At 35.5% G+C, this 57,671-nt stretch carries 44 protein-coding genes and 1 pseudogene; 12 read left to right on the forward strand and 33 right to left on the reverse strand.

The annotated features are described in order from the left end of the window. Positions 1 to 458: 458 nt before the first annotated feature. Positions 459 to 800 carry a DUF6694 family lipoprotein gene (locus tag Q4503_RS11665; protein ID WP_215972835.1) on the forward strand — a complete coding sequence of 114 codons (342 nt, stop codon included), beginning with the start codon at positions 459 to 461 and terminating at the stop codon, positions 798 to 800. A gap of 37 nt (positions 801 to 837) precedes the next feature. On the opposite strand, the pseudogene Q4503_RS11670 reads toward Q4503_RS11665, so the two are convergent. Beyond that, positions 838 to 975, reverse strand: a pseudogene (locus Q4503_RS11670) (IS110 family transposase); the annotation flags it as partial. Positions 976 to 1,320: 345 nt separating this feature from the next. Between Q4503_RS11670 and Q4503_RS11675 the strand changes: the two are divergent. After that, positions 1,321 to 1,680: a DUF2750 domain-containing protein gene (locus Q4503_RS11675; protein WP_303602367.1), complete on the forward strand. Its 360-nt coding sequence runs from the start codon at positions 1,321 to 1,323 to the stop codon at positions 1,678 to 1,680. Between the two features lie 169 nt (positions 1,681 to 1,849). Here the strand turns inward: Q4503_RS11675 and Q4503_RS11680 are convergent, their stop codons facing one another. The 5 genes from Q4503_RS11680 to sbcD all read right to left on the reverse strand — a co-directional run bounded on the left by Q4503_RS11680 (position 1,850) and on the right by sbcD (position 9,926). Next, complete coding sequence (locus Q4503_RS11680; RefSeq protein WP_303602368.1) at positions 1,850 to 3,178, reverse strand: amidohydrolase family protein; 1,329 nt, start codon at positions 3,176 to 3,178, stop codon at positions 1,850 to 1,852. Between the two features lie 146 nt (positions 3,179 to 3,324). Continuing rightward, entirely contained in the window at positions 3,325 to 3,819 is a 495-nt protein-coding gene (locus Q4503_RS11685; RefSeq protein ID WP_215972832.1) for a peptidylprolyl isomerase, read from the reverse strand. 172 nt (positions 3,820 to 3,991) lie between these two features. Continuing rightward, the gene (locus Q4503_RS11690) at positions 3,992 to 4,918 is read right to left on the reverse strand and encodes a DMT family transporter (RefSeq protein WP_303602369.1); all 927 of its coding nucleotides are present in this window, start codon (positions 4,916 to 4,918) and stop codon (positions 3,992 to 3,994) included. A 104-nt stretch (positions 4,919 to 5,022) separates the two neighbouring features. Then, a complete protein-coding gene (locus tag Q4503_RS11695; RefSeq protein WP_303602370.1) occupies positions 5,023 to 8,607 on the reverse strand; it encodes an AAA family ATPase in 3,585 nt (1,194 codons plus the stop codon). Then, entirely contained in the window at positions 8,604 to 9,926 is a 1,323-nt protein-coding gene (sbcD, locus tag Q4503_RS11700; protein ID WP_303602371.1) for an exonuclease subunit SbcD, read from the reverse strand. Before sbcD ends, Q4503_RS11695 begins: the two co-directional genes overlap by 4 nt. 369 nt (positions 9,927 to 10,295) lie before the next feature. Between sbcD and ybaK the strand changes: the two genes are divergently transcribed. Continuing rightward, a complete protein-coding gene (gene ybaK, locus Q4503_RS11710) occupies positions 10,296 to 10,763 on the forward strand; it encodes a Cys-tRNA(Pro) deacylase (protein ID WP_303602373.1) in 468 nt (155 codons plus the stop codon). A 116-nt stretch (positions 10,764 to 10,879) separates the two neighbouring features. Here ybaK and Q4503_RS11715 read toward each other — a convergent pair whose 3' ends face one another. Then, a complete protein-coding gene (locus Q4503_RS11715) occupies positions 10,880 to 12,964 on the reverse strand; it encodes an EAL domain-containing protein (RefSeq protein ID WP_303602374.1) in 2,085 nt (694 codons plus the stop codon). Between the two features lie 196 nt (positions 12,965 to 13,160). On the opposite strand from Q4503_RS11715, the gene Q4503_RS11720 reads away from it, so the two are divergent. Further along, positions 13,161 to 13,901, forward strand: coding sequence for a helix-turn-helix transcriptional regulator (locus Q4503_RS11720; protein ID WP_303602375.1), 741 nt, complete (start codon positions 13,161 to 13,163; stop codon positions 13,899 to 13,901). 95 nt (positions 13,902 to 13,996) lie between these two features. Then, entirely contained in the window at positions 13,997 to 14,707 is a 711-nt protein-coding gene (locus Q4503_RS11725) for a transglutaminase family protein (RefSeq protein WP_303602376.1), read from the forward strand. Between the two features lie 118 nt (positions 14,708 to 14,825). Here Q4503_RS11725 and ppsA read toward each other — a convergent pair whose 3' ends face one another. Beyond that, positions 14,826 to 17,204, reverse strand: coding sequence for a phosphoenolpyruvate synthase (ppsA, locus tag Q4503_RS11730; protein ID WP_303602377.1), 2,379 nt, complete (start codon positions 17,202 to 17,204; stop codon positions 14,826 to 14,828). Positions 17,205 to 17,374: 170 nt separating this feature from the next. On the opposite strand from ppsA, the gene Q4503_RS11735 reads away from it, so the two are divergent. The 4 genes from Q4503_RS11735 to hflX all read left to right on the forward strand — a co-directional run bounded on the left by Q4503_RS11735 (position 17,375) and on the right by hflX (position 23,101). Then, positions 17,375 to 18,184, forward strand: coding sequence for a pyruvate, water dikinase regulatory protein (locus Q4503_RS11735; RefSeq protein ID WP_215972824.1), 810 nt, complete (start codon positions 17,375 to 17,377; stop codon positions 18,182 to 18,184). 166 nt (positions 18,185 to 18,350) lie between these two features. Next, positions 18,351 to 19,400: a 3-deoxy-7-phosphoheptulonate synthase gene (locus tag Q4503_RS11740; protein ID WP_303602378.1), complete on the forward strand. Its 1,050-nt coding sequence runs from the start codon at positions 18,351 to 18,353 to the stop codon at positions 19,398 to 19,400. A gap of 238 nt (positions 19,401 to 19,638) precedes the next feature. Continuing rightward, positions 19,639 to 21,510: a choice-of-anchor I family protein gene (locus Q4503_RS11745; protein ID WP_303602379.1), complete on the forward strand. Its 1,872-nt coding sequence runs from the start codon at positions 19,639 to 19,641 to the stop codon at positions 21,508 to 21,510. A gap of 250 nt (positions 21,511 to 21,760) precedes the next feature. Further along, entirely contained in the window at positions 21,761 to 23,101 is a 1,341-nt protein-coding gene (hflX, locus tag Q4503_RS11750; protein WP_303602380.1) for a GTPase HflX, read from the forward strand. 185 nt (positions 23,102 to 23,286) lie between these two features. Here the strand turns inward: hflX and Q4503_RS11755 are convergent, their stop codons facing one another. From Q4503_RS11755 to Q4503_RS11780, 6 genes are all read right to left on the reverse strand, one after another. After that, on the reverse strand, positions 23,287 to 24,021 hold the full coding sequence (locus Q4503_RS11755) for an SDR family oxidoreductase (RefSeq protein ID WP_215972820.1): 735 nt from the start codon (positions 24,019 to 24,021) through the stop codon (positions 23,287 to 23,289). 330 nt (positions 24,022 to 24,351) lie between these two features. After that, complete coding sequence (locus Q4503_RS11760; RefSeq protein WP_303602381.1) at positions 24,352 to 24,810, reverse strand: GNAT family N-acetyltransferase; 459 nt, start codon at positions 24,808 to 24,810, stop codon at positions 24,352 to 24,354. Between the two features lie 8 nt (positions 24,811 to 24,818). Beyond that, positions 24,819 to 25,364 (reverse strand): histidine phosphatase family protein, encoded by a 546-nt coding sequence (locus Q4503_RS11765; RefSeq protein WP_303602382.1) that lies wholly within the window; start codon positions 25,362 to 25,364, stop codon positions 24,819 to 24,821. Between the two features lie 77 nt (positions 25,365 to 25,441). Beyond that, positions 25,442 to 25,786, reverse strand: coding sequence for a 5-carboxymethyl-2-hydroxymuconate Delta-isomerase (locus Q4503_RS11770; RefSeq protein WP_215972817.1), 345 nt, complete (start codon positions 25,784 to 25,786; stop codon positions 25,442 to 25,444). 83 nt (positions 25,787 to 25,869) lie between these two features. Continuing rightward, complete coding sequence (locus Q4503_RS11775) at positions 25,870 to 27,753, reverse strand: methyl-accepting chemotaxis protein (protein WP_303602383.1); 1,884 nt, start codon at positions 27,751 to 27,753, stop codon at positions 25,870 to 25,872. Positions 27,754 to 28,228: 475 nt separating this feature from the next. Further along, complete coding sequence (locus Q4503_RS11780; RefSeq protein WP_215972815.1) at positions 28,229 to 29,722, reverse strand: acetyl-CoA hydrolase/transferase family protein; 1,494 nt, start codon at positions 29,720 to 29,722, stop codon at positions 28,229 to 28,231. A 692-nt stretch (positions 29,723 to 30,414) separates the two neighbouring features. Between Q4503_RS11780 and msrA the strand changes: the two genes are divergently transcribed. Next, complete coding sequence (gene msrA / locus Q4503_RS11785) at positions 30,415 to 31,005, forward strand: peptide-methionine (S)-S-oxide reductase MsrA (RefSeq protein WP_303602384.1); 591 nt, start codon at positions 30,415 to 30,417, stop codon at positions 31,003 to 31,005. Between the two features lie 231 nt (positions 31,006 to 31,236). Here msrA and Q4503_RS11790 read toward each other — a convergent pair whose 3' ends face one another. The 9 genes from Q4503_RS11790 to Q4503_RS11830 form a co-directional block, all read right to left on the reverse strand. Continuing rightward, positions 31,237 to 31,377 carry a hypothetical protein gene (locus tag Q4503_RS11790; protein ID WP_252727455.1) on the reverse strand — a complete coding sequence of 47 codons (141 nt, stop codon included), beginning with the start codon at positions 31,375 to 31,377 and terminating at the stop codon, positions 31,237 to 31,239. 76 nt (positions 31,378 to 31,453) lie between these two features. After that, positions 31,454 to 32,059 (reverse strand): GDSL-type esterase/lipase family protein, encoded by a 606-nt coding sequence (locus Q4503_RS11795; RefSeq protein WP_303602385.1) that lies wholly within the window; start codon positions 32,057 to 32,059, stop codon positions 31,454 to 31,456. A 51-nt stretch (positions 32,060 to 32,110) separates the two neighbouring features. After that, positions 32,111 to 32,437: a YceK/YidQ family lipoprotein gene (locus Q4503_RS11800; RefSeq protein WP_303602386.1), complete on the reverse strand. Its 327-nt coding sequence runs from the start codon at positions 32,435 to 32,437 to the stop codon at positions 32,111 to 32,113. 128 nt (positions 32,438 to 32,565) lie between these two features. Continuing rightward, a complete protein-coding gene (locus Q4503_RS11805) occupies positions 32,566 to 32,934 on the reverse strand; it encodes a DUF1304 domain-containing protein (protein ID WP_303602387.1) in 369 nt (122 codons plus the stop codon). Between the two features lie 59 nt (positions 32,935 to 32,993). Beyond that, on the reverse strand, positions 32,994 to 33,650 hold the full coding sequence (locus tag Q4503_RS11810) for a Bax inhibitor-1 family protein (RefSeq protein WP_303602388.1): 657 nt from the start codon (positions 33,648 to 33,650) through the stop codon (positions 32,994 to 32,996). Positions 33,651 to 34,306: 656 nt separating this feature from the next. Then, positions 34,307 to 36,691 (reverse strand): DUF1566 domain-containing protein, encoded by a 2,385-nt coding sequence (locus tag Q4503_RS11815; protein ID WP_303602389.1) that lies wholly within the window; start codon positions 36,689 to 36,691, stop codon positions 34,307 to 34,309. Positions 36,692 to 36,946: 255 nt separating this feature from the next. Further along, positions 36,947 to 37,417: a low molecular weight protein-tyrosine-phosphatase gene (locus Q4503_RS11820; RefSeq protein ID WP_303602390.1), complete on the reverse strand. Its 471-nt coding sequence runs from the start codon at positions 37,415 to 37,417 to the stop codon at positions 36,947 to 36,949. Positions 37,418 to 37,679: 262 nt separating this feature from the next. Then, entirely contained in the window at positions 37,680 to 39,830 is a 2,151-nt protein-coding gene (locus Q4503_RS11825) for a TonB-dependent receptor (RefSeq protein ID WP_303602391.1), read from the reverse strand. A gap of 249 nt (positions 39,831 to 40,079) precedes the next feature. Next, entirely contained in the window at positions 40,080 to 40,742 is a 663-nt protein-coding gene (locus Q4503_RS11830; protein WP_303602392.1) for a tRNA-uridine aminocarboxypropyltransferase, read from the reverse strand. Between the two features lie 87 nt (positions 40,743 to 40,829). Between Q4503_RS11830 and rrtA the strand changes: the two genes are divergently transcribed. Further along, entirely contained in the window at positions 40,830 to 41,447 is a 618-nt protein-coding gene (rrtA, locus tag Q4503_RS11835) for a rhombosortase (RefSeq protein ID WP_303602393.1), read from the forward strand. 201 nt (positions 41,448 to 41,648) lie between these two features. Here the strand turns inward: rrtA and Q4503_RS11840 are convergent, their stop codons facing one another. Then, positions 41,649 to 44,135, reverse strand: coding sequence for a prolyl oligopeptidase family serine peptidase (locus tag Q4503_RS11840; RefSeq protein ID WP_303602394.1), 2,487 nt, complete (start codon positions 44,133 to 44,135; stop codon positions 41,649 to 41,651). 290 nt (positions 44,136 to 44,425) lie between these two features. On the opposite strand from Q4503_RS11840, the gene Q4503_RS11845 reads away from it, so the two are divergent. Beyond that, positions 44,426 to 45,013, forward strand: coding sequence for a YchJ family protein (locus tag Q4503_RS11845; protein WP_303602395.1), 588 nt, complete (start codon positions 44,426 to 44,428; stop codon positions 45,011 to 45,013). 122 nt (positions 45,014 to 45,135) lie between these two features. Here Q4503_RS11845 and Q4503_RS11850 read toward each other — a convergent pair whose 3' ends face one another. The 9 genes from Q4503_RS11850 to Q4503_RS11890 form a co-directional block, all read right to left on the reverse strand. Continuing rightward, positions 45,136 to 45,717 (reverse strand): VC2046/SO_2500 family protein, encoded by a 582-nt coding sequence (locus Q4503_RS11850; RefSeq protein ID WP_215972793.1) that lies wholly within the window; start codon positions 45,715 to 45,717, stop codon positions 45,136 to 45,138. Between the two features lie 128 nt (positions 45,718 to 45,845). Continuing rightward, positions 45,846 to 47,870 carry a hypothetical protein gene (locus Q4503_RS11855; protein WP_303602396.1) on the reverse strand — a complete coding sequence of 675 codons (2,025 nt, stop codon included), beginning with the start codon at positions 47,868 to 47,870 and terminating at the stop codon, positions 45,846 to 45,848. After that, positions 47,867 to 50,230, reverse strand: a complete 2,364-nt coding sequence (locus Q4503_RS11860; RefSeq protein ID WP_303602397.1) for a hypothetical protein — start codon at positions 50,228 to 50,230, stop codon at positions 47,867 to 47,869. The genes Q4503_RS11855 and Q4503_RS11860 overlap by 4 nt, the downstream gene beginning before the upstream one ends. Next, positions 50,223 to 51,692: a BatA domain-containing protein gene (locus tag Q4503_RS11865; protein WP_303602398.1), complete on the reverse strand. Its 1,470-nt coding sequence runs from the start codon at positions 51,690 to 51,692 to the stop codon at positions 50,223 to 50,225. Before Q4503_RS11865 ends, Q4503_RS11860 begins: the two co-directional genes overlap by 8 nt. After that, the gene (locus Q4503_RS11870) at positions 51,689 to 52,597 is read right to left on the reverse strand and encodes a DUF58 domain-containing protein (RefSeq protein WP_303602399.1); all 909 of its coding nucleotides are present in this window, start codon (positions 52,595 to 52,597) and stop codon (positions 51,689 to 51,691) included. Before Q4503_RS11870 ends, Q4503_RS11865 begins: the two co-directional genes overlap by 4 nt. Positions 52,598 to 52,617: 20 nt before the next feature. Next, positions 52,618 to 53,628: a MoxR family ATPase gene (locus Q4503_RS11875; RefSeq protein ID WP_303602400.1), complete on the reverse strand. Its 1,011-nt coding sequence runs from the start codon at positions 53,626 to 53,628 to the stop codon at positions 52,618 to 52,620. Positions 53,629 to 53,650: 22 nt separating this feature from the next. After that, on the reverse strand, positions 53,651 to 54,352 hold the full coding sequence (locus Q4503_RS11880) for a DUF4159 domain-containing protein (protein ID WP_303602401.1): 702 nt from the start codon (positions 54,350 to 54,352) through the stop codon (positions 53,651 to 53,653). Between the two features lie 130 nt (positions 54,353 to 54,482). Continuing rightward, positions 54,483 to 55,859 carry a TldD/PmbA family protein gene (locus tag Q4503_RS11885; protein ID WP_215972786.1) on the reverse strand — a complete coding sequence of 459 codons (1,377 nt, stop codon included), beginning with the start codon at positions 55,857 to 55,859 and terminating at the stop codon, positions 54,483 to 54,485. 48 nt (positions 55,860 to 55,907) lie between these two features. Continuing rightward, entirely contained in the window at positions 55,908 to 57,536 is a 1,629-nt protein-coding gene (locus tag Q4503_RS11890) for a TldD/PmbA family protein (protein WP_215972785.1), read from the reverse strand. Positions 57,537 to 57,671 lie beyond the last annotated feature (135 nt).

Below are 57,671 nucleotides of genomic sequence, written 5' to 3' on the forward strand. Positions count from 1 at the left end.
CACCAAACTTAATCAAGGTAAATTAAGCTTAGTTTATGGATTGAATTTCATCCACGTTATTATGGGTGGCCTAATAAAACTTTGGGTGGCCTAATAAAACTTTGCAATATGCTGTAGTAAATAGCATCGAGTATGGTGAACTACATAACAGTGATTACTTTACCTTAATACCGGATTATATTTCCTTTAGTAAAATTAAAGAAATGAAGAATAACGGAGCTATTTACTTAGTTAAACGACCAATTCAAAATAAAGTTTATGCCAATGTTGTTAACCCTGAATAAAGTGCAATATAATAAGAACTTCAAGCGGGACTGCTAACAGTTTGCTCAGTTTCGCTTCGCTACACATTTTAGCAAACTATTACCAACCCCTTAAATGGGCGTTGAGGCTGTAGAATAACTAATTCAGTCAAAACGAGTAATTCTACAATCTCGTTATATTTATAAGGATATTCGATGAAAAATTTACTGATAGTTGTCATAATTTTGATTCTTAGCGCTTGCGCTAGCACAAAAAAGGATTTTGTATTTGACGGTTCAACAATTGAATCAACCCAATATGGCATTTCTAAAGTCTCAAAACGTTTAAAGCCTACGCAACAAATAGAATTTATGATGGCTCTAATGGCTATTCAATTTTCAGATGTAAAAAGTGTTAATGACGTAATTGGTGATCCTACAATGACTAATGAAATAAACTATTTCATTATTGGCAAAAAAATTGACGGATTAAATTACTACGGTGTCTTAGATTTAGCTAAGTCTTCACCAACTAAAGTTAGTGTAACGGCACAATAAATATAACAACACGCCCTGAGGTGGACCGCTAGTAAAATCAGCAATTTATTGCAAACTTTAAAAGCGGTGAGCCTCTTAGTTTTAGGGCTTCTAAGAATTTCGATTCATTGTACGGCGTGCTCGTTTTCCAACACCTAAATACGATTAGGATCCACTTGAAAGCCAGTGATCTAATAACACGTTATTATGGGTGGCCTAATTAAGTCGCATTGCTGAAGTTCACATCTATTCAACTGTCGATAAAATTTACAACAAATTTTAACGAAGACAGTCGCTCAAAGTTCTATTTAATCTGTGTTATTTTTTATTTTGAGATACTTTATAAACGAATGTCCTGATTAATTACTGATTAATTACTGATTAATTACTGGTTAATCACTTAAATCAAAAAGCTTGAATTAAAAGCAGTTGTTAAATCAAAGCCAGCTAATATAGCTGGCTTCTTTGTATTTGAAAATTAGTTAAGGGTTTAACACAGCCTATGTTAACATCCCTTTTTTGATTTAAAGATACTTAAACTATGTCATTATCAGAGCCGCTAAACCAATTTATTAAACACGTTGAAACCACTCAAACATTTTACGGATTACAAGAACCTAAATCACAAGAGTGGGTTATTCTTGATTCTGTAAATTTTGAAGAGCATGACGTAATGCCTTTATGGTCAACAACTGAATTAGCAAGCGTACATATTGCTGATGAATGGGCTGATTATGTAGTTGCACCCATTACAGTTGCTGATTGGTTAGAATTTTGGGTAGAAGATTTATCTAACGATCCAATGGTGATTGGTGTTGACTGGCGTGACGAGGATAACTGCGCTGAGTATGCACTAAGTGATTACAGTCAGGCTATTATCAGTATTGAAAAATACGTATAAAACTTTGCAACCGCTTAACTTTTTATTTCAGCGTGACTTTAAGGCACAAGTCATAGCATGATGAGAAAAACGATAGATATTCCGTATAAAGCGACTTACGGAATGACGCAACTATGTAGCAAAGTAGCAGCTAATTTAAAAGACTAAAAATAACAACCTTCATTAAAAATTAGTTTTTAATGACTTTTCCACCTTTCATTACAAAATCGACATCTAACAATGCTTTAATATCTTTTAGCGGATTATCATCAAACGCAATGATATCGGCTATTTTTCCTGGCGCTAATGTCCCTAAACTTGCAGACATACCAATTAATTCGGCGGCATTAACGGTAGCGGATTTTAATACGTCACTGTTTTTCATCCCCGCTTGTGCCATTAGCACGCCTTCTTTACCGTTATCGCCATGATGAGAAACACCGCTGTCTGTTCCATACGCGATTTTAACACCCGCTTTATATGCTTTTTTAAAGGTCTCTGTCATATCAGAGCCAACGCGAATCGCTTTTAACTTAATTGCTTCAGACATAAAGTTACTGTGTTTAGCCATTTCAACAACCGTATTACCCGCTAATAAGGTTGGTACTAAATAAGCGCCAGATTTCTTAAAAAGCTTGACGGTTTCTTTATTTGCATAGCTACCATGTTCAATACTGTCGACACCGGCGCGAAGTGCGGCGTTTATACCTTCTGCTGCATGTGCATGACTGGCTACTTTTCTGCCAAGTGCATGTGCTGCGTTAACCACTTCTTTTAATTCATCATCTGACATTTGTTGGCCAGTACCTGTATTGGTATCTGACAAGACCCCTCCCGTTGAGGTGATTTTAATCACATCTGCGCCATATTTAATAGCGTGACGTGTTGCTCTTCGACAGTCGAAAGGCCCGTCACAAATAGTTTTACTGGTTCGCATAGCGAGAATATCAGGACTTAATCCGTCGACGTCACCATGTCCACCGGTGACTGAAACAGATGATCCTGAGGCAACGATTCTAGGACCATCAACCCAACCTTTAGCAATTCCATCACGTAGTGCAAAAATTTGCTCTGCACTTGCGCCTAAATCTCTAACCGTAGTAAAGCCTGCCATTAAGGTTTTTTTAGCATTAGAAATACTTTGCATTAAGGCATCGGAATCAGACATACGTAGAGATTGACTGTCATTTTTAGGTCCTAATTCTCCTTGTAAATGCACGTGCATATCCATTAAACCCGCCATAACAAAACTTGATGATAAATCAATTAACTGAGCGTCTTTATTGATATCATTGGGGTTAACGAAGCCTTTTTTAATCTCAGTAATTTTGCCATCGGTAATCACCAGGGTTTGTTTAGATAACGTACCTTTACCGGCAACGGGTAATAAAGTACCCGCATGGATGACTTGAGTTTGTGCTAATAAATTAAAAGAAGAAATAAGCGATAGTGAAAGTAAGGTGTGTTTTAAGGTGTTAAGAACGCGAGTAGTTTGTGCTGTGGTGGTAGTTGTAGTCATGACTGGTATTACTCTAAGTTGGTTGCTTAAATAATTAAACTGAAAAATAGTTAAACTAAAAAAATTATAAAAGCATAAAAATATAGCTACCAATACCTTAGCAGCTATATAGTTTTCGTCAAGAAGACAAAGTTGGCAGGTGTGTTCTAATGGTGATGACCACCTACACCGTGTGCATGGCCATGTTGTACTTCTTCATCGGTTGCCGCGCGAACATCAACAACGTCTATATCAAATGTTATGACCTTTCCAGCTAATGGTGGGTTAATGTCTACAGTGATCATAAACTTCCCTGCTTTTAATACCGTCACTTGACGTTGACCTTGCTCAGTATGAACAACTGCAATCATGCCTGCTTTCCATTTAGCATTTTTGCTCGGTAAACCTTGTAAATGTTTTACTGGTACACGTTGAATCAAGTCTTCTTGACGTTCGCCATAAGCTTCTTCAGGTTGTAAAGTTACGCTGAATTTATCGCCAGCTTCTTTGTCAGTTAACGCTTTTTCTAAGCCCGCTAAAGTATTATTTGCTCCGTGTAGGTAGGCAAGAGGATCACTACCATGAGAAGATTCTATTTCTTCTCCTGCTTCATTTTTTAGAACATAATGGAACTGAACAACGGTTTTATCTGTAATTTTCATGTAATTCTCTTTAACGGTTTATAAATTAATTTTTTAATGAATTTGGTGCTATTTCGGCTTCGTATTATACTAGATAAGTACAGGATAAATGTTAATTAAACGTTCATACGAAGTATTGGCACTTATTTTAGCATTAAACACTATAAATTAAGAGTCAGTATTTTATCTCAATTTAAGCCCATAGCAGTAAAATAACAACACTAACAATGATCAACAACATCCCTATATATTCAATTGTAGTGATTTTCTCTTTAAATAAACGGTAAGTTAATGCCAGTGTGATAAAAAACTCTACTTGACCTAATGCTTTGACATAAGCTGCATTTTGCAGACTTGCCCCGGTAAACCAACCAATAGAACCAAGTACACTTGTTATACCGACAAATAAGCATAAACGCCAATGAGCTAACATTAACTTTAGCTGTGTTTTATCTTGTAAATAAACATAAATAACAGAAATAATTGATTGAACCGTGATCATAAATACCAAGGTAATTGCTGCACTCACCAATAAATCAATATTAAGAGCTAAACTAGACTCTCGAATTAGTAATGTTGTAATGGCTAATCCTAACCCTGCCGCAAGTCCATAAAACAAGCCCATTTTAGCATCAGAGCCCGTTAAGAAATCACGTGGTCTAAATTTAACCTTCGAGACAAATAAAACCCCAATAACACCAACAATAACACTAAACCACCCCATGAGACTTAATGGCGCAGCAAATAATAATGCGCCAACCATAGCCACTTGTATCGCTTCCGTTTTGGCAAGACTTGTTGCAACAGCAAAGTTTTTGTATCGAAAAGCAGCAACTAAACAAGCAGTACCAATGATCTGGCTTACACAGGCAATTAAAGCATAAAATAGAAAATCATTATTGAGCGTTGGTACTGAAACCTCTCTAAAATCTAACATCCACCAGACATATGCCCAAGCAAATGGTAGCGCGTAAACATAACGCACTGCCGTGGTAGCCATAGAGTTTAGTTTACCGGATAATTGTTTTTGACCAGCAGTTCGGATTGCTTGCATAGTAGCAGCAAGTAACGTGAAATAAATCCAAGTGTATTCTGATGTAAACAAATCTGAAATAGACAAGACTGATGTTCCTTTAAGGTATATATAATAGAGACAATTTACTAAGCAACGCTAGCTTTAACTGGCTTTAACATATATTAATTTTGTTAATTCAAGCCAGGTTGTTAACCCGTTATGTCAGGTGTAAATGAAAAACGTTTATCAAGTGAACTAATACCTAAACCACTTTGTTTTTCAACCTTAATTTGTACATCAATTCTATCTTTCAATGCTTCAACATGACTAATAATGCCAATCATTTTACCGCTTGCATTAAGGTTATCTAACGCAACCAACGCTATTTCTAACGTATCATTATCTAATGTGCCAAAACCTTCATCTAAGAATAAAGAATCAATACTGGTTTTATTACTAACCAAATCTGACAAGGCTAACGCTAACGCTAAACTAACTAAAAAGCTTTCACCACCCGATAGCGTTTTAGTGTCACGAAGACTATCACCTTGCCAGGTATCCAATACTTCTAAACTTAAGGTGTCACTTTGCTGACACTGTAACTGGTACCGACCGTCAAGTTTATTCAATTGTTCATTTGCTAAGTAAACCAGATGATTGAGCGTAAGACCCTGAGCAAACTTTCTAAATTTAGCGCCATCAGCAGAGCCAATTAAACCATTTAAATAGCCGAGTTCATCTACTGCAATTTGCTCAGTTTCAATTTGAGCCAGTAAACGTTGTTGCTTAATTTTATTTTCTTTATCGTGATTAATGGCTTGTTGAATTTGCCCTAAATGCAACTGCTGTTGTTTTAATTTTTCATTAAGGTTTACCAGTTCAACTTCAATTTCTGATAAGGATAACAGTAATAATTTATCTACATTCATCTGACTGTTTTTCGTGCTAGCAACCAGTAATTTTTCTGCCTCGACTTTAGCGTTGCCATGCTCTAATAATTGCTGATTTACGCTTTCTTTTTGACCTAAAAGCTGTTGTAAACGAGCTTCAATGGCTTGTTGTTCTTTATTTAGTGTTATTAATCTATTTTTTGTTATTTTTTCTTCTTCTGATATTTTATTTCTAATAAATTCAGACGATTGTGATTGCTCATCAATATAGCCCAACGCAAAAAATTCAGTTACGCGTAACTCTTTTTTGCTCATTAATTGCTGTTTAAATTCTGTTGACTGTTGTTTGAAACGAATTAAACGGCTTTCCGCTTGGTGCACTTGTTCAGAGATTAATATATCTGCTTGTTCAACTGAAGATAACTGCTTAGAAAGCGTCTCTTGCTCTGCAATTTTTTGTTCAAATAACATGACTTGTTGTTTTAGCTCTTCTAACCAAATCCCCGAATTAAGGCAAAGATGTAGATTAGTATTTTCATTTGAATTTGCATCTATAACATCATTTAATTGCTCGGCTGTATTGTCACTCAAACCTTCATTGCTCTCTTTATTTAAGCGATCATGTAAATGTGATGAAAATTGATGCAATTGCATTGATTGAATATCAGCAAATAAATTTTTGTACATAAAGCTTTGATCAGATTGTAATTGTTCTATCGCTTTATTTTGTTCGTTGTTGTCATGGTTATTATGGTTAATTTTTTCTGCAATAAGTGCTGCTTGATGTTGTCCTTGTAACAATATTTGACTGACTTGAGATTGTTGCTGCTCAATATTGATTTGTTGTTGTACGTAATGATTAAAGTTTCGTTGAAATTGTTGCAAAAGCTCCAGTTCATTATTTATTTTTGTTAATGCTTGTTCAATTAATGTGATATCTGATAACTCAAGCTGATTATTAGTTAACAATAAAGGAGGTAAATTCAAACGAGTAAAAGCAGCGAGTAACTCAGCTTCTTCTGCTTTAATCATTTGACCACGATCGTCCTTGGTTTTCAGCTCAACATTAAGCTGAGTTTCTTGCTGCGCTAGTGATTTGCCTTGCTCTTCTAACTGGTTGAGTTCACCATTAATAGACTGTAAACGCATTTGTTGCGTATCAACACTAATCGCTTGATATTCAGTTATTGCCGGATGTTCATTAGAGCCACACAATGGACAAGGCTGTTCAGGCTGTAATTTATCCCGATGTTCGCTTAATGCCATAATGGTTTGTTGTTGAGCAATTAAGGTTTCAACATCAGTTTTTTGCTGTTTTAACTGAGTAAATTGTTTCCGTAAATCAATTAATTGTGATTTCAACTCAGCCAATTTGGGCATTGCTAATTGCTTTTGATTGCTAAGTTGTGCTTTTTCCTGAAAAAGCATCTGATAACGGTTAGCCAACTGAAAAGCTTGGCTATAAGAGTTTTGTTGCTGTTGCCACTGGTTGATTTTAGCATTTAAACTATCAGAAGTTAGTGACTCTCCTGCTAATTCAGCCGTATCTAATACAGCTATGTTTTGAGTCACTAATTGTTGTTTATTCTTATCAAGATCTACTTGTTGGCTCTGTAATTGCCTATTTTTTAATGTGCTATCACTTAATAACGTTTGTTGTTTATTCTGTTCGTTAACAAGTTGTTGATGCTTATTTTGTATTGCGATTAAGTCTTGTGTTTTATTATCAATATGAACTTGTATTTGAGTCAGCTGACTAACTTGATTTGACCATAAAGGCAGTTTTTCTTTTACTTGAAGAAGGGGTTGATGTTCACTGGTATAGCTTTGTAATTCATCAATAGCTGCACGTAATTGCTTTTTGTTACTTTGGGTTTGTTGTTGGTTTAATGTTAACTGACTTAACTCTTGCGTTTGTTTGCTTTCTTGCTCTAAAACTTGTGATAATTGCGTGTTTATATTGGCTATTTCATTGTCTAACGGCAATATTTTTTCAATCAGTTTACTTTCAATAAGCTTATGATTAACTTCCTCTTTTTCTTGTGCTTGCAAACACTCATCAAGAGCAGCTCTTCCTAAACCGACTTGTTCTTGTACACTTTTGATTTGTATTGTTAAATCATTTATCTGAATGGACTTTTTTTGATGTGCTTGATTTATTAATACTACATTTTTTAATGACGAATAAACTGACTGTTCATCTATAATTTCATTGCTTTGTTTTTCTATTTCAAGCTCTTGTGCTTGTAAATCACTTAATTCCTGCGTTGATAATAATGTGACTCCTTGAGATGTAGCCTGCATTAATTGTAATGATTTTTCAGCCGCTTTATGATTAGTAAAAACTTGTTTTGAAATATCTCCATAAATTTGTGTGCCGGTTAGTTGCTCTAACAATTGCGCTCTATCATTAGGCGCGGCGTTTAAAAAGGCAGCAAACTCCCCTTGTGATAACATCATCGACTTTCTAAATCTTGAAAAATCTAAACCAGTGATCTTGGCGATATTATCTTTAACATCTTTTAATTTTTCAGCAATAATTGTCCCATCAATTAAAGACAACTGAGCAACAGGCGCTAATAAGTTTCCATCCGCTTTATTCCTTGCACGTTTTTGACTCCAAAAAGCACGGTATCCCTGACCTTTTACTCCGAACTCTACTTCAGCCATACAATTAGCGGTAAAACGTGTCATTAATTGATTTTGACCCGCTGACACTTTAATACGTGGGGTTTCATGATATAAAGCTAAACATATAGCATCGAGAATAGTTGTTTTACCTGCACCAGTAGCACCGGTAATAGCAAAAAGTCCATTAGAGTCAAATGGCTCTTGTGTAAAATCTAATTGCCAAGCATTCTTAAGCGCATTAATGTTCTCAAATCGTAATCGCAATATTTTCATGATTCACCTTCACTTAATACTTGCGCAACGGTTTGCTTAAACAAGGTTTGTAACTGCTCTTTACGTGTTAATTTTACGTTAGTTAACTCTGTATCAGTTGACTCTGTGTCAATAGTGTCATCATCGAGCCAAGCTTCTTGCTGTAAACGCGAGTCAAAAACCTCGTCTAACGTTAATTCATTTAATGTACTGTGATCTTGTTGTTTTTCTAACAATATACGTTGCCTTACTTGCTTCTGCCTTCTAACAAGTAACACTTCCACAGGAAAGTCTTTGACTAACGTGGTAATTTTAGGCTGTAAATCACTTAACAGCCCGGTATTTGCTAATTCAATATCTAGCCAAAGTTTGCGGTCGTTGTCGTCACTAATTAATGTTGATACAAGTGTTTCAAGATCTTGATTGAGGGTGTCGAGTGTCGTTTTTAACATCGCTAGCGGTTGAAACGTTGGAATAATTAAATCAGTTACCGTCGATAGATTATTTTCATCAAAATCCACAAGTAATACACGTTTCTTTTGTTTAGCTTCATCAAAACTAAGCGCTATTGGCGATCCACAATAGCGAATATGCTCTGTTTTACCTACTTTTTGAGCGCGATGAATATGCCCTAACGCAATATAATCGGCAGCAGGAAATGCATTACTGGGAAAAGCTTCTAATGTGCCAATATAAATATCTCGTACTGAGTCTGAGGTGGTTACACCTAGTGCGGTTAAATGTCCGGTCGCAATAATAGGTAACTTAATGCCGTTAGCGCTTTTTTCATGTTGAGCAACGAGCAGCTGAGCTTGTTCAAATAAACGCTGATAGTGTTCAACAATAGCTTGTTGCAACTGCTTAGATTTATCTGTGGCTGACTGCCCTGCTTGACTCTTTATTACATCACGTGGTCTGATAAATGGGATAGCACAAATAACGGCTTGTGCGATGCCTTGTTTATTTTTTATGGCAAAAACTTGATCAGCTAAATTAGCAGAAATTGAAGTATCTGTGACGTTAGCGATAACATTTGTTGATAATGCGCTTAATAGCTCTTTTGATTCTGCTAACATGCTGACAGAGTCATGATTACCCGCTAATACAACAAGTTGGCAATTAAATCGCTGTAGCTTACTTATAAAGTTAAAATACATTTGCCTTGCATAACTAGGCGGTGTTGCGGTATCGAAAATGTCACCGGCAACAATAATAGCATCAACAGCCCTGTCTTCAACTTGAGTTAATAGCCAATCTAAAAACTGTTGGTGTTCATTAGCCCTGCTTTTACCATAAAAAAATTGACCTAAATGCCAATCAGATGTGTGAATAATGCGCATAAAAAGGAAAATTAATGATGAGGAAAATAATAGTTGATAATTCTACCTGAAAGGCGACAATAAACCATTAATGATTAACAATAAAATTAGGGTCTGTTGATCTTTGCTGATTATTTTTGCAGCAGTTTATTAGCCTTTTATACAAGGCAGAGCTTCTGTTGTGTAGCTGTTCTACTCTAATAAGCGATAACGAAGTAGAAATGGCTAATAAACGCTGTCCTACGGATTCGTTTAAATGCTTCTTGCTCATTGTTGCAAGGAATTTACATAGAACAACTATGCTACATTCCTTGCGCCGCGATCAAAAAGCATTTAATTCGAACAAAATTTAAACATGAAAGGTCAACAGACCCTATAGATTGAGAAAAAATGACACCAGCAACTCAACAACTAAAGCAAAAAAAAATCCCCTTTGACGTACTGCAATATGATCATGACGTTAATGCCACTTCCTTTGGTCTGGAAGCCGTAGAAAAATTATCCCTTAATGCGCAACAAGTATTTAAAACCTTGGTTGTTTGTTGTGATACCGATCAACTTGCTGTTGCAATAGTCCCCGTAAATTTAAAGTTAAATTTAAAGGCAATTGCTAAAGTATTAAAAGTAAAAAAAGTAAAAATGGCTGACGCTAAACGAGTAGAAGCGACAACTGGCTATGTACTAGGTGGTGTAAGTCCGTTAGGCCAAAAAAAACGTTTACCTACAGTCATCGATATCAGTGCTGAAACGCTTGAGTTAATGTATGTTAGTGGTGGTAAACGAGGTTTAGAAATAGCACTTGCACCAAAGGATTTAAAAACCTTAAGCCAAGCCAGCTTCGCCGTAATTTCAACTTAAGACTTATTACATAAATTAGCTTTAGATTAATCCTTGATACGGTTTATTTGAACATATTATTTACAAAAATGTTTAGTTAGATATTGCTAATAATTAACTTAGCTAAAGTAATTTCATTAAAAGCATAATAGTTTTTTTGAGTACGCAATTAAATTTGGCTCAGTCATTGGCTTGTTATAATAATACCCTTGTAAATAATCACAATTTAATTCATGCAGTATAATGACTTGCTCTTTCGTTTCTACGCCCTCAGCTACAACTAATATACCTAAGCTGTGCGCCATAGATATTATTGCTTTTACCAGATCCAGATCGGCTTTGTCGATGGTAATACCCTTAACAAAACTTCTATCTATTTTTAAAACATCAAAAGGATAACGTCGTAAGTAACTTAATGACGAATATCCAGTGCCAAAATCATCCATAGAAAGCTTTATGCCCAATTTATTTAATCCAATTAATGCTTCCTGAATATAAGATTGCCCATTCATTAATACGCCTTCTGTAATTTCAAACTCAATGCTTTTAGCACTAACATTCTCAGTGGTAAGCGTATTTTCAACAAAAGTAAGTAACTCTGTATCTCGAAATTGACGTGGTGAGATGTTGATTGCCATGGTATATGGATTTTGTTGAATATTCTGCCACCGATGAAGAAAGTTTAACGCCTGTTTAATCACAAAACTGCCAATTGGTACAATTAGCCCTGTATGTTCAGCAATAGGAATAAATTCATCTGGGGTAATATTACCTAGAGATGGGTTATGCCATCGCAATAATGCTTCTGCACCAACTAAACTATTATGTTTTATATCAATTTTGGGTTGGTAATGTACTTCAAACTCATTTCGCTCTAATGCACCATGCATTTGCTCTTCAATTTCTAACCGACGTAGCATGCTTTTGTTCATTTTTTTGGTAAAAAATGAGTAAGTATTTCGTCCTAACGATTTGGCTTGATACATAGCTATATCAGCATTACGTAGCAACTCAGAAGAAGTTGTTCCATTATCAGGGTATAATGCAATCCCCAAACTTAGTGTCAGAGTTAAATCTCGACCATCTAAACTAAAAGACTCTCTAAAACATTTCAATAGATTTTCGACAACGGTTAACACATTAAGGTTATCGTTTACATCTTTCAATAAGACAATAAACTCATCACCACCTAACCGGCCAACCGTATCTTCCTTACGTACAACCTTATTTAACCTATTTGCAGACTCAATCAATAATTTATCACCTATTTCATGACCCAAGGTATCGTTTACTTTTTTAAAATCATCTAAATCAATGAAAAATATGGCTATTTTTTCATTATTTCTCTCAGCTTCTCTTAACAACTGGGATAATCGATCTAATGCAAGAAAACGATTTGGTAATAAGGTTAACGCATCATAATAGGCATGATGTTTGATAATTTCTGCCGATTTGTGCTGCTCTGTAATATCACGAATAATAACCACTACTTGTTTATATTCATGTAAATGGCTTATTCTTGCTTCAAAATAAACAAGGCCCTGAGGCATAGTTAATTTGTATTCAAAACACTCGACTGTATTTTGTTTAACCACTTTTTTAATGTGTTTAATGAATTTATCAGCAATATCAGTGGGTAAACAATCACCCATTGGTTTACCAATAAAGTCTTTCGGTAGTTTATATAAATTCTTCTTATTACTGGTATGGTAATAATTAATAACACCTTCTTCATCCATTAAAAAAAATAAATCGGGAATTGTTTCAAACGCGGCTTTCAGCATGCGCTCTTTATAAATGACAAGTGCCTGTGCGGCTTTTACATCGGCTAAATCTACATCGATACAATACAATTGTTTATTCTTGTATTTATTAGTAAATATCACATGACTTGAAAATACAGGGACATCCTTACCATTTTTGTGACGTAGCGTTATTTCAGAAGCAGGAATTTCAGTGCCTTTTTGCAACCAAACGGTAATTTCATCAACAACAGGTTTCCTTATGTCATGTGGAATAATTAAATCTTCTAGTTTTTGCCCTAATGCCTCTTCACTTGTATAGCCATATAATAACTCACTCCCTTTATTCCAATAAATAACACATCTCTCTTCATCGTAACCTTGCACAGCAATAGCCTTTACCGCATCAAATAAATAATGAAGCGGATCATTGACTATAAACTGATGATTTAAAAGAGTAGTATCTATAGGTGAATCCATATGGATTAAGGGCCGTAAAATATTAATAACAACCTAACTTTAGTCTAAAATTGTCAAAACTGCCTATTTATGTTGAAAATTAATTATTTTCCATTATTAATAATTTCCCTGCGAAGTAACCTTAACTCGTTTACATTAATACCTAGAATTATCCCGTATAGTAAACATGACAAAACTTATTACGTAATATAGCACCATGACCTTAGCATTTAATAATCATCATTGTTTCTACTTGTCACCTGGCTTAGTCATGGCTCATGGCACAGCAATTGATACCAAGCCTCATAAACACTCTTTATGGCAACTCTGTATTCCTAGTAAAACTAGCACATTAAATGGTGAGATATTATTAACCGGAAAAATTATCCCGCCAAACGAAGCGCATCAGTTATCAATGACTGAAGGTTGGATCATACTTGCAGAGCCTGAGAGTAAACTTGGGAACACAATGCGTGAACTTTCAGCGCAAATATTGACTAAGGCATTACCCCCTTTGCCTATGTTAATCCCCAGCGAAGAGGTAAGCATAACTGCGTTACTGACAAATCTTGGTCAGTACACACTTTTAGTTGAGTCGCTAAAAAATAATCCTTATCAATGCCGAAGTAAGCATTTATTAAAATTACTTGCGCGACTAGATAGCTGTTTAACCGGAGATTGTTTGAAACCCGAGCAATGGCGGGCAAAAGATGTCGCGAATTGGTTAGCAATTTCAGAGAGCCAATTTTTACACCTTGTCACTAAAGAGTTAGGTGTATCCTGGCGGCCTTATTTATTATGGCGTCGACTAATATGCGCTATTCAGGCAATTAGCACAGGGGGAAATATAACGGAAGCAGCTTATCTTACCGGTTTTAGCGATAGTGCACATCTGTGTCGAACCATTAAAAGCACCTTTGGCATGACCAGCAAACAATTATTGAGTTGCTTTAAATAAAATAACATAGCTAGTTTATTCAATAATTCACAGCTTCTCTTCGTTATGCTTATCTAAAAATTAATGAAATATAAAGTTAAATTTTAGAGGTTAATATGACAACGAACTATATAGCAAACAGTGAACTACTTAACTATCAGCACCCAACTATTCAAGCCCTTATCGAACACAAAGCTTGGCGAACATTAGCACCAGAACAAGCACTGCAAGCGGTATACTATTTTATCCGTGATGAAATACAGTTTGGTTACAACCGAGATGACGCCATACCTGCTAGTGATGTACTTAATGATGGTTATGGTCAATGTAATACTAAAAGTACATTATTTATGGCCTTACTGAGAGCATTAAATATTCCCTGTAAATTCCATGGTTTTACCATTTATAATGCTTTGCAACGAGGCGTTATTCCTAATGACTTAATGTTACTTGCGCCAAAACGTATTTTACATAGCTGGGTAGAGGTAAAAATTAAGGGTGTATGGTTAAACCATGAAGGTTTCATTATTGATAAAACATTACTAACTCAGGTACAACAAGCCTATCCAAACAGTAAAAATTTTAACGGCTATGGTATTAATGTTTCGAATTTACAGCAACCCGACAATGAAATAACAACTGAGTCTACTTATATTCAATCTGGAGGTATTGCCGATGATTTTGGCATATTCGACACCCCTGACGATTTTTATAATATCCACGGCAGTAATCTAAAGGGCTTTAAAAAACTACTGTACAGAATTGCCTTAAGACATATTATTAATCGTAATGTGAAAAATTTACGTAACAATGGATTGCCAAGTTAATTTTTATCAAAAAAAAGCACCACTAGTTATCTAGTGATGCCTTATTCATTAACAATAATGCCGCTTATTTATAAAAGTACAAAGTAAACCACTAATAACATTAGTGGCTTACTGCCTTTTATTTATTGGCTAACTTATCGGCTAAATATAACCATGTTGGTAAAACGGTGTCAGGATTCAATGAAACACTATCGATTCCTTGATCAACTAACCATGCAGCAAAATCTTCATGATCTGACGGGCCTTGACCACAAATACCGACATATTTACCACGTTTTTTACATGCACTAATTGCCATTGATAATAAGATTTTTATTGCAGGATCACGTTCATCAAATAAATGAGCGATTAACCCTGAATCTCTATCTAGACCGAGTGTTAGCTGAGTTAAATCGTTAGAGCCAATAGAGAAACCATCAAAATAATCGAGGAATTGGTCAGCGAGTAAAGCGTTTGACGGTAATTCACACATCATAATAATACGTAAGCCATTTTCACCACGTTTTAAACCGTGCTCTGCCAAAATATCAATAACATCGGCTGCTTCTTCAAGAGTTCGAACAAACGGAATCATTACTTCTACATTGGTTAAATCCATTTCGTTTCTTACGCGTTTAATTGCTTCACACTCTAATGCAAAACAATCACGGAAATCTTTTGAAATGTAACGTGCAGCACCACGATAACCAATCATTGGGTTTTCTTCATCAGGTTCGAATTCTTCGCCACCTACTAAATTAGCATATTCATTCGATTTAAAGTCAGACATACGAACAATAACTTTTTCCGGTGCGAAAGCAGATGCTAACGTTGAAATACCTTCAGTAAGCTTAGCAATGTAAAACTCAACTGGGCTTTCGTAACCGGCAATAATGTCATTAATTTCTTCTTGTAAATCAGCAGACTGCTTATCAAAATTTAATAATGCTTTTGGATGAATACCAATCATTTTATTGATAATAAACTCTAAGCGCGCTAAACCAATACCTGCATTGGGCAATTTGGCAAAAGCAAATGCTCGGTCTGGGTTACCAATGTTCATCATTATTTTAAGCGGTAATTCTGGCATTGCATCGATTTCAGACGTGGTAACCGTATAATCAAGTTTACCTTGATAAATAAACCCGGTATCACCTTCAGCACAAGAAACAGTAATCTCATCGCCAGTTTTAATTAAATCAGTTGCATTACCACAACCTACTACCGCTGGAATACCCATTTCACGAGCAATTATCGCTGCATGACAAGTTCTACCGCCACGGTTAGTAACAATGGCAGAAGCTCGCTTCATGATCGGCTCCCAATCTGGATCTGTCATGTCAGTAACAAGTACATCACCAGGTAAAATTTTATCCATTTCTTCAATTGAAGATAGTACTTTAGCTTCACCACTACCGATTTTATGCCCGATAGAACGACCTTCACAGATAACATTAGTACTTGTTTGTAATTGGAACTGTTCCATTACATTGGTGTTTTCACGGCTTTTAACAGTTTCAGGGCGAGCCTGAACAATATAAAGTTTATTGTCTAAACCATCTTTAGCCCATTCAATATCCATTGCACGACCATAATGCTTTTCAATAATTACAGCCTGTTTAGCTAGCTTTTGCACTTCATTGTCTGTTAATGAAAAACGATTAGAATCTTTCTCATCAATATCAACAATTTCAACTTGTTTATTATGCTCTTGAGATGCAGTGTAAACCATTTTAATTGCTTTACTACCAATGTTACGACGAATAACAGCAGGCTTACCTTTCGCTAATGTTGGTTTATGCACATAAAATTCATCTGGATTAACAGCACCTTGTACTACCATTTCGCCCAAACCAAAACTCGATGTAATAAATACAACATCTTCAAAGCCTGATTCGGTGTCAATAGTGAACATAACACCTGAAGCTGAAATATCACTACGTACCATGCGTTGAATACCGGCAGATAGCGCAACACCACGATGATCATAACCTTGGTGAACGCGGTAAGAGATAGCTCGGTCATTAAACAGCGAAGCAAAGACATGCTTAATTGCTATCATAACGGCCTCAAGACCACGAACATTCAAAAAGGTTTCTTGTTGTCCTGCAAATGAAGCATCTGGCATATCTTCAGCGGTTGCTGATGAACGTACAGCAAAAGAAGCATCGTCAGTGAAGTCACCAGCTAATTTATTATAAGCCTGCTCAATGTCTTGTTGCATTTGTGGTAAGAAAGGTGTGTCAATAATCCATTGGCGAATAGTTTCTCCGCATTTTGATAATTCATTAACATCATCAACATCAAGGGTATCAAGAAGTTGGTATATTTTCTCATTAATACCACTTTGTTCTAAGAATTCATTAAAGGCAAAAGATGTTGTCGCAAAACCTGTAGGAACTTGCACTCCTACGTTTGACAAATTTGAAATCATTTCTCCAAGTGATGCATTTTTTCCGCCTACGCGGTCAACATCACCCATTCCCAAGTTTTCATACCAAAGTACATTTTCTTGCACAACAATTCTCCATTGAATCGACAAAAAGATAAAAAAGCTAATTAAAGTTTACTACTATATTTATAACTGGGAACATTCTACACTGCCAACTATTGAAACTAAAACCAAAAATGATATAAAACTTAGAAGTTTTCAGTATTACTTTCAAAACTATATTATAAGGACCTTAAATGCGTACAGCTTTTTATATTTCCGATGGCACAGCTATCACTTCAGAGGTCTTCGGACACGCTTTACTTTCGTTATTTCCCACAACTTTTGAGCATCAAACGATTTCTTTTGTTGAAACAACGGAAAAAGCACTCGCGACAAAAGAGAAAATCAATAAAGCAACTGCTCGCTCTAAAGAGCCTGCTTTGGTATTTCATACCTTTGTAGATAACGAAATCCGCGAAATAATTGATAGTTGTGATGGTGTTATATTTAACTTTTTAGAGCATTTTGTTGAACCGTTAGAAAAAAAATTAAATATGAAAGCTAAGCCTAAAGCGCATAGAACACATAGCATTCAAGAAAATAGTTACGATTATAGAATTGAAGCGGTAAATTATGCATTGGCCAACGATGACGGTTCAAATGTCACCAATTATGAAGAAGCTGATGTTATTTTAGTTGGGGTTTCTCGCTCAGGTAAAACACCAAGTTCACTTTATTTAGCTTTACAGTATGGAATTAAAGCTGCTAATTATCCTTTTACTGATGATGACATGGATGAACTTAGAATACCGGACTTCTTAAAACCATATAAAAAGAAACTTTTTGGCTTAACCATAGATGCCCAACGCTTAGTCGATATTCGTGAAGGTAGAATGTCTAACTCTAAATATGCCTCAGCAAGACAATGCAAAATGGAAGTACGTGAAGTAGAAAAATTGTATAAAAAAGAGAAGATTCCTTTTATTAATACCACTAAATTTTCAGTAGAAGAGATTACCGCTAAAATCCTAAATGAAACAGGACTGCAAAGATATAAATACTAACGCACAAATATATTAACAAACAAAGGTAATTAACCATTATTTAAATTGTTAAAATAGTTCACATTACCCCTTAATTTAGCTATCTTAGCCACATACCCTACTTTATACGCAGGATTTTTATCACTTTTTAAACTGCTGCGTATAATGCAACAAAATAATTAATCCCATGACTATAAAAACAGATGAATTACGCACAAGTTTAATTGAAAACTTAGTGTCACCAGCCGAATTAGCAGAGCAAATACCACTGAGTAAGCGCACCGCCGATTTTATTATGAAAAGTCGACAAGAAGTCGAAGCAATAATCACAGGCGAAGATAAGCGCTTATTAGTTATTATTGGGCCTTGCTCGATTCATGATCCTAAAGCCGCTATTGATTACGCACAACGGTTAAAAAAATTACGTGATAAATACAGTAATGAATTATTGATTGTGATGCGTGTTTACTTTGAAAAACCACGCACAACGGTAGGTTGGAAAGGACTCATTAGCGACCCAGACTTAGATAAATCATTTAACGTTGCAAAAGGGCTAAATCTTGCTCGCCAGTTACTAGTTGATATCAATGAAATGGGCTTACCTGCAGGGACTGAATTTTTAGATATGGTTACCGGGCAATATATCTCTGATCTTATAAGTTGGGGGGCTATTGGTGCGAGAACGACTGAAAGCCAAGTTCATCGAGAGCTAGCTTCTGCCCTTTCCTGCCCTGTTGGTTTTAAAAATGGCACCGATGGCAATGTAAAAATAGCATTAGATGCGATTCAAGCAGCAAGCGTGCCCCATGTACTTTATTCTCCCGATAAAAGTGGACAAATGTGTATTTATCGTACTCATGGTAACCCGTTTGCCCATGTCATATTACGTGGCGGTAAAACACCTAACTATAGTGCTGAAGACATAAAAGATACTTGTGAAAAACTAACAAAAGCACAACTTAATCAAAGTATTATGGTAGATTGTAGCCATGGTAATAGCTATAAAGATCATAACAAGCAAATTGATGTGGCTCGTTCATTAGCTGAACAAATCCACCAAGGCAGCGACAGTGTATTTGGTGTTATGATTGAAAGCTTTATCGAAGCAGGAAATCAGGTAGTTAAAGCAGATGTTCCTCTCGTTTACGGTAAAAGTATCACCGATGCTTGTATTGATTTAACAGTTAGTGAAGATATATTAGCCTTACTCGCTAACGCTGTAAAACTAAGACAGTAATTTGGTTAGCATGTTGACAATCTACAAGTGAACTAAGCCCTTAAACTAAATATATCAGCTTATACCTCAACTAACTCTTTGAGCATATTTGCGTGGTTTCACCATTCAAATATGCTCATTTATTAACCACCTCCTGTTTTTCAGCTGTAATATTTCCTTCATTAATTTATTATAAAAATGTCATTTAATGTGATTACACTCATGCGTTTTAAAATAAAAATACATAAGTGGAATTTACATGTCTATAAAAAAATCAATAATAGCATTATCAATCATATCACTTCTCTCTGCTTGCCAGTTTACTGGTGATGACGGAAACAATGGCGAAGCCGGAATAGCAGGTTCTCCCGGTCAGCAAGGCCCTACTGGACCTCAAGGTATTCCAGGAAAAGATGCTACGCAGCAGGTGAGTGTTGAAGTGGTTGGACGCTTTAGTGCCGGAGGTAGTGAAATAGCAGGTAGAAGTGCTGCTGAAATTGTACAATTTCATCAAGCCTCTAACTCTGCTTTTGCGGTTAATAGTGCAAGTAACCAAATAGAAGTAATTAATTTAGTAAGCCTTCCAACCACAGAAGTTGGCAACCCAATTACTGATACTAGTTTATCATCAACTACCTTTAACTTTCCTGATGAAGTGCAAGTGTTACTTTCGAATAACACAAGAGAAACCATTACCTTAGGTGCGGCAAATTCTATTGCTATTTTTGAGAACAACTTAGCCATTGCCGTCGAAGCTAATGACAAAACTCAAGAAGGTGCCGTATTATTTTATCAATTGAATAGTCAAGGTGTAGGTTCGTTTATTAAAGCCGTTAAAGTAGGCGCTCTACCTGACATGCTTACCTTTACCCCAGATGGAAAAAAAGTATTAGTTGCTAATGAAGGCGAACCAAAAAATGATTACTCTGTTGATCCTGAAGGTTCTATCTCAATAATCAATATCAATAACTCAGTACCTGAGGATTTAAGTAGCACAATAAACTTAACGAGTGATATCACTTTTAGTAGTGATTTACTTGATGACAATGACTTTAATACCGACGCGAAACGATTAGCACTATTAAAAGCAGCTGGATTAAAGTTTGCTGGCCCAATAGGCACAACACTTGCTCAAAGCTTAGAGCCAGAATATATAACAGTGAGTGACGATAGCAAAACCGCTTATGTATCATTACAAGAAAACAATGCTATTGGTATTTTAAATTTAGAAGAAAATACTATTGAAATTAAACCGTTAGGTTTTAAAGATTGGGATGAGTTTCAATTAGATTTTTCCAATAAAGACGAAATCGCATCATTCCAACATGTTACAAATTTATTTGGCATGTACCAACCTGATACGATCACCGCGTATCAATGGAATGGCGCAACTTTTATATTATCAGCAAACGAAGGTGATTCTCGCGATTATGATGCTTACTCAGAAGAAGTTAGAGTCGCTGATATCATTGATCCTACAGAATTGAATAAAAGTTTATCTGCCGAATTACAATCAATTTACGATGCCAGTGGCGGTGACGATGGTTTAGGTCGATTAAAAGTCACTACCGCTTTAGGCAATGCTGATAATGATGGTACTTATGAAGCATTATATAGCTATGGCGCTCGTTCATTCTCAATTTGGGACCAAAATATCAATCTTATTTTTGATTCAGGTGATGACTTTGGCAAAATTTCTGCCTCAGTACTCGGTAATAACTTTAATAGTGCTCATACCGAAAATAAAGGTGATAATCGATCTGATGATAAAGGTGGCGAACCTGAAGCTATTGCTGTTGGAAAAATAGGTGAAAGAACTTATGGCTTTATAGCCAGCGAACGCTCTGGAAACTTATTCATTTATGACATTACTAATCCGTTTGATGTGAGTTTTTCATCTTTTTATAATAATCGTGATTTTGACATAGACTTTGAATTAGATGATGATTTAGATAACCCTTGTGATCCAAATGAAGGGATGGACTGCACAATGATTGAAAGTGCTGGTGATTTAGGCCCTGAAAGTATTGCGTTTGTACCAAGTGAACAAAGTCCTAGTGGAATGCCATTACTGATTATTGGTAATGAAGTCAGTGGCTCGGTAACCATCTATCAAGTTATCACTGAATAACCGAATAAAAAAATCAAAATACAAGGATAAGACTTTACCGGTTTTATCCTTTTTGTTCTTATCCCCTGAAGATAACTCAACACAGTAAAATAATAAAATACGTTTACCTCTTTTAAATATAGCAACTATATCTGACTACTAAAATAAACATTATCTCCCCTATAAAGCGAAGCGATAACAGCGTAAGATCAATACATATTGAGATTAAAAATTAGGTTTGCACTAGTCAGTGCATTAACAACAAAAAATTATGCAATTAACCGCAAAAGCATCACTTAATCACGCTTTACTCATTTCTGTTTGTACACCAGAATTTAAAGGTGATGAAGCAATAGAATCACTTGCAGAGCTTGCGCGCTTAGTAACTACATTGGGGTTCAAAGTAGTTGGCACCCAGTCACAAAAACAAAGTTCAACAAAAAGAGTTAATGTACTCGGTTTAGGCAAACTAGCTGAAATAGCTGAGCTCACCGGTAATAAAGGTATTATTGAAATGAGTGAAGAAAACGAAGTTTCACTTGATGACGATGAATTAACTACTATACCATCAGAGAACCTTCCCTTTGCCTGTGCCGACGTTGTTGTTTTTGATTGTGATTTAACACCTTCTCAACTACGTAACGTCGAAAATCAATTGGGCGTAGAAGTATTCGATCGTACCGGCGTGATTATTGAAATATTTAGTCGTCATGCGCGTACAAAAACAGCTAAGTTGCAAGTTGAAATTGCACGTTTAAATTATGTCGCACCGCGTCTACGTGAAACATCCTGTGGTGACAAAGAGCGCCAAATGGGTAAAGGTGCCGGTGAAACTACGCTAGAGCTAAATCGCCGTAAAGTACGTGATCAACTAGCAGAATTAAAACGCGAGCTAGTCAACGTTCAAGATGAAATGAAAGGTCGACGTACACAACGTTCTGAAAATTTTTGTGTTGCGTTAGTCGGTTATACAAATGCGGGTAAATCATCGATGATGCGCGCTATTACTGGTAGTAATGTTGAAGGTGAAAATAAACTCTTCGCAACACTTGATACCACTGTTCGTGCCTTATTTCCAGTAACCCACCCCCGCATATTAGTCTCTGATACCGTAGGTTTTATTAAAAAGTTACCCCATGATCTCGTTGCCTCATTTCATTCTACGTTGGCAGAAGCGCATGATGCGTCACTATTACTATACGTTGTTGACGCTTCAGATCCTTCATTTCGCTCACAACTTGATGTAGTACACGAGGTTTTAGCAGAAGTTGGTGTGCAAGAAAGTAAAAAACTACTCGTACTTAATAAGTCTGATCAACTCACTATTAAGCAACAAAACGCATTGATGGAAGAATTTCCAGAGGCCATGTTAACATCAGCTCGTAATCCGACCGATGTTAACAAATTACATCAATATATTGTTAACATTGCTCAAGAAGAAATGATTGAAGAAGAAATCGTTATTCCTTATACCGCTAAAGGCATCGTTGGTGAAATACGCTCTACTATGAGTGTTACTAAAGAAGATTATGAATTTGATCATATTAAACTCACCGTACGCTCTAATGCCATTGAGTTAGCAAGATTAAAGAAGAAAATGCTCAGCTTATAGGTTAACAGTCAGTATTGCCTAGATAGCAGATATCCCCTAGCTATCAGCACTTTATTGTCGTTTGAAGAATAAGATTTAAAGTAGCTCAATAAAAAATCGATTAATTTACATTAATCGATTTTTAATGTTCTCTGATTCGCGTTATACAAGTGTAAATCAAAGAATACCCTTATTAAATCAACGCTCTACACTGATATATCGCTAGTAATAATCGCATCAGAGAAAGACTGATAAGCCGCTTCAATTTGCTTTGCAACAGGATCTGGAAAGGTATGAAAATCGCCATTATTTAGCGCAGTAATAATGGCCTCTGAAACCACTGTTGCCTCAGGTGCACCTTCAAAACCAGCTAAATTCCCCATATCAGTACCAATTGGACCTGGATGAACGCTCAATACACGAATACCTTTATCAGACCATTTATCTTTCAAACCCTGGGTGATCGAATATGCCGCGGCTTTAGATGCACAGTAAGTCGCAATATCACCAAACGTTTTTACAGAAGCAATTGAGTTTAACTGCACTAGCACACCTTTATTGCGCTCTAAAATATCTGAAAATGCATTGGCTACACGCATCAAACCAAAAACATTAACATTGAATTGATCCTGTAACGACGCTTCGGCATTTTCACTTAATGGTGACGTAATATGCATAATACCTGCGTTGTTTACTAGAATATCAACATCGCTAGCTTGAGTAGCTAAATGTTGAATAGATGCTGTATCAGCAACATCTGCAGCTAAGGTAACAACTTTATCACCATATTGTGCTTCAATTTCTTTAGCTGACTCAGGCTTACGTACAGCAAGATAAACCTTAGCAGCGCCATTAGTAATAAGTGAGTCGACAATTGCTCTGCCAATCCCACGGTTAGCCCCAGTCACTAATGCTACTTTACCTTTAATTAAATCGTCCACTTTTTGCTCCTATTGAAAATTAAAAAACACCAACTGTACCAATCGGTAACTTGCACCGAATTCTATACCGATTGGTACAACAGGTCAATTATCGTTATAAATTTATATAAGATTTAACCATGGTTGAAAAACAAACAATTAGTGATTAAAAGACATTGAAGTTAAATTATGACATCTGATAGTAAAGTCTACATAAGCGCTTCCCTAACAGAGCTAACGGACTAATGGACTAATGGAACTAACGAAAAGTATGATGATGTGGATAAACAAATACTGTTTTTATAAGGCGTGTGCGAACAAATAGCTTGAAGTTAACCTTCTACTTTGTAGTTATTGTTGCACCATATATAAGCAATTTGCTAATGCTATTTTTTCTGGATAAGCGGTAATACAAAAGCCAAGCTTGGTATAGGCCTTAATTGCATTTTTATTATGAGCTAAAACAAATAGTGAGCATGATTGCGTATTTAAATCTGACTTACCTAAAACGCTCAACTGACTTATCAAACTAGCAATAATTCCTTTCCCACGAAAGCGAGGATTAACCACTAACCTGCCAAGGTGACACTTACCTAACCTTAAATAATATTGTCCAAATGCTAACAAATCGCCTTCGTTTGAAAACATCGAAAATGACGCTAAAGTATTAAGCTTTAAATCACGTTTAAACGATTTTAGATCAAAGGGATAGCTAAAATTGGGGCCAGACCAAACCGTGAGCTCCTTTTCACTCGTAAACCAAGACATTAACTCAATAAGTTGCAGATCAGTTGGTGTTGCTAATTTCATAATGTTCATCAAATTTTAAGGCGAGTAACACCCCAGTAATCATTACTTTTAGATGTTAACGTCCAACCGGCTTGAATAAGTGATTTTCTAATATAACGATTCATAAATCCATGGCCAAACAATACTACCGTGTTTTGCTTATTAGCTGCTTTTATTAATTCGCTCGCCGCAATATTAGCGCGCTGTTTGGCTTGTTTAAAAGTCTCAAATGAACCTGTAAAACCAAACATCCATAGCACTCTACAAAAATATACCCACTGCCAAGCGGTTAAGCTAAATGGCAGTTTGTATCTAGGTATATCCATTTCTCTATAAAGCCTATTAATTTCATCTGGTTTTTTACCCACGTAAATATTTGTAGAGTGTATTGCTCGTTTTAAATCACTTGATATCGTGTACTGTGATATGTAATTAGTATTTATACTTTTAGGCCGGCTATTATCAGCAACGTCTGAAAAATTATATCGCCTGATCCATTTAGCATACTCAGCAGCATTCACCATCGGATTGTTGGCTGACGTTGGCTTCCCGTGTCGAATTAAAATGATTTCCATAAGTAACTTAACATTTATAAATTCTTGTAAGATTAAAAATAGGCTGCACTACAACATAGCATTAAAAATAGGCTGCACTACAACATAGCGCGATTACAATAAGTAGCCTTTTCAAAGTCACTAATGTTCATTGCTATATTAGGGATCTCTGGAAACAAAAGCACTAATTTATTAACTACTTGTTTCGATAAATTTGCCTTTTGCTCTGTAGTTCGTCCTTGCATTATATGCGCAAATACATGAATAAAATCTTCACGTTTATTCGCTACAGAATATTTTTTAAATGGGTTCATTCTGACTTTTATATCACCTTCATCAAACAAACCTGTAGAGTTTGCAATAAGATGTATCTGTTCAATAATAAATTCTTCATCGTGATATTCAAGGACGCTTTCTGAGCAGTCCATTACAAAATGTGGCATTAACTTTCCTTACTATGATTTATATTACTTACGAACCTATAAAGTTTTAATTTACAGATTTATAACACTATCAGAGTTATTCATTAACTCAATTTAAAACGACTGACTAAATTAACCAATTGAGTATTCTCTGCTAACAATTCATCTGTACTTGCGACCGTTAATAAACCGTTTTCGGTCAAGCTGACTACCATTTCTTGGATTGAAGCCATATTTCTATTTATTTCTTCTGCTACATGACTTTGTTCTTCAGAAGCCGTGGCGATATGAGTACTCAATTCATTGATTTCAATAATAGAACCCGCCATAGCATCTAAACCTGTCCCAACCAATAATGTATTGTCGGTAGTTGATTGACAACTTTCTTTCGTTAAATCCATTGCTTTAACCGCCAGTGCTGCATCGCTGGTTAATTTAGCAAGTAAATCATTGATTTCAGCAGTGCTCGATTGCGTTCGTGCAGCAAGAGAGCGAACTTCATCCGCTACAACTGCAAAACCACGTCCTTGTTCACCTGCACGTGCTGCCTCAATTGCAGCATTTAAAGCCAATAAATTCGTTTGATCAGCAATTGCGCCGATAACACTTAATACCGATACAATTTCTTGTGTATTATCGTTCATGGTATTAATACATGCTGCTGCAGACTCAACTTCATTTACTAAGGTTTCTACACTTTGTGAAGATGTAAGCACCAAGTTTTTAGATGATAAAGCTTCGTCACTTGCTTTTTTGGTACTTAATGCTGTTTGTTTCGCATTATCTGCAACCGTACTGGCAGAAGCACTCATCTCAGTAATTGCGGTCACTGCTTGTTCGGTTTCACTACTATGTATTGTTAGAGATTGAGCATTTAAATCTGACATATTTTTAAGTTGATCAATTTCTTTTGAAATATGATCTGATGAAGCTAAAATTTGAATCATCATTGATTGTAACTGGCTGATAAACGTATTAACTGATTCAGCGATTTTTGCTAAATCGTCATCTCCTTTAACCTCTATACGATGAGTTAAATCACCATTACCTTTAGCTAAATCTTCAACTCTTTGTTTTAGCGTTATAATTGGTGTATATATTTTTGATAGAGTAAAAATTAACAGTATCACTGTTAATACGATTAAGATGAATGTGGTTAACATGGCAGAAAACAATAGTTCATCTAAAAAGGCGAAAGATATCGATTCATCAATATCAATAACAATGTGCCATTTACCACCGCCAAGTAAGTCTAATTCAGAGTATGCAGCATAATGTTTATCGCCATCATCTTCATAACGATATGTGCCACTGCTAGTGGATAACACTTTTTGTTCAATATTTATTAACGCTTTATTATCAGAAATTCTATCACCAAAAGCTCCCTCTCCTGATGTACTAATAAGCCCACCCTTACCATCATAAAGGCTTACATTAGCACCATAAAAATCAACATTATTGATAAAGGCATTTACAGCTTCTAGAAATATGTCCCCACCAATAACACCATTGTTTTGGACATCTAAAAAACTAAACATATATTTATCAGATATACCTTGGTCAAAATATATTTCTGTCATCATTAACCGATTGGCAGATTTAGCATCTTGATACCATGCTTCTTGCTTAGCATCATAGTCCTTAATAACACCTGCATTACCAATAGTTAAGCCATCACTGTCTGCAAAATTAATAGCATCTAAAGGTGTGGAAGCCACCAGCAGTTTAGCAATTTCTATTTTTTTATCTGTATCATTACTATTAAGCTGCTCTTTCGCATTAGAGACAACAGTCATACTGTTAGTTAGCCATATATTGATATCATTTTTGATACGATTAATTTCTGAACTTGCCTGTTGCTCAACCCTAGCCATACTTTTATTGCGATTATTAGTATAATCAAGCCAATTAGTAACCAACAAAGAAACGGCCACTAACAGCGTCGAAGCCAACATTATTCTTTGCTTAAACCCTATTGAAATACTCATGATTATTTTCCTTAAATACTATAATTACAATTAGTTGGACTTATTGAGCGGAGACTATTCACTATCATACAACACTATGTTAATAATTAAATAATATTATATAAGAGCATTTAATTTATTTTATAACACCCGTATATTTTGGTATTCCATAACGTTGATCATACGAGTTAACTGTGAAATTTTATCCATAGTGGATTATGGCTAGTATTAAAATGGCAGTAATGTTTTCTTTGATTTATCTCATGAGTGTTTAATAATTCTCTTATTTAATTCACTTTCTTTAATGCAGAGTTATACAAATTTATCTATTGCTATTGTATAAATATATGCCGTTATGCTTAAGCGCCATTAATTTTTATTTATAGAAACTTAAACTTCATTTATAAAAAAAGCTCATTTTATTAAATAAAATGAGCTTTTTATGAGACTAAAAAATTTTATATCGTTAGTTGCTAACATCTAGCATTATAACGAATTAACTTTTTTTCATTGTACCTGTAGTTTCAAGGCGAGTATGCCAGCTGAAAGCTTCTTCAAGTAAGTGAGGGGTATGTCCACCACGCTCACAAGAACGCTCAAAGTAATCTAACATTGCTTCACGATAATCAGGATGAACACAGTTGTTAATAACTTCTACTGCTCTTTCACGTGGAGCTAAACCACGTAAATCAGCTAGACCTTGCTCTGTTACTAAAATGTCAACATCATGCTCAGTATGATCAACATGGCTAACCATAGGAACAACACTTGATATTGCACCGTTTTTAGCAATTGATTTAGTTACGAAGAAAGAAAGGTTTGCGTTACGAGCGAAATCACCTGAGCCACCAATACCGTTCATCATTTTAGTACCACAAACATGCGTTGAGTTTACGTTACCGTAAATATCAAACTCTAATGCTGTGTTTATTGCAATAATGCCTAGACGACGCACAATTTCAGGGTGGTTAGACATCTCTTGAGGACGTAAAACAAGTTTGTCTCTATATTTTTCTAAGTTATTAAATACTTGTGAATTACAACGTTCAGATAAAATAATAGAACAACCAGACGCAAAGTCTAGTTTACCTGCATCCATTAAATCGAATGTAGAATCTTGTAAAACTTCTGAATACATTGTTAGATCTTTAAAGTCAGAATCTAATAGTCCCATCATTACAGCATTCGCAATGTTACCAATACCTGCTTGTAGTGGCCCTAAATTTTCAGGAAGACGTTTTTCTGCAACTTCTTGTTCAAAAAAGTTAACTAAGTGTTTTGCAATGTTTGCCGTATCTTCATCAGGGTCAGTAACCGTAGAGAATGAATCACTTTGGTTAGTGAAAACAATACCAGCGATTTTTGCTGGATCAATAGGAATAGCAGTACTACCAATACGATCATCTACTTTCACTAATGGAATTGGTGTTCTCGTTGGACGGTAAGAAGGAATATAAATATCGTGTAAACCTTCTAACTCTGGCTGATGCAACGTGTTAATTTCAACGATTATTTTTTTAGCGAAAATAGCAAAACTTGCAGAATTTCCTACAGAAGTTGTAGGGACGATGTGTCCATCTTCTGTAATTGCAACAGCTTCGATAACGGCTACATCAGGTAGAGGCAATTGTTTATTACGCATTTGCTCTACAGTTTCAGATAAATGTTGATCAATAAACATTACTTGACCATTATTGATCGCTTTACGTAATGTGTTATCTACTTGGAATGGCATACGACGTGCTAAAACACCTGCTTCCGTCAACAGTTTGTCTAAATCATTACCTAATGATGCACCTGTCATTAGATTGATTTTCATAGGGTTTAATTTTGCTTTTTCTGCCAATGCTTTAGGAACAGCTTTAGCCTCTCCTGCACGAGTGAAACCACTCATACCGACTGTCATTCCATCTTCAATGAAATCACAAGCTTCTTCCGCCGACATTATTTTTTGATGTAACTCACTATTTCGAATGCGTTCTAATTGCATATTCAACCACTTTTATTTTTAAGATTATAGAGATTTTATGACGTATGTATTATCTATGAGGTTTTTACTGTTCAGTACATATTAGATTGCTAGTATGTCATTTTGCGAATTAGTAATTAACATAGAGAATGAATTTACCCCGATAAAACAGACACATTTTTTACGCAATTAACTGCTTGAAATTATTTTTTTCAACTGCGTAATAACTTGTACTAAAATGCATCCTTGTCGTATTTTAGTAAGGCCGTATTGTAGTATTTGTTAATCTAACTGCCAAGTGTTCCATGCGAACCTCAAGGAAACTTAGATAATTTTTAATAAATTTTTTTTGACTTAATAAAATAACAAAAAACTTGAAACCCTTGTTATTAGTAACCTTCAGAGACAGCCATGTTTTTTTAATCATTCATTTTTGATGCATAATTTTTTTTTGAAATTCATAAAAAAATTAGAACTTTTACTCTATTTTTATAAATTTCAGTACTTTTTTTATGCAAACAAAAAAACAAAATGGTTAATATTCATACAAAAAAAGCCCTGCTTTCACACGTTGAATTTGTATCTTTTTTGTTCATTCAAATATAAAAAATTACTCTAACTTTTCATTAAAATTTAACTGTTATTGAAATATTTTTTATCTAGTTAAGGTCTATTAATTACATCTATATAAATATTAATTAGAGCGAAATTTTATGAAAAAAATACTTGGATTAGTTTTATCAACATCGTTACTTTTTTATACATCCATAGCGAATGCAGATAAGGCCATTTTAGCTGGCGGTTGTTTTTGGTGTATGGAATCTGACTTTGAAAAATTACCCGGCGTTACCTCGGTTGTTTCAGGTTTTACTGGGGGAAAAATAAAAAATCCCACTTACCAAGGCGATCATCGCGGACATTATGAGGCAGTGGAAATAACGTATGATCCAGAAAAAGTAAGCTACCAAGGCATATTGGACCATTTTTGGGTAAATATTGATCCCTTTGATGCCAAAGGTCAGTTTTGCGATAAAGGCTCAAGCTACCTAAGTGCCATTTTTGTTGCTAACGATCATGAAAGAACATTAGCTGAACAGACAAAAAAGGCAGTTGTGGCAAAGTTTCCTAATCAAACGGTCGTAACTCCAATTTTAACTGCTAGTACTTTCTATCCGATTAAGGGCGCTGAAAGCTATCATCAAGATTTTTATAAAAAGAGTCCTGTTCGTTATAATGCTTACCGTTGGGGATGTGGTCGAGACAAACGGTTACAAGAAATTTGGGGCGAAAGCGCAACTCACTAGTAATATGATATAAAAGCATTAGAGAATATAATTCCCACTATATTATTAAAGATCAATATAGTGGGATAATAAGTAAATATTAGCTAAGCAAGGTTCAGACTATGCACTAGCTTTCGCCCATACCGCTGATTCATTACCATAGGGGTCAGTAAGTTGAAATCTAAGACCGCCAGGAAAAGAGAACATAGGTTTAGTAATTTTCCCTTCCACTGATTCAACAAGACGTAGAAATTATTCAAGGTTATCGCTTAGTAACACTAGCAAAGCAGATCCGCTAGCTGTTGTTAGCGTGAAGTCTGACTGATAAAAACCACCATCAATTCCTTGATTGGTAAATGCCGTATACTCAGGCCAGAAATCTACAAAGGACAATACAAATGCTTGCTCAAAAAAAACTTATACCAGTTTCATTGATTGAGCACTCCCTGATAGATATTAGTTATTTACATTAAATAATTTGAATTTTAGCGGCCAGGTTTAACGCTAATTGACGATAACCTTTGTCATTTAAATGGACACTATCTGACTTCATACTTCGCTGCTTAAGTAAATCAGGTAAACTTTTTAGATCAGACACCAACATATACTGGCTCGCTAACCTTTCATATAAGGGTAACGTTGATAAATTGATTGAAGGTTTGGGCACACCAACTAACATGACTTCTGCGCCATAAGACTGAATCAACTCAATCATCTGTGCCAAATTATGTTCAAGTTTTTCTTTGGATAAACCTTTAAGAATGTCGTTTCCACCATGGCATAAAATAACAAGGCTTGGTGTTGTTAATTTAAGTGTTTTGTCTAACCTCTGTAGACCTTTACTACTTGTTTCACCAGGTATACCTTCATTGATTACCGTGATACCTAAGGTTGTTTGTAAAATATTTGGATAACTCTTATTTACTGTCCCCCCCGTGCCTTTAGTAAGGCTATCACCAAAAGCAAGAATGACACTGTCTTGCGTTAATTTAATTGTTTTATTTTGCCCTGAACAACCAACAATAACAATAAACAAAAAGATTAAGATAACAATTGATTTAAATCGACAATACATATAATGAGTTACTCGCCCTTTGTGTACTTAGTAATGAAACTGAAGTTTTTATTAATTAACCTTAATATCGCCCTTTTCAGCCTGCATAACGATGGTATAGGGTAAAACAACTGTATCTGAAACGGCAGAGAAAACCGTATCAATAAACACTAAGGGAACATTATTAACAGAGCTACCTATGTTTTTTTTGTTACTTGGTTCCCCGTACATAAGAGAAAGGTTGTATGAAATACCACTATAAATTCTTGGTATATCTTTACAATAACTTTTCTTGCCAAAATGAGAGATATTAATATGGTTATTGTAAGGATTAATCGTTTTAATTGTTGCACATGAGCATATAAACAAAGTGAACAAAAAAACAGTGAGTACTTTCATATCTGCTTACTTCTTAGGTGAATAATGGAATAAGGTATTATAAAACTAAAGCTAATTTAAAATGGAAAAGACTGTAAATGTGATGCTTGAATGATTTATTTGCAAGCACCACCGAGCCTAACACACTATTAATGAACAGTTTTACGGGAACTGATAATCACAAAAATTAGCGCAATTAATGCTGGTAATCCTTGTGTAAATATAATGCTCATTTTTGCAGTAAGGCCACCAAATATACCGGCAACGATGACACAAGATAAAAAGAACACTTTAATATCAGAACGACTGATGATCAGCCCCCAAAACAAGCCCACGGCAAGAAAACCATTATAAAGACCTTGATTCATAGCAAGCACTGCTGATGATTCTGCGACTTCAGGCGTCATCAAAAATATTTTTTGCCCAATAGGGTGATTCCAAAAAAACATTTCTAAAACTAAAATGCCAACATGGCTTATTGCCACAAAAAAAACAAAAATATTTGCTAATAATTTCATATATATATTTTCCATATTCTCTCGATTGAGCAATTCGTTATTTATTATTAGTTCAAATACTATTTTCTGCCCAATATTCTTAGTATACGTATAAATAAATTAATAATATCCATATATAAAGCCGCGGCACTATCAACCGCGTTATCGCATGTTTTTGGGATCGCATTTGCTCTTGCCCAATCGTAACCAATATAACCACAGAAAATAACGGCAACAATCCAATCTAAAATGCCATGATGCGTATTAAATATAAATATCTCAATTAGCTCTACTACAATCACACAAAACAGAGCAATAGTAAGCCCCCCGGCTATTTTATTAAAAAACGCAGGATACATTGAACCTAACAACATCATAACAAAGGTTACCATGCCCGTAACTCTTATCGCTTCGAGAACAATGTCGGGGTTATATTGACTAACGACTAAATTAATAATTAGCCCAAAAGGAACAACCACAAAATTGTAACCAATAAAGCTAACTAATGGACTGTCAGATTTACGAAACAAATAAATACCGAAAAAACACGAGGCAAAATAACCAATAAAAAAAACTATTGGATTGATATTACTAATAGATTCAACTGAAATATTTTGCACCATAAACCAGTTAATGGCAAAACCCCATATCAGCGTCAAACCAATAACTAAGTTGTAAGTTGAAGCGCCTATTATTTTGTCACTCGTTTCTGTTCTACTAAATACATCTACATCCATTTCATTTCCTTATTTACATTAACTTCCCATAAGCCTAATCAACTATTTTATTGAAAAACCCATTACTGTATGTTTTGTTTTAGCGTTATTCATAGCTTAACGTTATATTTTTTAAAGTACAAAAGCATAATCGGTATTTCTATCGCTGCATAAGTTAACAGCGTAAACCAAAACCAGTTTACTGGATAAAATAACAAGTTGAATTGATGCCCACTTTCCCAGTAATTAAATCCAACAACGCACAAAGCAAAGCCTGATGTAAAAATGTCATAAAAAGAAATTCTATTAAAGCTGTTGCCTGCTAATTTTGGATAGATAGAGAAGTACGCAAGTAAAATAATAATTAAATTTAAGAATAAAATTGATAGCTCTGCTGAATACATTTTATTAAAACTCCTAATAACGCTAACAATAGGTAAAAAGCATAACTATATTTCAACCTGTGATGAAACGTCTTTATGCTTATTAATTTTATTTGTGAGGGCTTTAAGGTACTAGCCTAAACTTTGCAAACTAGGATAATTCACCTTGCAATACAGCCACAAAAGATGACTGAAATTGCTGCATAGACACGGTTATCATCTTTGTTATCCCCAACATTATCAGTAAAAGGTAGCATAGAAACCGCCGTAATTAGTAAATAAATCAATAATATTTTAATGATCACCTTTCGGTGGTCCGGTTGGTGCTTCATATGCGCTGATGAAACCATCGTTATTTTTATCAAAATGCTTAAAGCGTTGTTCACCCGCCTTAAACTCTGACAATTCAACCTTATCATCATTATTTTTATCAAAGCGATTAATGAATTTATTGCTACTATTTAGCGATTTTTCTGTGTTTTTCGATATAGAATTGCTTAGTGATGAACTGCTTTGTAATGAAATAGGATTGTTATATTCACTTTTTACTTCTAATAACTCCCCTGTTGCAACATTAACTTCGCCACCACGAACTAAACGTACATAGTTTTCAACGCGAATCATATCACCTTGTGGACCTCTAGACATTGGCTCGCCCGTTTTCGGATCACTACGCTGCGACCCCGCACCATGAACGTCCATTGTTTTACCTTGCATTTCACCTAAAGCTTTACCAAAAGCAACATAAACAGCACCTGATTCTGGTACAGGGCCATCAAGGTGAGTCGTTGAACTCCAATAGTACGGATAATCTAGCTCACCACCTTCATTTTTAATTGATGAAGCCTTAAATATAGGGTCTATCGCTGCTGAATTTGAGGTTTCTGGTGAACGTGTATAATCAACAATACTTTGTAGCTCTTTAGCATTAGGTAAACGCCAATCATTGTAACCAGCTAACGTCGATTGCTGTGCATATTCCAGTGCCTCTTGCCAGTTTAGTCCTTGCGTACTATCCGCTTGTTGCCACATTAGTGTTGTTGCAGTGTCTGATACCGTACCATCATTATTATCAACAAAACTGTTTTTGCCGTAATCAGTATTAGCTCGTACAAACCTAAAGTACATTTTATTAGCTGCTTTGCTACGTGGATTATACTTTGGATAACCTTTAATACGGCCATCAACAAAATTAACACCAAAAACTGTATCATCATTTTTCATTGTTTTAGCAACATACTCAGTACTCGACCAGGTTTGCGCGTCTATCTCACGTTCGCCCGAACTTGTATCACCAATAGGTTGAGTAAAGAATCTTGTGTCTATAAAAGGATAAAGCGCTTTTTCGCCTTTCACACTGCCTGAAAATTGAATTAACGAATAAAGCTCTTTAATTGTAGGTATGCGCCAGTCGCTATAGCCACCTAATTTCACTTCATTAACTTTTGTTAACGCTTCCTCAAAAGATAGTTTCTGTCCCATATCTTTTTGCCATACTAAGCTTGTAACATTATCGGTTATAGTGCCGTCATTATTGTCAGTATAAGACGGTGCATTAATGATATAACTCGCATCTTGCCCGAAAAACTTATCCTTATCCGCCGGTAATGAAATAACATCATTGTTGCTATAAGCAATTCGTTGCCCAGTATCAACAATACCGTAGCTGCTATCTACTTTAGGCAAGTTAGGAGTTGATATTAACGGTGCAGTTGGCACCGAAACAATGCCTGCTTGTATAACCATTAAGTCGTCACCAAAAATTACATTACCACGGTAATTCTTTTGAATTTCTTTTAAACTGGCAACCCTATCAACCGTAGTAGCATTAAAATGGGTATACACTAAATTTTTAACATTCGCTTGCACTGCCATACTACTTGAGTCGGCTAAATTAAGATGGGCACGCTCTGTTGACTGTTTCCCTTTACCACGAAGGCTTTGACTACCATTTTTATTAACTTTATTGCCTTTATTCGTATTACGACGTCCATCTTTCATTACCATACCGCCTGAATCTATAATCATAAAATCGGCATTTTTGGCTAGTGTTGGTAACTCGTCAGAATAAGTAAGATCTCCCGTAATAACAACCGCTTGATCTTGATAGTCAAAACGATAAGCAAGGGTATAAATAGTATGTGGTACCTTCAACGTAGTAACAAGAATATCGCCAATCTTAAAGGATTCCCCACCGGTTAAATCATTCACTTCAAAGGCTTTCACACGCTCTGAAATTTTTCGATTAGTTTTACCTAAGCGGTATGAGATATCCTCTTCATAAAAGTTTAAATTTGACTCGGTAAGCGTAACAGTATTAGGCGGCCCCACAATGTTGAAATCACCTCGCCCTAATAACAAACGGATGAACATAGGTACAAATTCTTCATTATGATCAAGATGATGATGAGTGAACATTAATGCAGAAAGGTTACGGACATCAAAACCTAATTTATTCAAATTAGCCTGTGTGCCGTTTCCCATATCGACTAAAATATGGGTATCACCTGCTGAAATTAACGTACTAGCACTTGCACGGCTTTCATTATAAATCGGCGAACCTGAGCCAATAATGGTCGCGGTAAGTTGCTCAGCAGCATTAACAGTTGGTAAAAATATAAAAGCGGATAGAAATATCGCAAACCCCGATAGAAGTCGCGTAATGATGGTTTTTTTCATAGTAAACACCCAATATTGCAAGAATATAATGATTTCATATTCTTTAACTTGGGTGACTATACAAAGCTATGCAGTTGTTTTCAGGTAATTTACAAAACTTTACTCAAGCCAATGATGGCTATGGTTTGTGTAATATAAATAGAAAGTCACAACTGAGCAGATTAGTTTTCTTCAGTTCACTAATAGCTAATATCTTAAACATAATGCTATAAGATTTTGCACAAGCTGTGAAATCAAAAAGTGATATGAAAACACTTACTTTAACTGCTTTAGTAAACCATCACTAGCATCTTCAACTAAATCTAGAACAAAACGAAAACCATTAGCGCCACCGTAATAAGGGTCTGGTACTTCCTCTTCGTCATGGTTATCAGCGAAATCTAAAAAAAGTTTAGCTTTATATTGTAAGTGCTCAGGAGCAATTTTATGAAGTTCTGCTAGGTTTGCATTATCCATTGCTAATATAAGATCGAAGTTATCAAAGTCTTGTACTGTCACTTTTCGGGCTTTAATACCTTTAAATGAATAGCCACGTTCAACACCTACTTTTTGCGCTCGATGATCAGGTTTTTCTCTAACATGAGCACCTACAGTACCAGCTGAACCAACCTTTAATGATAAACCTTCCGCTTGTGCTTTCTGCCTAAAAACAGCTTCAGCGCTTGGTGAGCGACAAATATTGCCCATACAAACAAAAAGTACACTCTTAACTGCTTTATAATTCATAAACTTATCAACCAATATATATATTTAATATGTAATGTTTAGCATTTACCATGCGACATCCATTATTGCGTTATTTTCGCTTTCACAGAATAGAAAACACTTTGCTCTGTCTTCTATCAATATAAAAGGGGAAAACTAAGCGTGTAATAAATAGGTGCGCAATAAATTTACATTACATTAACATAAGTAATATAAATCATCACCATGAAAAAATGGCTTAGGTATGATTAAAATACAAACTAATTTAAGCCATTCACTCTGTTTAAAAAGAAATAGCGGCACCTATGTGTAATGCACGGGGCTGACCACCAAAGAAACGGTATGTTCCAAAGGCGAAGTCAGCCCTACTTGCATATTGCTCATCCGTAAGGTTTTCTATTCGCGCAAATATACGCGTATTAGGATTGAGTGCTAGTGAGGCTCTAAGTTGTAATAAGTCATGTCCGGCATAGTTATGTTCGTTAGCAGGATCTAAATAATATTCCCCCATATGTAACCATTCTAGTTCAAGTTTACTGCTATCTGTAGGCTGCCAAGCAAAGCGAACATTAGCCATTTGTTCTGGAGCTGTGTCTACTTTATTACCTTTAATAACGCCACTGCTGGCTCGATCAAACTCATACTCATGCTGACCATAACTATAATTAACGGCCACACTAAATTGCTCAGTTAAATCATAATTAATACTCAGTTCAAGCCCTTTATGTGAGGTTTCACCATCCGTAACATTTAAACCGTCGTCATCACGAAAAAAGAAATTGTCTTTATTCATGCTATAAATAACAAGTTCATAAGTGAGGCTATTACTTATTCCACGTAAACCTAGCTCTAAACTGTCAAGTTGTTCAGCTTCAATTTCACCAACCAACTGTTGGTTTTGAAGTCGGTACATGTCGGTTGTTTGCGGTGCTCTAAAGCCTTGTGACCAACTACCAAAAAATGCAATTTTGTTATTTAATCGATAATTAAATCCTAATTTAGTACTAGTATTATTAAAACTATCGTTATTATCACTAGGACGTTTAAATAAACAAGCTATAGGCTCGTTATTACTATTTACACATGCACTGCCGTCGGCTTTAGTCGTGCCATCGGCAATTAAATTATTATATCGATATTGAGTTGCATCAAAGCGGACACTACCGGTAAGTTGCAATTGTTCTGTTAATTGCCAATCTGTTTGGATATAAGGAGCAATAATTGAGGCATCAACATTATAGTCATAATGTAAGCCTTGTTGACGTGCTTTACCAAAGCTATAGCTGTCAGGCTGTTGTTGAGTTTGTGTTAACTCCCCTTCTGTCCATTCCAGATCAATACCCATTACAACAGCAAGGTCTTGATCGATCTGCCAATGATAGTTATTTATCATGCCCACACTATAATGACTATTTTCTTCAATAGCCTTTGACGGTAAATAATGCTGGCTAAACTCCATTTGGTTAAGTCGAAAATATGGCGTTATAGTGAAGCTGCTGTCTGCGCTTAACTCTCTCTGCCAACTTGTTGCGACACGAACTGACGACCATTCACGATAGGCATCGCTATCACAATTTTTTTGCATGGCGTTAGTATCTTTGTAAAGTGTTTCATCTGAATAAATTGAGCTATAGCATTCATTGCCATTGTCTCCAGAGGATACAAACCCAGCGGTATTCTGATCAAGCACAAAACCAGCAATGACCGTTTTGAAATGATCATCTCCGTTAACATAATCATGACGAAGTCCCAATTTTAAAGAGCGAAAGTCACTATCATCACGGTAACCACCATCATCAACAACTTGAACACTAGCACTAACACCTTGATTATCTGATTCGCTACCAATTGTTCCCTGCAGTTGATACCTGTCGTTAGGCCCAGCAAGTAGTGTTACATCCCCACCATTTTTAGGAGCTTTAGTTAGAACATTCACCACGCCATGAACCGCATTTGATCCATAAATTGCACTGGCAGGACCGCGAATTATTTCTATTTCTCTCGCCTGAGCTAAGTTTAACTCTGACAACGCATTATTATTAGCAAAGCCGGCTGCTCGGGTAGCAACACCGTCCTCAAGAAATAAAAAAGCGCCTGCAGCGCCTGGACCACTTAACACCGGAGAGCGTAACGAAGGTAACGTTTCCATACCATTATTAGTTTGTATATGAACGCCTGTTGCTCTGTTTAAAATGTCACTTGGATGAACAGCGTTAACTAAAGCAATATCATCACTTGATATACGATCGATATTACCGGTTAGTGAGAGAAGTTCTGATTGATGACGCGTACCGGTAACAACGATAACCTCTGCTATATTCTTACTATCATTCGACGTGGATAACACTGTTTTATTAGTAGCAGCTAAGGTTGAACAACTAACCATAGATAAACAAACCGTGCTAACAACTGTTCTGGGGAATCCTGATAACATCTATACTGTATCCTTTAAGAGGTATTGCGGGAAAAATAGCACTTTAACAAAGGGAGTTGTTACTCGTAAACACCTGTTTTATTCGATGAAAGGAGAATATATTGAATATTCGTAGATTACTAATTAACAGTAAACTCACCGTAGATAATGTTAAAAGGGGTTTAGAAAGCATTTAATGACAGTTATTATTTATATTAAAACAGGAATAATGAAAAGTTACGATGGTACTTAACACTAATATTAAAACTGTTACCCTCTAAAAGATAACTGAAAGTGATTGAATTTTATAAAATTATTTAGCATAGGTTGATAATTACCACAATCGATATTATCGACTCCTACCGTATTCAGCCTTTTGTCTGCTGTTGTAATTTTCATTTCCCCTTCCAATAATGCTAATGCATAACAAGTTGCTTCTAAACTCGATAACGCATTTTTTTTGGCGACTTTACGAATTAAGTATTGCCCATTATTCGCCAGATAATCAGGTAAACTGACTTGTGACAATGAATGTAGGTTTTTAGACAACATAAACATACGGTACGACTTTTTCCAGGTGCCGTCGAGTACCAGTAACAAAAGCGGCTTAGCCTTATTTGTTTGTGTAAGCTTACCTCCATTCTTTTTATCAGGTAAAGAGAGAATTTGTGAGTGTTCACCAGGATAAAGTAGTAAAACTTGATGCGACGCTAATATTTCATTCAGCTCAGTGTGATGAGTAAAGTCTTCGCCTACCAGTACTTTACAAGATGTTAGCGAACCATTTAATAAAGCGACAGTGCCTTTACTTTGTTTAACTTCATTCGGATGTTGTAATACTAACAAAGGCGTTTTATTGTGTGTTTCTATGATAAAACGACAAATACAAGCGCTTGTGGGGCGTTGGCATTGTGTGCATAAATTTCTGGCCATAAAAGAAAAACATCAAGAATCTTAAAATTAATAGGCTAACATTGTATACTCAACTTTCAATGAGTTCAGCCTAAAGCATCAACATAAATGCAATTAAGTTCTTTTCCATTTTCAAAACAGCACGTGCTAATGGTATTAATTCTTGCTGTTATTTCAATTGTTGCTTTTGCTGCTGAGTTTTTCATTAATGATTCTGTTACTCAGGTATTCGTTTATAACCGTAATTTAATTACTCAAGGTGAAATATGGCGATTATTCACAGGACATTTATTACACACTAACGGTTATCATTTATTGCTCAACTTAGCCGCACTAGTTCTGCTTCGGGCATTACATGGGCGTTTCTACACCATTAAAAATTATTGTGCTTTATTTACTTTCTGCGCCTTCATTACCAGCATGGGTATTTATTATGGCTCACCGTCATTAATACAATATGTTGGTTTATCTGGTGTATTACATGGCATATTTGTGTTCGGGGCGATAATGGATATTGCTGCAAAAGATAGAACAGGTTATTTACTTTTTATCGGCGTTTTTATGAAAATAGCTCACGAACAAATTTATGGTGCTAGTACCGAGGTCAGTGATTTAATTGAAGCGAGTGTTGCTGTTGATGCGCATTTATGGGGCGCGATTGGTGGATTAGTATTTACGGTGATTTATTTACGTTTCTTTCGTTTTAAAACCATTACTATCGATTAGTGAAATAAACTCACCTTTCACGCCAAAAGCCTAACGCTTTTAATTCACGTATTATCTTCTTTTCTAAATAATTATTTTGTTTAAAAAAAAGCTTTTTAGCAACCACTGATGATCGCTAAAAAGCTTTATAAACTACTTATCTTATCCAATTTGGTTTAACTAATTTAGCTTAGCTAATTGGTTTTCATTATAAATTTATCTTTATAATGTATTTTCAAACAACTTATAAATACGACGGTATTCATTCAACCATGAACTCGGTTGTACAAAACCATGTGGTTCAACCGGATAAATAGCCGTTTCAAAGTCTTGTTTTTCTAATTCAATTAAACGTTGAACTAAACGAACAGTGTCTTCAAAAAACACATTATCATCAACCATTGGTGCGTTAATTAATAAGGGTTTAGTTAAACCTTCGGCAAAATAAATAGGTGAACTACGCTCATAAGCAATGGCATCATCTTCAGGAGTATTTAAAATATTAGACGTATAACCATGATTATAATAAGCCCAATCTGATACTAAACGAATAGCTGAGCCAGATTCAAATAACGTAGGGTCTGTGAACATTGACATTAATGTTAAGAACCCGCCATAAGACCCACCATAAGTGCCTACACGCTTAGCATCTACGTTAGCATTGTCAACAATCCAGTTAACACCATCACGCATATCTTCAACTTCAACTTTTCCCATATGTCTATAAATACTAGTACGCCAATCTCGGCCGTAACCTGCTGAAGCACGGTAGTCCATATCAATAACCACGTAGCCTTGCTGTACTAACATTGAATGAAACATGAATTCACGGAAATAACCAGACCAACCAAGGTGAGAATTTTGTAAGTACCCAGCACCATGCGTAAACATTACTGCTCGGTTTTTCTCAGTTGTTTTGTCATAATTCTTAGGTAAATAAACACGCGAGTAAATCGGCTCTTTTTGCTTGCTTGACGGTATAGCCACAATACTTGGTGCAACCCATGGTAAAGCTTTAAATTCATCAGAAACGGTATGCGTTATTTGTGTAGCTGGTGCATTTGACGTTAATGATTGAACATATAATTCTGGCGGCATAGTTAAGCTAGAATGTTCAATAAGCAATGCAGATTCGTCAGGACTTAAAGCATAGCTATTTTGACCACCAAGATCTGTTAATGCCGTAACATTGTTAGCCAAATCAACTTGGTAAATTTCATGTATACCAGGATGTTTTTTATTGGCTTTAAAAATAAAGCGTTTTTGGTCTTTTGTTAGAGTAACGTCACTTACTTCAAATTTACCCGACGTTAGCTGTTTAGTTTTACCATTATTTAACGTTTTGTAATAAAGATGAGAATAACCACTTTCTTCTGATAAATAGTAAAGCGCGTCATTTCCTACCCAATCAAATTCGTTAAAGCTCCAGTTAATCCAAGCATCATCTTGTAACTCGTGCTGATTAACTAAGGCTTCTTTTTCAAAATCAACAGTAGCTAACCAACGAGTTTTGTTGTCCCAAGCTTCTAACATTAAAGCAACTTGGCTGCCATCGTCGTTCCATTTAACAGGAAACCACATTTGTAATAAATGAATATTTCTAGCCGTTTTACTACTTTTATAGGTTTTTCCTTCACGTGCATAGTTCTCTTTTTTTACTGCTGCAAGCACATCAGTATCAAAATTAGGCAGTGATTCGTAGTTCAACGCCACTTTTTTACCTGCTTTTAAATCGATAAAAAATAGCTCTTCTTTATACTGACGGTTATTAGCCACACGAGCGCGTACTTTTTCAGCGGCAATCACGCCATCTTTAGTAACATAGTTTGGCATAATATCCGAATCATCTCGGCTTGATTTAGCCTCAGTAATACTCACAAATAATTTATCACCCGCTGGCGACAAGCTTGCGTGGCTTACTTGATTATCTTTACCAAAATAATATTTGGTTTGTGTCACTGTCGTGTTTTGTGCTGTTAAGCTGTCTTTTTGTTGCTCTTTTAATTCGCCATTACGTTGCTGTAATGCAATGTAGTTAATCAGTTTATGCTGTTCTTTAGCTAAGTAACTTGTAGGTGCTTCAATACCTTTAGGTTTTTCAGCCATTTGTAAGTTAGCTAATTCAACAACCTGCCCGGTGACTAAGTCATGTGCATAAAAAACATTGTCGATACGGTAAGCGATTTTTCCGTTAGTTAAAAATAACGCATCACTTTCATTGGCAGAAGTATACGTAATCTGTTTTACTGATTTAGTCGCAACATTTTTAACAAAAACATTACCTTCAAAGCTATAAATCTCAAGACTACCATCGCTATTACTTTTTGCATTGCTGTCTGCAACTTTATGTAGCTCAGATAAACTAACTTGCTGTGCTTGTGAGCCTGAGCCTAAATTTTTAACCCAAAGATCTCTTAGCGGGTTACCTAACTGTTTTTGTTTATAGAAAATGGTATTGCTATCATCACCCCAATACCAAGATTCAGGCGCACGTCCAAACCAGTCAGGATCTGACATGATTTTTTCTAATGTGATTTTTTTTAATGTAATAACTTCATTATTATTGGTTACATCACCACTATTGCTTGTAGGTGATAAAACAGTGGCAGGCGATTTTAACGAAGTTGAGCTAGTTTTTGTGGTATCTTCAGTGCTTGCACAAGCAACTAAAGAAATACTTAAAACAGCCGCTATTAAGTTTAATTTCATAAAGTTATAGTCTCTTAATTTGAGAGTAAGAATTAATATATTGGATTAATTTATTCACGTGTTCACAGTTATACTAATCAAATAGGAATTGATCAATACTCATAGGAGAATAGAGTATTGTAATTTTTTGCGAAAGTGTAAGGGAAAACCACCAGTAGCCTGGTTTCTGCGATAAAACTCGCTAAATAACACGAAAACCAAGTTAAGGTTAACAACAATAAAAGCTATAATAAAACGAATCCTAATTCATTAATCACTAAAGTCCTATTTTTTTGTATGTGTAGTCCTCTATGTTAACTAATAATCCCTGTTTTTGCGGCTCAGAAAAAAGCTTTGCTAATTGCTGCCAAGTTTTTATTGAAAATAATGAAATAAAAGCAATATATCCTGAGGACCCTGAACAATTAATGCGCTCACGCTTTAGTGCTTATGCCTTGGGAAATGGTCAATACATTTATGACACTTACGCCAAAATAAGCCAAGCTTCACAGTCGGTGAAAGAAATTAATGATTGGGGGAAGTCTTGTACATGGATAGCACTTAAAATTCATGCAATCAACAATAATTCAAGTACAATATATAATGAATATTCTGATCAATTTGTTGAATTTTCAGCTTTTTATATAACAAATAATACTCTGTGTGAATTAAGAGAAAACTCACGCTTTATTCTAGAGCATGTTTCATCAAACCCCGTTACCTTAGAGAATAATGCTGAAGAAAGACAAAACTTACAATGGCGTTATATCGATGGTGAAATTATTGAACATAGCGAACTAAAGCAAATAAAACGAAAAGATTTATGCCCTTGCAATAATTACCCTACTGCCTGGTCAATAAAAAAAGGCAAAAAATTTAAACAATGTTGTGATAAGTGAGCAATTGACGAACATTCATAAGAGTTGTTAGAAAATAAAACTACTAATTTTCAGACTCATCAATTAAGTTTTAACTTAAGTAGAGGTAACGCAGATTTAAGAGTTATTTAAAATATGAGATCTTAAGCTGCTACATTAACTAAGCTTGATTCAACAACTGAATTTTGAACCGCTTTCAACCAACCATCAACATCCATATTTAACGGCTTGTTCATCACTTGCCCTTCTTGTTTATTGGCATGTTTTTCTTGGCAGATCACATTCGTGTTAGTTAAGATATTACTTTCAATATGTTTTTTATCATCACGAAACGCAAGTGGATTTGGTGATATAGCATTAGATAAATGCAAGGAAGCTAAATCATTATCAATAATCAATTGGCTTTGGTTATAGCGATTAATTTGTTGCATGTTTTTTAATGCTAACGGTGCTTCATCTGGCAGATCAAAATGTTTTCTTAACGTTTTATTGTTAACTTCTTTGATATCTGTTGACGTACCATCGATTGGTGCAGACTTTGGTAAGATAAATTGGCTTTGCTCTCTAACATCATCACAAAGCATCGCTAACATTAAAGAAAAGTCGGAACGTCTTGACTGATGCACACATTCGTTTAACTGCTCACCTAATTGCAATTCATGCAATAAAGGCTTTGAAGCTACCGAATTAGTGTTAACTGTGTCATCTACAACGTTTACAGCCAAAGGATTATCTCTTCTTTACAAAACTATAATTAAAAATTTAAATTTAAAAAAGTTGTTGATTAAATAATGTTATGTAAAGAAGTTATCGACCCAAAAATGTAAAGCTTTAGTATTAATTTAATAAAAATTTAAAATATTTTTCTTTCGTACCACAATAAAGATGAACTGATAAACAATAACCACCAAAACGCTAATTTATCAATAGGTAAGTAGCTGACTTTGTCTGCTATTTTTGATGAGTTTTTATGTGCTAAATGACTCGCTTCATGCTTCAATAATTGTTGCCAAGTTAGCCAATTTCGTTGTGAATAAACAAAAACTGATTGACTATTTGAGCGTATATTATTTTGTAATGATGTACTCATATTGACTTGATTTAAATCCGTCTTTTCATTCTTAAGAGTAAAGTTATGCCAACCTAAATAATCACTTAAATAGACGCCACAATAAGCAGAATCGAGAACAACTGACGGTAATAAATTAATATTTTCAACTTGTAAGTCACTGATATCATCTCCATTTAGTTGCGCGCACATTGGTTGTGTATTACCTTGAAAATAAATCTGTTCAATAGGTGATTTTTGCCATCCTGACTCTTGCGCTGAACGCGCAGTCTTCTCAATAATATACTGCCAATAACGACTATAATGACTTTTATTATCAGAGGTTAGCCATTGGTAACTGCTATTAATTAATGAGAAAGTCGCCGTGCCTAAACCGTAATTATGTGCAATCGCCAACGTTTGACTGTCATTGCCCTCAACAAGCACCTCACCGTTAACTTTAGGTAAAGTTGCATTGGTATAGGATAAAGTATGCTCTTCTTGGCTATGTAACCAACGCGGTATAGTGGTTAACCCTTGATTCACTTTTGTACTTAATGGCCATGATTCTTGTGAAAAAACACGCGTTAATAATGAATGACTTAACGCTTCATTAGAAGATAACAGTAATTCATCATCGACAATAATAATTAAACCTAGGCCATTTTTTACAGCCATTTCAACTTGTGTACTTTCTTCCTGCGTTAAGGATAAAACTGCACGACCATCCATATAAAGTAAGTCAGTATCTTTCAATAAAATGCTTGTAAACGCTTTGTCAATTATGTTTACAGTACTTTTATCTCCCTTATTTGGCTTAGATATAACTTCTACATCAGTCGTCGCATTAACAACTTGCTGAATATGTTTATTTTTACTCACTTGTGTAAAAACTAATACTTCCTCACCCTGCTCTGCTAACCAATTTTTTAAATGTTTACTTTCAAAAGAAGCTGCCGACTGCTTAATAACAACTTTTATTTTTTCAGCTGAAGTAACACTAAATGATACCGGCTCTGACATTAGCAACGTTTGATCATCATCGAAAACTTTCAACTGATACGTAAATAAACCTTGGCTTTTTAACGAAGCCGATAAATTAAAACGTTCATTATGTTTAATTAAAAATTCATCAACAACTTCATCATAAGCATTTGATAAACTTATTTTAAAAATTCGTTCTTCATCTTGCTTTTGTGCTCTGAATGTTCCAGAAATATAAAAAGGTTGGCCTAGTACTAATTGTTTAGGCCAGTTAAGTTTTAGTGGGCCAGTTCGAATACTTGAAGGATAAAAATTAACATTAAATTGCTGTTTACTTAAGTTTTCATGCGCTGTTGAATTAATCAAGCTATTCAATATTTGCCACTCTGGTGTCGCCAAGCCATCGCCATAAACACTTAACTGAGTAACTAAAGGTTGGTATACCAATATTTCACCTACATTCTCAATGAGCAAGGGTTTAGTTAGCGCAGATAAATCTAATGAAGCTTGCCAATTACGTGGCGAAGATAAAAGAAAAAACTGTGTATTATTATCCTTAGGTATTGATTCAATTTGTTGCTGACTTGTGCCATAAGTTAATAACACAGCTGAGATTTCAGTTTGCGTTTTTATTTTTATATCACTGATCAAGCCAATAATTGCACAAAATGAGAGCATATTAAGTAAAACAATCACAAAAAAGCGGCGTGAATAAGTTAAGCGTTGATAAGCTGCAACAATGGTAATGCCTAAGATAATAAAACTCAGCATAATAAGCCCATATTCAATAGCGATAAGATGGCTTGGAAGAGCTAACTGTAAGTTTTCCGTTATATTAAAAATCATGGTTGTACCGACAAAAATTCAGCGTACTGCTGAGTTAAAGCATCTGTAGTAAGGTAAGGCTTTCTCAATACTTGGGGTTTTGCATTAGGCTCAGGTAGTAATTGCCAAATTTTTTCTGCTAAGTCAGGTAAACACAATTGACAATTATCAAGTGTAAAACTATTAGCGAGTAATATTCGCTCTATAATAGCGACATATTTTATCAATACAGGGCGTTTATCAAGTAACGCTTTAAGTTGCTTTTTTACATTGCTAACAAGTTGTCGCTCTGTATTTGAGAGCAACATTTCTTTTGACGTTGGCACCTTATTGTTCACACGACTTAGCAATCTATTTAATAAACGATAAAATTTATTTAACTGATTTTTTTCATTATCAGTTAAATCTATGGTTTGATGGTGTCGATAGCTTAAAATATCATCCAAGTCACCTTGATATCGCCGCTGTTCAGTCACCGGTGGTGGTTCAAACCCAAGGCGTTTAACATAAATACGCTCTGCTTTTTTTGCCATATTTAAATACTTTAATGCTTCTTCTTCATAAGGAAGCGCTTTTTCAGGTACTGATAACATTAAGTGCGACTCTGCTTGCCACATATTAGTGATAGAACGTTTCATTAAAGCTTTAGGGTCTTGGCGTGCCATAATACCAATATCTGCTTCTTCATGATTGTGCCCAAATTGACTAATAACCTCACTACTACCTGATTTATCTGTACCAAAGCCTTTCATTGCAAAATCATCACTGGCATGGTGTCCTGCTTCTTCATGGTGATGCTCAGGAGCATGATGATGTTCTTCTGATTCATCATGATTATCTTGATTCGTGACAGTCTCTACTCGACTCGAAACTTGCTCACTAGCTTCATGACTCATGGCATGGCTACCGCCGCCATCTTCTACTTCATCACCCAAGTACTGGCCATACTTTTCTTTCAACTCACGCTGAGCAATACCTAATAACTCTGATTTTTCAACAAATTGTTCCGTAGTTAACTCTGTTTTATCATTTATAAGCTCAATGGTTTCAATAATAATTTGTCGCTGACTTTTAAAATATTCCGGCATAAAATTAAGCAATGCACCGTCAAACATCACAGCCTGATCTTCATCTTCAAGCCAACGTATTATTTTTGTTATTGACCGTGTTATTTGCGGAGTTGGTTGGCGGTTATCCCATGCTTTGACAGTAAAATAAAGTTCATCACCTGGCTCCATACCCAATTTTTCTAACTGCCAATTAATATAATAATGATCAACCCCGTCAATTACGTCAGTGGAATCAAAATTAAAAGTTTGATCTCTAAACTTAACCGACTCACCAGAGCCTTTAGCGATAGAAGCTAATATTTCAACCTTAGCGACATTATAATCATCGGTTATTTTAACCTGTGTCAACACGTCAGTATGATCTTGTGTCGCAATTTCAGTAATCGTTTTTTTCGGGCTAATAATAGTGATTTTAGCTTTTTGATCTTTAACTATTGTTAAAGTATAAACCTCAGGTAATAAGGTCTCAACGCCGTTAACGAGAATGCCCAAACGATAAACACTGGTATAATCAGCGGCTTTTTCTAGGCTATAAAAATCTTGGCTTTCTTTGGTAAAATATAATTTTTGATTATCTGAAAATTCAATGAAAACATTATCGACAGTGGTAGTAAAAGCTAATTGCCAACGCAGAATTGAGCCCTCAACAGCTGATACATTTAAATCATTTTGCTGGCGGCTTTGTAACTTGGTATAACCTGGTGGTGTTATAAGGACTTCATGTTGTGTCAATAAAAGTGTTTGGCTAGTCTCTGCCATTTTATCTTTACTAACAGTTACCTTAATAGCGTCATTCTCGCTTACAGTCAGTAATGGTAACCATAGATGACTAAAATACATTAATAGTAAAATTATCATCGCACAAACAAATGACACAATACTATTTTGATAAGATATTTTAGGGTAAATTGCACCCTGGTTATCGCTTAATAAAAGTTCAATATTGCTAATTGTTTTTTGTTTTTGTAATGTCTGTAATATTGAAAGTGAATCGTCATCTCGAGTAACGAGTTGTGCACTTTCTTGTAGTTCAGGGTATAGCCGGTTTAAATGCTGTAATAAATTACTTAACGTTAGTTGTTGATAACTTGAAGATTTAATTCTTATCCAAATAGTTAAAATAAGAGTTAATGTGCTTATTATAATGAGTAAAATAATAGGTATGTTTATGTAAAACCCCATAGTTAACAATACTATTAGCCATGGCAAAAAATTAACCACAGTATAGCAATGCCATCTAACTTTTAGTTGTTTCACTACAGCATTAAGTTGAACGTTAATCGAATTTTCTGCGTTATTATTATCAGACATTATCCTTACCTCTCAATGTCTGAGCAACAAGCATGTCACTAGAATGACTGACATTATCTGAGTTAAACGCCTTAGTTAGCGTACTTTCCTCCTGCGCTTTTCGAAATCTTTCACTTAACAAGCGCTCAAGCGACCAGAAAAGCACTAACAGTATAATCAATAATTGAGTCATTGATTCGTTTTTAAATGATTCCGTATACTTACTTGCATAGTGTTCTTTATTAGTTTGTTCTTTATAATCATCTTTATCACCTAAGGACGATGCAATAGCAGAGCTTTCATGGACAAGTTGACTCGTTATTTGTTCATCGCTTAACTGTTGCTGCATTCGGTGATCTTTTATTGCTTCATCTAGCAATAGTGACATCAATTCTGATGGAAACGTTATTTTTGTCACAAGTTCATCCCAGTTCACCAAATGAGTCACAGTAGGATCTTTTGCATGCGTTATATCAGCAATTAAGCTTGTTCCTTTTCGAACTTCTTGATTAATAAACAAAGGAATTGGCGCAGAGCTTAAATATAAAATCGAATCATACTTGCCTGTAATATTATTATGGAGCTGATCACTTTTGGATGGTTCATATTCAAGAGAGTTACCTTTAGGTAAATCATCTTTAGCTTGCTCATCTTGAAATAGTTCATCGTTAAGTTCATCAGAAAGGTGGAAACTAAAGGCTAAGTTCTCAAGCTTAGTCGTTTGAATAATAGAAAGAACAGCCTTTAACGCCGGTAAATATTCACTATTACTTTTATCACTAATGACGACTACTGATAGTGTTTTATTGATTAATGACGCCATTGAGTTAGTGATTTCATCTTCAGATAAGTGCTTAATATTCCATGTAATATTATCCGGAAAATAGATTTTACCGTTAATAAATTGTGATAAACGATTAGTAGTATAAACCTTGATATTTACGTTATTAGGTAAAGTTTTGGCATAGTTATTAACAAGTAACCAAGTATTTTGTTGCTTACTTTCTTTTAAATAATTACTTTTATTAGTATTGGTGACCGTATTTTTCCAAGTAACAATTTTATCACTGGTTAATCGTTCAACCCTTGCTGATAAAAGATAAGTAGGCACATTTTCAGCTTTTAATGCTAAGGTCTTTAATTCCGCTTCAGTGGCATTATTTAGCCAATCATTAGTAATTAAGATATTACCTTCAGTAGCGCCATCAGTATTACTTCTCTCATCGTAATAAAGCTGAGCTAACAATAGCACCGAAAAAAACAGCATAAGTAAACGACAACATAATAATAAGCGCTCAACTAAACGTATTTCATTCATTTTTACCGGTTTACTTAATTGAATTAACCGAATATTACCAAAAGGGACTAATTTCCCCTTACTTTTACTGAATAAATGAATAATTAACGGTACAAGTAAACTCAAAAGCGCAAGTAGCATCCAAGGCGATTGTACAAACCAGTAGGCTATTGAAGGAAATGTCATTTTATAACAGCCTTATTTCTCATCGTTAGAATATCAAATAAGGTTTGATCAAACGGCTCATCTATATTAGCAATAAAGTGTTTCACTTTGTTTTTGGTTAATCTATTCAGCAAGTCCGTTTGATATTTTTGCTTTTCAACATAGTACTTTTCTTTAACTTGATTTGCCGAAACTAACACTTGCTCCTTAGTTTCTAAATCTTCAAATCGAATCGCACCTTTATAAGGAAATAGCTCCTCATCATCACAGCTTAATTGAATAGTAACGACGTCAGTTCTGGTATTACTGAGTTGCCCTACCAGCTCAACAATTTCATCACTTTGCTGATGAAAGTCACTAATAACAAAAATAATGCCGTTTCTTTGTACACGACCTAATTGATTCATAACATGTTCAAGCGTAGGAAAAGTGTTTTGTGCTTTTAAGCGCGTTAATCCTAGAAGAATTTTTTGCCAATGACGTTCGCCAGATAACGCAGGAAGAAACGTTTGATTATCGTTATCTAAGGATAAAAAGCCAACATTATCACCTTGCTTTTGGGCAAGATAAGCAGCCGTTGCTACTAAGCAACGCGCATAATCAAGTTTATGCCATGAATTTTCATTTGAGCTGAACTGAGATTTTTGTAACATTGAAGCACTGGTATCTAAGACAAACCAAGCATTAATGTCACTTTCCCGCTCAGCCTCTCTGACAAAATACTTATCAGAACGAGCAAACAGCTTCCAATCAACTCGAGACAGATCATCACCAGGCTCATAAACACGGTATTGGCTAAACTCTATGCCAACGCCTCGTTGAGTACCAGTATGTAGGCCATGTAAAAAACCTTGTGCTAAGGTTTTAGCAACTAAAGGTAAGTCTTTAATTCGAGATAATGTTTTGGGGTCAACAAATTCATGCATTGTAATAACTTAAACCCAACCTATGCTAACGGACTAGTAGGTTTTGGAACGCTTAATAATAAATCACTAATTACATCATCTGTTGATACATTGTCAGCTTCAGCTTGAAAATTAAGTAAAATTCGATGCCGTAAAACAGCAGGGGCAACAAAAATAAGATCGGCTAAAGTCATCGCATAACGTCCTGACAATAATGCCTTAGCTTTAGCGCATAGTACTAATGCTTGCCCTGCTCTAGGTCCTGCTCCCCAACGTACAAACGAGTTAACTTTATCACACTTAACAAGGTCATTATCGCTTGAATCGGGCCTTGTTGTTCTAACAAGTGCACTCACATAATCAAGCAAAGTATCAGATACTTCAACTGAGCGTACAAGTTGTTGCAATACGAGTAACTCTTCACCTTTTAATACGCGTGTTAAGGTAGATTCTGCGTTACCTGTGGTTCTTTTTAATATTTCTACTTCTTCGGCTTGAGTTGGGTAGCCCACACGAATAAACATTAAAAAACGATCTAATTGTGCCTCTGGTAAAGGATAAGTGCCTGCTTGCTCAACTGGATTCTGGGTTGCTAAAACAAAAAATGGTTTAGGTAAGGCATGGCTTTCCCCACCATAACTGACACTCTTTTCCTGCATTGCTTCAAGGAGTGCGGCTTGCGTCTTCGGTGGTGTACGATTGATTTCATCCGCTAACAAAATATTGGTAAAAACAGGTCCTTTTTGAAATTTAAAAAAACGCTCACCACTGCTATGGTCTGTTTCTAATATTTCGGTACCAATAATATCACTCGGCATTAAATCAGGTGTGAATTGCACGCGATTAAAGTTTAGTTCTAATGTTTGCGCTAATGAACTCACCATTAACGTTTTTGCTAAGCCTGGTACACCCTCAAGTAAGCAGTGCCCTCCTGCTAAAATGCTGATTAGCAACTCTTCCATCACATTCTTTTGGCCAACAATTACTTTTCCAACTTCATCGATGACTTGAGAAAGTTTATCTAATGTCGCGGTAATCTCTTGTTCGTTCATTCTTTCATCCATTGTTGTACGGTTAAGCTGTCATTGCATACATAACAATATTGACGGCAAAGCGTGTATTATCAACTTTTAACCAACGCTTATTTCTAAAGTCATAATCCCATTCGCATCCTAAATCTTTATTGCTATAAAGCACACCAATTCGGCCATCTACTTCAATCGCTTTTAGATAATCATGCACTAGATCGTCTCCCCAGCCATTCAGCTCAATAGATGTTCGAGGCGGCCTATCAAACTTAAAAAAAGAAGAGTAAATAGCATGGTCATTTGGTATTTTGTTTAATGAGTTCTCGCCAAAAATTTCCCTCATTTGTTGTTCAAAGCTACGTGCAAACATGCCATCAATATCATGATTACAATCGTCAACAAAAACGAAGCCGCCATTTTCTACATAACGTTTAAAATTTTGTTTTTCTTCATGATTAAATTGTACTAACCGATGGCCCGCTAAATAACAAAATGGTGCGGTTAACATAATGGGATCAGATAACGGGACAATGCGTTCTTTTATATCAACTCGTAAACTTGTGTATTCAATCAGCGAATTTAGAACATTGGCAGGCATTCGCTCATCAACCTCCCAATCTCCCGATTCATAACTTAAACGGGTGAAGTAAAAATCAAAATAAGGCGCTGATAATACTGAAGGTATCTTTCCTAAGGCTGTAATACCTGTAAGTGCAGAAAGTGATTTTAGAAAATAGCGTCTATTCATAATAAAAAAATTAGCGTAATTAGAAGATGATAGTAAAGAATATAAACTCTTCTTACTAGAATTGAATTAACTTCAAACAATAAACCAAGGTTTGAAGTTAATTCAGCATATTTACGATAATGAAATAGATTTATACCGCGTCAGATAAACTACTAAAGGTAAAATCACGAATTTTCATAGGTGGTACCATAGAGCCATTTATTCTCACTGACTTACCTAATGCTTCGATATTATTTAACATTACGATAGGACTTTCATTAAATCTGAAATTTTTAATTGGATACTTAATTTTGCCGTTTTCAATATAAAAAGTACCATCGCGCGTTAAACCAGTATAAAGCAAGGTTTGTGGGTCTAAAGCGCGGATATACCATAAACGAGTAACCAATACCCCTCGACGTGTATTTTTGATCATCTCTTCAAGACTTTCATCACCACCGGCCATAATAAACTGTGCTGCACCACCAAAAATACCTGAACCCGCATAAGCTGTAGGTTTATATTCAACACCCGTTTTTTTAGCCCAATAAGCAGAATTTGGCATATTGATAATTTTGCCATCTTTTACCCAGTCAGTTTTACTCACACTATAACCGTCACCAGAGAAAGGTGGTGTTGGTACTTCAGGGTGCATTGGGTCTGAATAAATATGAACTCGCTCATCGAAAAGCTTCTCACCTAATTTATTCGTTGCACCAACCAAGTTACCTTCACTATCTTTAGTTTGTTTTTTACTTAAAAAACTACGGCCTTCATCTGCTGGTCTCTGTCCCATACTGCCAAACATGTTACTTAGTAGCTGCACACTCGCGGCAGGCTCTAAAATTACCGTATATTTACCTGGCTCCATTTCTTTAGCATCAACCGAACCTAATGCTTTTTTAATAGCCGCATCTGAAGTTTTTTTAGTATCAAGTAAACTCACATCACTGTAATCGCTCGTTGCCCAACCCGATCCTTTACCATCTTCAGTTCTAATGGTTACCGTGAAATCGACATTAGTTGATTTGTCATAAGCGAACAAACCTTTGTTATTCATGATTGCAGTAAAGCTAGTACCTTCTTGTAAAAAACCTGAAGAGACTAATTTATTCGCTTTTGAGGGTTTAATACTGTTTTCAGCTGCTTGTGCTCTATCTTCAGGAGTAACATTAGCTGTTGAATCAAAAAAACCTGTTGGTTTACTATATTTTTGCGGACCAAAAACAGGCATTCTTTCTGGGTTTTCTGGTGCTAATTTAGCTAACTCTTCCGAGCGTTGTACTACTTTTTGAATTGAAGCATCATCAAACTCATTAATAGTCGCGACACCGGTACGAAGTCCAAAAGTAGACTGAACTGAAAGTGTTAAATCACTTTGCTCACCCGCGGTAGAGACAGTGTTACGTGCATAACGAATATTGCCACCAACTTGGCCATCTAAATTACACTCACATTCATCTGCCTTTGAAAACTTTAAAACTTTAGTAAGCAATGTTTTTGCATGTTGCTCTGATAAAATAGTCATTACATATTCCTTCTTTAAATTATTTTGCTTTGTGTATCGAATTAACGACTACACATTACGTGCGGTATTAATCACGTTTATATTGTTAAAACGTGTCGTTGGACAACCGTGAGATACTGCACTCACTTGCGAAGGTTGACCTTTACCATCAAAGAAAGAACCGCCTATTCTGTAATCCGATTTTCCTGCCATTTGCGTACAACTGTTCCAAAACTCCTGCGTATTCGATTGATAAGCAACATCTTCAATTTGTTCAGTAATTTTACCATTTTTAATTTCATAAAATAATTGACCGCCAAACTGGAAGTTATAACGTTGTTGATCAATTGAGAACGAACCACGACCTGCGATATAAATACCATTTTCAACATCTTTAATAACATCTTCTGCTGAAATATCTTCTTTGTTTGGTTTTAATGATACATTAGGCATACGTTGAAATTGCACGTCACGCCAGCTTTGTGCATAACAACAACCGTGTGATTCTTTTTGATCAATCATATGTACTTGATCGCGAGTAGCTTGGTAATTGACTAACGTACCATCTTTAACTAGATCCCATTCTTTGGTTTTAACGCCTTCATCATCAAAGCCGACATTCCCTAATGAATAAGGTTGTGTTTTATCTGCTACTAAATTAACTATTTTAGAGCCATAATTAAACTTGCCACTTTTCCATTTGTCTAAAGTAGCAAAACTTGTTCCAGCAAAGTTAGCTTCATAACCTAATACTCGGTCTAACTCTAATGGATGGCCTACTGATTCATGGATAGTTAACATTAAATGCGCAGGGTCTAACACTAAATCATATTTTCCTGGTTCAACTGATTTAGCTTTCAGCTTAACTTTGAGCTGTTTACCTGCTTCAGCAGCATCTTCGAGTATATCGTAAGAATTTTTATAACCAACATTAGCACCAGAAATACGAATTTTATCTTCTTCTTTGCCGTCTAAGTACTCAAACCCCATACCAACAGGATTACCTAAACCTGTACGTTGCTTAAAGCCTGATTCGCCAATAGCAGTAGCAAAAAATGGTGCCCATAAACGATGTACATCTTGATCAATATAAGAGCCATCAGTAGAAGCAAAATATTTTTGTTCATTAACCAGAAATAGCACTGACGTAATATAATTAGCACCATTCGTCATGGCTGCATCATTTACTGACAGCAATAAATCAACTTTATCTTTAATAGGTACTTCAAATGCATTCTTTGTGATTGGTGTATTCCAAGTAACATCACCAACCCCTTTAACTGGTGCTAATTGTACTGGCACGGTTTGAAATTTTGAATTAGCAACAGCAACAGCAACCGCTTGTTCAGCGGCTTTAGCTACGCTATCTGGTGTCATATTAGAGGTAGAAGCAAACCCCCATGTACCATTTGCAATAACACGAACACCAATACCAGCAGACTCAGTATTAACTATGTTATCAACACGCTTTTCTTGTGTGGTAATAAATTGATTTAAATACCGTCCAATACGTACATCGGCATAAGTTGCGCCTTTCGCTTTAGCAGCATTGAGCGCTATATCGGCAAGTTTTTTCTTAAACACGACATCCATTGGTTTGTCTAATAATTGTTCTGCTGAAACAGCCATGCCCGACATAGGCAGTACAAGCCCGCCGACACCGACACCAGTGAGTTTAATAAAGTCACGTCTTTGCATTGGTATTCCCTTCTATTAGTTATTTTTTTTATTCATTGTAATTATTTTTAATGTAATTCAAGTTATTAACTTCATTCATAAGGTATATCAAAAAAGGTTCTAAAAATATTTTTTAATATAACTTATACCTTCAGT

The organism is Colwellia sp. 6_MG-2023 (genome assembly GCF_030547765.1).
In the GTDB taxonomy this organism is placed as follows: domain Bacteria; phylum Pseudomonadota; class Gammaproteobacteria; order Enterobacterales; family Alteromonadaceae; genus Colwellia.

Coding starts and splice junctions, on each gene's coding strand:
- Q4503_RS11665 (WP_215972835.1), top strand. CDS start 459: ATGAAAAATTTACTGATAGTTGTCATAATTTTGATTCTTAGCGCTTGC.
- Q4503_RS11675 (WP_303602367.1), top strand. CDS start 1,321: ATGTCATTATCAGAGCCGCTAAACCAATTTATTAAACACGTTGAAACC.
- Q4503_RS11680 (WP_303602368.1), bottom strand. CDS start 3,178: ATGACTACAACTACCACCACAGCACAAACTACTCGCGTTCTTAACACC.
- Q4503_RS11685 (WP_215972832.1), bottom strand. CDS start 3,819: ATGAAAATTACAGATAAAACCGTTGTTCAGTTCCATTATGTTCTAAAA.
- Q4503_RS11695 (WP_303602370.1), bottom strand. CDS start 8,607: ATGAAAATATTGCGATTACGATTTGAGAACATTAATGCGCTTAAGAAT.
- sbcD (WP_303602371.1), bottom strand. CDS start 9,926: ATGCGCATTATTCACACATCTGATTGGCATTTAGGTCAATTTTTTTAT.
- ybaK (WP_303602373.1), top strand. CDS start 10,296: ATGACACCAGCAACTCAACAACTAAAGCAAAAAAAAATCCCCTTTGAC.
- Q4503_RS11715 (WP_303602374.1), bottom strand. CDS start 12,964: ATGGATTCACCTATAGATACTACTCTTTTAAATCATCAGTTTATAGTC.
- Q4503_RS11720 (WP_303602375.1), top strand. CDS start 13,161: ATGACCTTAGCATTTAATAATCATCATTGTTTCTACTTGTCACCTGGC.
- Q4503_RS11725 (WP_303602376.1), top strand. CDS start 13,997: ATGACAACGAACTATATAGCAAACAGTGAACTACTTAACTATCAGCAC.
- Q4503_RS11735 (WP_215972824.1), top strand. CDS start 17,375: ATGCGTACAGCTTTTTATATTTCCGATGGCACAGCTATCACTTCAGAG.
- Q4503_RS11740 (WP_303602378.1), top strand. CDS start 18,351: ATGACTATAAAAACAGATGAATTACGCACAAGTTTAATTGAAAACTTA.
- Q4503_RS11745 (WP_303602379.1), top strand. CDS start 19,639: ATGTCTATAAAAAAATCAATAATAGCATTATCAATCATATCACTTCTC.
- hflX (WP_303602380.1), top strand. CDS start 21,761: ATGCAATTAACCGCAAAAGCATCACTTAATCACGCTTTACTCATTTCT.
- Q4503_RS11760 (WP_303602381.1), bottom strand. CDS start 24,810: ATGAAATTAGCAACACCAACTGATCTGCAACTTATTGAGTTAATGTCT.
- Q4503_RS11765 (WP_303602382.1), bottom strand. CDS start 25,364: ATGGAAATCATTTTAATTCGACACGGGAAGCCAACGTCAGCCAACAAT.
- Q4503_RS11770 (WP_215972817.1), bottom strand. CDS start 25,786: ATGCCACATTTTGTAATGGACTGCTCAGAAAGCGTCCTTGAATATCAC.
- Q4503_RS11775 (WP_303602383.1), bottom strand. CDS start 27,753: ATGAGTATTTCAATAGGGTTTAAGCAAAGAATAATGTTGGCTTCGACG.
- Q4503_RS11780 (WP_215972815.1), bottom strand. CDS start 29,722: ATGCAATTAGAACGCATTCGAAATAGTGAGTTACATCAAAAAATAATG.
- msrA (WP_303602384.1), top strand. CDS start 30,415: ATGAAAAAAATACTTGGATTAGTTTTATCAACATCGTTACTTTTTTAT.
- Q4503_RS11795 (WP_303602385.1), bottom strand. CDS start 32,059: ATGTATTGTCGATTTAAATCAATTGTTATCTTAATCTTTTTGTTTATT.
- Q4503_RS11800 (WP_303602386.1), bottom strand. CDS start 32,437: ATGAAAGTACTCACTGTTTTTTTGTTCACTTTGTTTATATGCTCATGT.
- Q4503_RS11805 (WP_303602387.1), bottom strand. CDS start 32,934: ATGAAATTATTAGCAAATATTTTTGTTTTTTTTGTGGCAATAAGCCAT.
- Q4503_RS11810 (WP_303602388.1), bottom strand. CDS start 33,650: ATGGATGTAGATGTATTTAGTAGAACAGAAACGAGTGACAAAATAATA.
- Q4503_RS11815 (WP_303602389.1), bottom strand. CDS start 36,691: ATGAAAAAAACCATCATTACGCGACTTCTATCGGGGTTTGCGATATTT.
- Q4503_RS11820 (WP_303602390.1), bottom strand. CDS start 37,417: ATGAATTATAAAGCAGTTAAGAGTGTACTTTTTGTTTGTATGGGCAAT.
- Q4503_RS11825 (WP_303602391.1), bottom strand. CDS start 39,830: ATGTTATCAGGATTCCCCAGAACAGTTGTTAGCACGGTTTGTTTATCT.
- Q4503_RS11830 (WP_303602392.1), bottom strand. CDS start 40,742: ATGGCCAGAAATTTATGCACACAATGCCAACGCCCCACAAGCGCTTGT.
- rrtA (WP_303602393.1), top strand. CDS start 40,830: ATGCAATTAAGTTCTTTTCCATTTTCAAAACAGCACGTGCTAATGGTA.
- Q4503_RS11840 (WP_303602394.1), bottom strand. CDS start 44,135: ATGAAATTAAACTTAATAGCGGCTGTTTTAAGTATTTCTTTAGTTGCT.
- Q4503_RS11845 (WP_303602395.1), top strand. CDS start 44,426: ATGTTAACTAATAATCCCTGTTTTTGCGGCTCAGAAAAAAGCTTTGCT.
- Q4503_RS11855 (WP_303602396.1), bottom strand. CDS start 47,870: ATGATTTTTAATATAACGGAAAACTTACAGTTAGCTCTTCCAAGCCAT.
- Q4503_RS11860 (WP_303602397.1), bottom strand. CDS start 50,230: ATGTCTGATAATAATAACGCAGAAAATTCGATTAACGTTCAACTTAAT.
- Q4503_RS11865 (WP_303602398.1), bottom strand. CDS start 51,692: ATGACATTTCCTTCAATAGCCTACTGGTTTGTACAATCGCCTTGGATG.
- Q4503_RS11870 (WP_303602399.1), bottom strand. CDS start 52,597: ATGCATGAATTTGTTGACCCCAAAACATTATCTCGAATTAAAGACTTA.
- Q4503_RS11875 (WP_303602400.1), bottom strand. CDS start 53,628: ATGAACGAACAAGAGATTACCGCGACATTAGATAAACTTTCTCAAGTC.
- Q4503_RS11880 (WP_303602401.1), bottom strand. CDS start 54,352: ATGAATAGACGCTATTTTCTAAAATCACTTTCTGCACTTACAGGTATT.
- Q4503_RS11885 (WP_215972786.1), bottom strand. CDS start 55,859: ATGACTATTTTATCAGAGCAACATGCAAAAACATTGCTTACTAAAGTT.
- Q4503_RS11890 (WP_215972785.1), bottom strand. CDS start 57,536: ATGCAAAGACGTGACTTTATTAAACTCACTGGTGTCGGTGTCGGCGGG.